This window comes from Streptomyces xanthochromogenes, assembly GCF_014650455.1.
Lineage (GTDB): Bacteria > Actinomycetota > Actinomycetes > Streptomycetales > Streptomycetaceae > Streptomyces > Streptomyces xanthochromogenes.
Window position 1 is genome coordinate 65928 of sequence record NZ_BMUZ01000015.1, and the last position, 57671, is coordinate 123598.

At 71.1% G+C, this 57671-nt stretch carries 43 protein-coding genes and 2 tRNA genes (2 of these 45 cut by a window edge); 31 read left to right on the plus strand and 14 right to left on the minus strand.

Annotated elements, in window-relative coordinates:
• A protein-coding gene (locus tag IE267_RS32850) for a S8 family serine peptidase (protein ID WP_167153136.1) crosses the window boundary here: on the minus strand, nt 1–2497 show its 5' portion. 830 nt of this gene lie to the left of the window's left edge; 2497 of the gene's 3327 nt are visible here — the first part of the coding sequence; it begins with the start codon at nt 2495–2497; the stop codon falls past the left edge of the window.
• Between the two features lie 227 nt (nt 2498–2724).
• Here IE267_RS32850 and IE267_RS32855 point away from each other — a divergent pair, with 227 nt between their 5' ends.
• Nucleotides 2725–3204 (plus strand): NUDIX hydrolase, encoded by a 480-nt coding sequence (locus IE267_RS32855; protein ID WP_167153137.1) that lies wholly within the window; start codon nt 2725–2727, stop codon nt 3202–3204.
• Between the two features lie 76 nt (nt 3205–3280).
• Here IE267_RS32855 and IE267_RS32860 read toward each other — a convergent pair whose 3' ends face one another.
• Nucleotides 3281–4315, minus strand: coding sequence for a hypothetical protein (locus IE267_RS32860; RefSeq protein WP_189765671.1), 1035 nt, complete (start codon nt 4313–4315; stop codon nt 3281–3283).
• 160 nt (nt 4316–4475) lie between these two features.
• Nucleotides 4476–7106: an aminopeptidase N gene (gene pepN, locus IE267_RS32865; protein WP_189765672.1), complete on the minus strand. Its 2631-nt coding sequence runs from the start codon at nt 7104–7106 to the stop codon at nt 4476–4478.
• Nucleotides 7107–7291: 185 nt separating this feature from the next.
• On the opposite strand from pepN, the gene IE267_RS32870 reads away from it, so the two are divergent.
• Complete coding sequence (locus IE267_RS32870) at nt 7292–7942, plus strand: mycothiol-dependent nitroreductase Rv2466c family protein (protein WP_189765673.1); 651 nt, start codon at nt 7292–7294, stop codon at nt 7940–7942.
• 51 nt (nt 7943–7993) lie between these two features.
• Here IE267_RS32870 and IE267_RS32875 read toward each other — a convergent pair whose 3' ends face one another.
• From IE267_RS32875 to IE267_RS32890, 4 genes are all read right to left on the minus strand, one after another.
• On the minus strand, nt 7994–8527 hold the full coding sequence (locus IE267_RS32875) for a DUF4240 domain-containing protein (protein WP_161249073.1): 534 nt from the start codon (nt 8525–8527) through the stop codon (nt 7994–7996).
• Between the two features lie 194 nt (nt 8528–8721).
• A complete protein-coding gene (locus tag IE267_RS32880; protein WP_161249071.1) occupies nt 8722–9363 on the minus strand; it encodes a superoxide dismutase in 642 nt (213 codons plus the stop codon).
• A gap of 171 nt (nt 9364–9534) precedes the next feature.
• On the minus strand, nt 9535–10944 hold the full coding sequence (locus IE267_RS32885) for an amino acid permease (protein ID WP_167153146.1): 1410 nt from the start codon (nt 10942–10944) through the stop codon (nt 9535–9537).
• A gap of 151 nt (nt 10945–11095) precedes the next feature.
• Complete coding sequence (locus IE267_RS32890) at nt 11096–12463, minus strand: amino acid permease (RefSeq protein ID WP_167153149.1); 1368 nt, start codon at nt 12461–12463, stop codon at nt 11096–11098.
• 259 nt (nt 12464–12722) lie between these two features.
• On the opposite strand from IE267_RS32890, the gene IE267_RS32895 reads away from it, so the two are divergent.
• Both IE267_RS32895 and IE267_RS32900 read left to right on the plus strand, forming a co-directional pair.
• A complete protein-coding gene (locus IE267_RS32895) occupies nt 12723–13307 on the plus strand; it encodes a biotin transporter BioY (RefSeq protein WP_167153150.1) in 585 nt (194 codons plus the stop codon).
• Between the two features lie 207 nt (nt 13308–13514).
• On the plus strand, nt 13515–14126 hold the full coding sequence (locus tag IE267_RS32900; RefSeq protein ID WP_167153152.1) for a Uma2 family endonuclease: 612 nt from the start codon (nt 13515–13517) through the stop codon (nt 14124–14126).
• 155 nt (nt 14127–14281) lie between these two features.
• On the opposite strand, the gene IE267_RS32905 is transcribed toward IE267_RS32900, so the two are convergent.
• Nucleotides 14282–15751 (minus strand): amino acid permease, encoded by a 1470-nt coding sequence (locus IE267_RS32905; RefSeq protein ID WP_167153154.1) that lies wholly within the window; start codon nt 15749–15751, stop codon nt 14282–14284.
• 171 nt (nt 15752–15922) lie between these two features.
• Between IE267_RS32905 and IE267_RS32910 the strand changes: the two genes are divergently transcribed.
• Both IE267_RS32910 and IE267_RS32915 read left to right on the plus strand, forming a co-directional pair.
• Entirely contained in the window at nt 15923–16411 is a 489-nt protein-coding gene (locus IE267_RS32910) for a ribose-5-phosphate isomerase (protein ID WP_167153156.1), read from the plus strand.
• Between the two features lie 9 nt (nt 16412–16420).
• Nucleotides 16421–17230 (plus strand): Fpg/Nei family DNA glycosylase, encoded by an 810-nt coding sequence (locus IE267_RS32915; protein WP_189765674.1) that lies wholly within the window; start codon nt 16421–16423, stop codon nt 17228–17230.
• Here IE267_RS32915 and IE267_RS32920 read toward each other — a convergent pair.
• Nucleotides 17218–18447 carry a GNAT family N-acetyltransferase gene (locus tag IE267_RS32920; protein ID WP_189765675.1) on the minus strand — a complete coding sequence of 410 codons (1230 nt, stop codon included), beginning with the start codon at nt 18445–18447 and terminating at the stop codon, nt 17218–17220. The two genes, IE267_RS32915 and IE267_RS32920, sit on opposite strands and share 13 nt — an antisense overlap.
• Nucleotides 18448–18565: 118 nt before the next feature.
• Between IE267_RS32920 and IE267_RS32925 the strand changes: the two genes are divergently transcribed.
• The 4 genes from IE267_RS32925 (at nt 18566) to IE267_RS32940 (ending at nt 23925) form a co-directional block, all read left to right on the plus strand.
• Nucleotides 18566–19711 (plus strand): PP2C family protein-serine/threonine phosphatase, encoded by a 1146-nt coding sequence (locus IE267_RS32925; protein WP_161251489.1) that lies wholly within the window; start codon nt 18566–18568, stop codon nt 19709–19711.
• Nucleotides 19712–19854: 143 nt separating this feature from the next.
• Nucleotides 19855–20664, plus strand: coding sequence for an ABC transporter ATP-binding protein (locus IE267_RS32930; RefSeq protein WP_167153162.1), 810 nt, complete (start codon nt 19855–19857; stop codon nt 20662–20664).
• 360 nt (nt 20665–21024) lie between these two features.
• The gene (locus IE267_RS32935; RefSeq protein WP_189765676.1) at nt 21025–23469 is read left to right on the plus strand and encodes an ABC transporter permease; all 2445 of its coding nucleotides are present in this window, start codon (nt 21025–21027) and stop codon (nt 23467–23469) included.
• A gap of 261 nt (nt 23470–23730) precedes the next feature.
• Entirely contained in the window at nt 23731–23925 is a 195-nt protein-coding gene (locus IE267_RS32940; RefSeq protein WP_100579694.1) for a hypothetical protein, read from the plus strand.
• Nucleotides 23926–23988: 63 nt separating this feature from the next.
• Here the strand turns inward: IE267_RS32940 and IE267_RS32945 are convergent, their stop codons facing one another.
• Together IE267_RS32945 and IE267_RS32950 are read right to left on the minus strand one after the other, a co-directional pair.
• Nucleotides 23989–25527 (minus strand): hypothetical protein, encoded by a 1539-nt coding sequence (locus IE267_RS32945; RefSeq protein ID WP_189765677.1) that lies wholly within the window; start codon nt 25525–25527, stop codon nt 23989–23991.
• A 123-nt stretch (nt 25528–25650) separates the two neighbouring features.
• Nucleotides 25651–25721 (minus strand) — tRNA-Gly (locus tag IE267_RS32950).
• Between the two features lie 259 nt (nt 25722–25980).
• On the opposite strand from IE267_RS32950, the gene IE267_RS32955 reads away from it, so the two are divergent.
• From IE267_RS32955 to clpX, 5 genes are all read left to right on the plus strand, one after another.
• Nucleotides 25981–26057 (plus strand) — tRNA-Pro (locus IE267_RS32955).
• Between the two features lie 201 nt (nt 26058–26258).
• Nucleotides 26259–27635 (plus strand): trigger factor, encoded by a 1377-nt coding sequence (gene tig / locus IE267_RS32960; protein WP_167153168.1) that lies wholly within the window; start codon nt 26259–26261, stop codon nt 27633–27635.
• Nucleotides 27636–27890: 255 nt separating this feature from the next.
• Nucleotides 27891–28499 carry an ATP-dependent Clp protease proteolytic subunit gene (locus tag IE267_RS32965; RefSeq protein ID WP_167156210.1) on the plus strand — a complete coding sequence of 203 codons (609 nt, stop codon included), beginning with the start codon at nt 27891–27893 and terminating at the stop codon, nt 28497–28499.
• Between the two features lie 45 nt (nt 28500–28544).
• Entirely contained in the window at nt 28545–29234 is a 690-nt protein-coding gene (locus IE267_RS32970; RefSeq protein ID WP_161254412.1) for an ATP-dependent Clp protease proteolytic subunit, read from the plus strand.
• A 176-nt stretch (nt 29235–29410) separates the two neighbouring features.
• Nucleotides 29411–30703: an ATP-dependent Clp protease ATP-binding subunit ClpX gene (gene clpX, locus IE267_RS32975; RefSeq protein WP_161254410.1), complete on the plus strand. Its 1293-nt coding sequence runs from the start codon at nt 29411–29413 to the stop codon at nt 30701–30703.
• 75 nt (nt 30704–30778) lie between these two features.
• On the opposite strand, the gene IE267_RS32980 is transcribed toward clpX, so the two are convergent.
• Nucleotides 30779–31801, minus strand: a complete 1023-nt coding sequence (locus IE267_RS32980) for a hypothetical protein (RefSeq protein WP_189765678.1) — start codon at nt 31799–31801, stop codon at nt 30779–30781.
• A gap of 137 nt (nt 31802–31938) precedes the next feature.
• Between IE267_RS32980 and IE267_RS32985 the strand changes: the two genes are divergently transcribed.
• A complete protein-coding gene (locus tag IE267_RS32985) occupies nt 31939–34563 on the plus strand; it encodes a valine--tRNA ligase (protein ID WP_167153171.1) in 2625 nt (874 codons plus the stop codon).
• Nucleotides 34564–34631: 68 nt separating this feature from the next.
• On the opposite strand, the gene IE267_RS32990 is transcribed toward IE267_RS32985, so the two are convergent.
• Nucleotides 34632–35198 carry a vitamin K epoxide reductase family protein gene (locus IE267_RS32990; protein ID WP_189765679.1) on the minus strand — a complete coding sequence of 189 codons (567 nt, stop codon included), beginning with the start codon at nt 35196–35198 and terminating at the stop codon, nt 34632–34634.
• A 131-nt stretch (nt 35199–35329) separates the two neighbouring features.
• On the opposite strand from IE267_RS32990, the gene IE267_RS32995 reads away from it, so the two are divergent.
• Nucleotides 35330–36490: a sensor histidine kinase gene (locus tag IE267_RS32995; protein WP_189765680.1), complete on the plus strand. Its 1161-nt coding sequence runs from the start codon at nt 35330–35332 to the stop codon at nt 36488–36490.
• 103 nt (nt 36491–36593) lie between these two features.
• On the opposite strand, the gene IE267_RS33000 is transcribed toward IE267_RS32995, so the two are convergent.
• On the minus strand, nt 36594–37601 hold the full coding sequence (locus tag IE267_RS33000; protein ID WP_167153176.1) for a rod shape-determining protein: 1008 nt from the start codon (nt 37599–37601) through the stop codon (nt 36594–36596).
• Nucleotides 37602–37702: 101 nt separating this feature from the next.
• Between IE267_RS33000 and folC the strand changes: the two genes are divergently transcribed.
• The 14 genes from folC to galU form a co-directional block, all read left to right on the plus strand.
• A complete protein-coding gene (folC, locus tag IE267_RS33005) occupies nt 37703–39208 on the plus strand; it encodes a bifunctional tetrahydrofolate synthase/dihydrofolate synthase (RefSeq protein ID WP_189765681.1) in 1506 nt (501 codons plus the stop codon).
• A 4-nt stretch (nt 39209–39212) separates the two neighbouring features.
• Complete coding sequence (locus IE267_RS33010; protein WP_167153181.1) at nt 39213–39569, plus strand: DUF4233 domain-containing protein; 357 nt, start codon at nt 39213–39215, stop codon at nt 39567–39569.
• 87 nt (nt 39570–39656) lie between these two features.
• Nucleotides 39657–40070, plus strand: coding sequence for a nucleoside-diphosphate kinase (ndk, locus tag IE267_RS33015; RefSeq protein ID WP_161244581.1), 414 nt, complete (start codon nt 39657–39659; stop codon nt 40068–40070).
• Nucleotides 40071–40338: 268 nt separating this feature from the next.
• Nucleotides 40339–41358 carry a rod shape-determining protein gene (locus IE267_RS33020; protein ID WP_053727412.1) on the plus strand — a complete coding sequence of 340 codons (1020 nt, stop codon included), beginning with the start codon at nt 40339–40341 and terminating at the stop codon, nt 41356–41358.
• 124 nt (nt 41359–41482) lie between these two features.
• Nucleotides 41483–42628: a rod shape-determining protein MreC gene (gene mreC, locus IE267_RS33025; RefSeq protein WP_189765682.1), complete on the plus strand. Its 1146-nt coding sequence runs from the start codon at nt 41483–41485 to the stop codon at nt 42626–42628.
• A 12-nt stretch (nt 42629–42640) separates the two neighbouring features.
• Nucleotides 42641–43315 carry a rod shape-determining protein MreD gene (gene mreD / locus IE267_RS33030; protein WP_189765683.1) on the plus strand — a complete coding sequence of 225 codons (675 nt, stop codon included), beginning with the start codon at nt 42641–42643 and terminating at the stop codon, nt 43313–43315.
• A gap of 19 nt (nt 43316–43334) precedes the next feature.
• Nucleotides 43335–45560 carry a penicillin-binding protein 2 gene (gene mrdA / locus IE267_RS33035; RefSeq protein WP_189765684.1) on the plus strand — a complete coding sequence of 742 codons (2226 nt, stop codon included), beginning with the start codon at nt 43335–43337 and terminating at the stop codon, nt 45558–45560.
• A 4-nt stretch (nt 45561–45564) separates the two neighbouring features.
• On the plus strand, nt 45565–46758 hold the full coding sequence (gene rodA, locus IE267_RS33040) for a rod shape-determining protein RodA (protein WP_161245522.1): 1194 nt from the start codon (nt 45565–45567) through the stop codon (nt 46756–46758).
• Between the two features lie 161 nt (nt 46759–46919).
• Nucleotides 46920–48482: a CYTH and CHAD domain-containing protein gene (locus tag IE267_RS33045; RefSeq protein WP_189765685.1), complete on the plus strand. Its 1563-nt coding sequence runs from the start codon at nt 46920–46922 to the stop codon at nt 48480–48482.
• A 95-nt stretch (nt 48483–48577) separates the two neighbouring features.
• Complete coding sequence (locus tag IE267_RS33050) at nt 48578–50503, plus strand: TIGR03960 family B12-binding radical SAM protein (protein WP_189765686.1); 1926 nt, start codon at nt 48578–48580, stop codon at nt 50501–50503.
• A gap of 90 nt (nt 50504–50593) precedes the next feature.
• Complete coding sequence (locus tag IE267_RS33055; RefSeq protein ID WP_189765687.1) at nt 50594–51883, plus strand: hypothetical protein; 1290 nt, start codon at nt 50594–50596, stop codon at nt 51881–51883.
• A 131-nt stretch (nt 51884–52014) separates the two neighbouring features.
• A complete protein-coding gene (locus IE267_RS33060; RefSeq protein ID WP_229861556.1) occupies nt 52015–52794 on the plus strand; it encodes a TIGR03936 family radical SAM-associated protein in 780 nt (259 codons plus the stop codon).
• Between the two features lie 237 nt (nt 52795–53031).
• Nucleotides 53032–57129, plus strand: a complete 4098-nt coding sequence (locus IE267_RS33065; protein WP_189765688.1) for an Rne/Rng family ribonuclease — start codon at nt 53032–53034, stop codon at nt 57127–57129.
• Nucleotides 57130–57387: 258 nt separating this feature from the next.
• Nucleotides 57388–57671, plus strand: the beginning of a protein-coding gene (gene galU / locus IE267_RS33070) for a UTP--glucose-1-phosphate uridylyltransferase GalU (RefSeq protein ID WP_167153203.1). It continues 589 nt past the right edge of the window; only the first 284 of its 873 coding nucleotides appear in the window; it begins with the start codon at nt 57388–57390; the stop codon falls past the right edge of the window.

Here is a 57671-nt window from a genome sequence, read left to right on the forward strand (position 1 = left end):
AGATGAAGCGGGTCTGGCTGCCCGAGCGCAGCGCGCCCATGCGGACTTCCAGGCTCTGCGCGCCCGCCGGGACGGTCACGAAGTACGACTTGGTCGAGTTGCGCTGGATCGTCGAGGACGCCGAGAAGGTGTAGCCGGGGCCCGCGATCGGGGTCGCGACGACGACCGTGGCCATGATCTGCTGGTCCACGCCGACCGTCTTGGGGTCGTCGACCTGGAGGATCGCGCTGTGCACGCCGCCGGACTTCGGCTGCGCCTGCACCTTGACGGTGACGGGCCTGCCGAGCGGCAGGCTCACCTCCTTGTCGCCGAGCACCTTGAACGTGCCGTCGTCGTTCTTCAGCGACAGCTTGTGCTTGACGTTCTTGTCCGGGCCCGTGGTGCGGGTGACCGTGACGTCGTACGTCTTCTTCTGCCCGGCCTTCAGACCGCTCTCGCGGTCGTAGATGCCGGTGCCCACGTTCGGGGTCTTCAGGGCGAAGCCGAGCGCGCTGGAGACCGGCGCGGTGACCGTGTACTCGTGTGCGGGGGCGTGCTTCTTCGCGGTCTCCTTGATCGCGTCCCAGGCGCCCACGATGTTGATGAGACCGGCGCCCTCGGCGTACGACTGGGTGCCCTTGATGTGCTTGGCCGTCGAGGTCAGCGCGGTGCGCAGATCGGCCGGCGGCAGGTCGATGCCCTGCTGCTTGGCGGCCGAGACGAGCAGCGCCGAGGCGCCGGCGGCCTGCGGGGAGGCCATCGAGGTGCCCTGGAGCATCGAGTAGCCGGCCGGCAGGCTGTAGCCCGCCTCCTTGACCGGGCTGCCGGGCAGCCAGGTCTGGGTGGAGTTGATGGCCGCGCCCGGGGCGCTCAGGGTCGGCGTGAAGCCGCCGTCCTCGCGCGGGCCGCGCGAGGAGAACGGCATCATCTGGTAGTCCGTGGAGACGCCGGAGCCGTAGTTGGCGGCCCAGGTCTCCTTGGAGATGCTCGCGCCGACGGAGATGACGTGGTCGGCGAGGCCGGGGTCACCGATGGTGTTGACGCCCGGGCCGTCGTTGCCGGCCGAGATGACCAGCTGGACGCCGTAGCTGTCGATGAGGCGCTTGTAGAGCTCGGCGCGCGCGTTGTTGCCGTCGTTGAGCGCCGGCAGACCGCCGATCGACATGTTCACGATGTCGACGTGGCGGTTGGTGACGAGGTCGATCATGCCCTCGGTCAGCGCGATGTTGGTGCAGCCGCCGTCCCAGTTGCAGGCGCGCGAGGAGACGATCTTCGCGCCGGGCGCGGCACCGCTCATCTTGCCGCCGAACAGGCCGTTCGCGGAGGTGATGCCCGCGACGTGGGTGCCGTGCTCGGACTCGATGACGCCGATGTTGACGTAGTCCGAGGTGTGGCCCGCCGCGTCGTAGACGACGTTCTTGCGGATCTCCACGGTGAACGGCACCCGCTCGACGACGTCGGTCGCCGGGTTGTCGGTACCGAAGTAGCCGACCTGGTAGCCGTCCTTGTACGGCTTCATCGGGGCGTCGTCCGAGAAGTCGTTGTTGTTGTTCAGGTCCACCCGGACCGTGCCGGCGACCGGGTCGTAGAGCACGCCCCAGCTGTCGGTGGTGTCGCCGTCGCGGTTCAGGTCGCCGGCCGCATCGCCGCCCTTGGTGACCTTCTCGGCGAAGGTGGAGAAGTCGTAGGAGCCCTCCGGGGCCTTCCACGTCCTGCCCCCGGCCGTGAACGTCGGCCCGGAGACGGCGGTGTTGGCGCGCAGCCAGGTGCCGTCGTTGTCCTGCACCGGGTCGGTCGCGGTGACCCAGTCGACGATCTTGCGCTCACCGGTGGTGGTCTTCTGGAGCGCCGGGTGACCGAGGTCGACGCCGGAGTCCAGGATGCCGATGGTGACCCCGCGGCCGTCCGCCTTGGGGTGCTGCTTCACGAAGTCGACCGCACCCGTCTCGAAGTTCGGGTTGTACGGGTTCTTCGCGGGAGTGTTCTTGTCCGGCGCGGGGTAGCTGCCCGAGGTGCGCAGCTGCTTGGCGGACTTCGTGGTGTCGCCCGACGGGGTCGGGTCGTCCAGCTGAATGTCCTGCTTGAGGTCGATGCCGTGCACCGAGGGCAGCTTCGCGGCGGCCTTCAGGGCGGCCTCGGCCTTGGCCGTCGGCAGGGTCGCGCGGACGTAGCCGAGCTTGTCGTCCTGCTTGCCCACGGTCGCCCCCGCGACCGCGTGCAGCTGCTCGGCGACGTCGGACGTGGCGCCCGGGGCGGTCGCCACCATCACGGTGACGCTCTTCTCGCCCTTGGCCTGCGCCTCGGCGAGACGCTGCTCGTCGGCCTTGCCGAGCTTGTCCTCGGCGGTCTTGGCCGGAGCGGTCTTCACCGGGGGCGCGGTCGTCGGGTCGTTGCCGCCGGTGGCGGCGAAGGCCGGTGCGGCGCCCGCCGTGACGAGCGCGGCCACCAGGCCGGCCGCCGCCGCTATTCGGGCCGTGCGTCTCGCCCCGGGTATGGGGCGCGGGGATTCAGTGGTCATTCAGCATCCCTGTGGTGTGGGTAAAGGTCCGGACTCGTGAACGGTTCGAAATTCGGTACCGGATGACCGCTGAGCATTGCGTATATGACTGTTGTTTGTGGAGAGTTGACCGTTACGTGATGTGAACATGGCGCTTTTCCGCCACCGCGCCCGATCCGCCAGGCCGATCCGGCACGGTTGCCCCCCAGAGGGCGGCGCCCGCGCACGCCGACCCGTAATCTCACCAAATGAACACGGAGTTGCGGGTGGCGGCCTACGCCGTATGCGTACGGGAAACCGGCGGCGTCCAGGAGATCCTTCTGGCCCGCTGGGTGGCCCGGGACGGCGCCAAGCGGTGGACGCTGCCGGGCGGCGGCATGGACCACGGCGAGGACCCCCTCGACACCGTGGTGCGCGAACTCGACGAGGAGACCGGATACGAGGTCGAACCGGTCCGGCTGCTCGGCATCGACTCCATCAACCGGCGCTATCCGCGCAAGCTCGGCCGGTTCGCCGACTTCCAGGGGCTGCGCATCGTCTACGAGGGCCGGGTCACCGGAGGCGAACTGCGCCACGAGACCAACGGCTCCACCGACCTGGCCGCCTGGCATCCCCTGCACGCGGTGGCCGATCTGGAACGGGTCGAACTCGTCGACGTGGGGCTTGAGTTGTGGCGCAGCCGGCCCGAGAACGGCAAGGCGTACCGGGCGCACCCGGCCGCCGACTGAGCCGCCCCCGCTTGTTCCTTCCGGTCGCGGGCGGCAGGCCGTTCCCCTCCTGAAGGCCCGCCGTCCGCGCCCGGCGTCAGCGGGGGAGGACCACCACATAGGCGGCCGGCTCCCGTTCGGTGGACGCCATCAGTGCCGTCCGCACCACGGCCGCCTGCTGCTCCAGCGACTCGCGCAACTTCTTCGGCGTGATGTGCACGACGGTGATCCCGAGCCGTTCGAGGGCATCGCGCTTGCGGGCGCACTCGGAGAACAGCGCGGCGTCGTCCTGCCGGGGCGCCCGGGTGTCCAGCTCCACCGCCACCGCCTGCTCCGGCCAGTACGCGTCGAGGCCGCCCAGGTGCGGGCCGCCCGGCAGGCGCAGGTCCACGTTCCACAGCGGGTCCGGCAGGCCGAACCCCCGCACCATCGCGTAGAGCCGCTCCTCGGCGATCGAGCGTCCCTCGGCGAGCAGCGCGTCCACCGCGTCCACCACATGGGCCCGGGTGAGCAGCCGCGCCTGGGTCAACTCCGCCACGATCGCGGCCGGTTCGGTGTGGCCGCAGCGCACGGCCTCGGTGAGCAGGCGGCGCACCGCCTCGGCGTCGTCCAGGACCGCGACCGCGTCCGCGAGCGCCCGCGGCACCGGCGCCACCGGCACCCCCGCGATCATCTCCGCGCCCGGCATCGCGACCGCGCGCACCAGCTGGACGAAGCCCGTGGAGCGCAGCCGCCGGGTGCGCGGCACCAGGACGTCGATCCGGTCGAGCGAGAGCAGCGGGGGAGCGGCGGAGAACCGGTGCAGGGCGAGCGCCGCGAGTCCGGTGACGACGGCCTGCGGCGGCTCGTCGTGGGCCTGGCCCTGTGCCGGGATGGCCTTGGCGCGCCCGGTGGCCGGCCACCCCGCGTACAGCAGCGCCGCGTGCAGCCGCTCCTCGCTGGTGGTCGGGCCCGGATGCAGCACGTACACGCCCGGAAGCAGCTGCTGCCAGGGGCCGCCGGGCCGGCACTGGGCGGCGGTGCGTGCGGCCGAAACCCCGTGCGCGCGCAGCTGGTTGGCGGAGAGCACCCGCCGCTGCACCTCGGTGAGGTGGCTCAGGGGGCGGGGGGAGAGCGGGGTGTTGTGGTTCATGCCGCAGGGTTTTCCGCAGCCGAAGGCTCCGCTAACCGCTGTTACACGCCCGTCGACAAACCCGGACAACCCCGTCCTAAAGTACGGGCGTTCGAGTGCCGATCAGGGGGCCCGTTCCCGGGCCCCCGATCGGGCCCGTTCCGGGGCCCCCGAATCGGCGTCAGCGGGTGGCGGCCGTCGCGTCGCAGGCCTGGCCGCGCAGGGTGCGGGCCAGGTCGTCGCGGGCTTCGAGCACCAGGCGGCGCAGGGCGGGAGCGGCGCCCTCGTGCGCGGCGAGCCACGCGTCCGTCGCGGCCAGCGTGGCCTCGTCGTTCTGGAGACCGGGGAAAAGACCCCTGACGACGTCCATGCCGATCTGGATCGAACGCTCGGCCCACACCCGCTCGATCGCCGCGAAGTACTTCGCGGCGTACGGGGCGGTCAGCTCGCGCTGCGACGGCTGGTTGAAGCCCGAAATCGTTGCCTCCACCAGGGCGTTGGACAGTGCGTCCGACTCCACGACCTGGGCCCAGGCCTGTGCCTTGACCGCCTCGGACGGCCGCGCCGCCAGGCAGCGCACGTGATGGCGCTTGCCGGAGGCGGTGTCGTCGCGGGTCAGCTCCGCGTCGATGACGCTCTCGTCGACGACGCCGTGCGAGGCCAGCGGTTCGAGCAGCGCCCAGCGCAGCTCCTGGTCCACGTCGAGGCCGTCGATCTTCGCGGTGCCCGCGAGCAGCCCCCGCAGGAGCTGGAAGTCCGCGTCGGTGGCGGCCGTCGCCGCGAAGAAGCGGGCCCAGGTCAGCTGGTGCTGGCTGCCCGGCTCGGCGAGCCGCAGCTCGCCCAGGGCGCCCTCGGCGAGCAGCCGGCCGCCCTCCTCGCGCCAGGCGGGAGCCGCGTAGTGCGTGACCGCCGACTGCGTCCAGGCGTGCAGCATCTGGAGCACACCGATGTCGGACTCGCGTCCGGCGTGGGCGAGGACGAGCGCGACGAAGTCGCGGGCGGGCATCAGCGCGTCCCGCGTCAGGTTCCACAGCGCCGACCAGCACAGGGCGCGCGCCAGCGGATCGCTGATGTCCCCGAGGTGGGCACGCAGGGTGGCCAGCGAGCCCTCGTCGAAGCGGATCTTGCAGTACGTCAGGTCGTCGTCGTTGACCAGGATCAGGTCGGGCCGCTCGGCCCCGGCGAGCTCGGTGACGACGGTCCGCGGACCCTCGACGTCGGCCTCGGCGCGGGCATAGCGCACCAGGGCGCCCGCCTCGCGGCGGTACAGGCCCACCGCGACCCGGTGCGGACGCAGCTCGGGGTGGGAGGCCGCCGCCTCCTGGAGCACGGCGAGCTCGGTGATGCGGTCTCCGGCGTCGTAAGTGGCAACCGGCGTGAGGGAGTTGACGCCTGCCGTCTGCAACCAGGAGCGCGACCAGGTCGCCATGTCGCGGCCGGACACCTCTTCGAGGACCGCCAGCAGGTCACCGAGGCGGGTGTTGCCGTAGGCGTGCCGCTTGAAGTAGCGCCGGGCGCCTTCGAGGAAGGCGTCCCGGCCGACGTAGGCGACGAGCTGCTTGAGCACCGAGGCGCCCTTGGCGTACGTGATCCCGTCGAAGTTGAGCTTGGCGTCCTCCAGGTCACGGATGTCGGCCGTGATCGGGTGGGTGGAGGGCAGCTGGTCGGCCCGGTAGGCCCACGACTTGCGGCTGTTGGCGAAGGTCACCCAGCTGTTGGTGAAGCGGGTCGCCTCGGCCTGCGAGAACGAGCCCATGAAGTCGGCGAAGGACTCCTTCAGCCACAGGTCGTCCCACCACACCATGGTGACCAGGTCGCCGAACCACATGTGGGCCATCTCGTGCAGGATGACGTTGGCCCGGCGCTCGTAGGAGGCCTGGGTCACCTTGCCGCGGTAGATGTACTCCTCGCGGAAGGTCACCAGGCCCGGGTTCTCCATCGCGCCCAGGTTGTACTCCGGCACGAACGCCTGGTCGTACTTCCCGAACGGGTAGGGGAAGTCGAAGTTGTCGTGGAAGAAGTCCAGGCCCTGCTTGGTGACCAGGAAGACGTCGTCCGCGTCGAAGTGCTTGGCGAGCCCCTTGCGGCACATCGCGCCGAGCGGGATCTCCAGCGTGCGGCCGTCGTCGAAGGTGCGCGTGTAGGAGTCGGTCACGTAGTGGTACGGGCCCGCGACCACGCAGGTGATGTACGTCGAGATCGGCTCGGTGGCGGCGAACCGCCACACGTCGCCCGCCCGTCGCCCGCCACCACCCTTGTTCGGAAGCGCTTCGCGCGCCCCTTCTTGTACCTGGCCGCCCGAGCCGTTGGACCACACCGTCCAGCCCTCGGGGGCCTGCGCCTCGAAGGTGAAGCGGGCCTTGAGGTCGGGCTGCTCGAAGTTGGCGAACACCCGGCGCGAGTCGGCCGGCTCGTACTGCGTGTAGAGGTAGACCTCGCCGTCCTCCGGGTCGACGAAGCGGTGCATGCCCTCGCCGGTCCTGCTGTACGCGCACTGCGCGTCGACGACGAGGACGTTGTCGGCCGCCAGGTCGTCCAGGGCGATCCGGCTGCCGTCGAAGACCCGGGCCACGTCCAGCGCGCGGCCGTTCAGGGTCACCGAGGTCACCGACGGGGCGATGAGATCGGCGAACGTCGAGGCGCCGGGGCGGGCCGAGCGGAAACGGATCGTGGTCAGGGACCGGAACGTGCGGGGCCCGGCCGGTGCCTCACCGACCGCGGACCGCAGGTCGAGAGAGACGTCGTAGCCCTCGACGGACAGCAGCTCGGCCCGCTCGCGGGCCTCGTCGCGGGACAGATTCTCACCGGGCACGGGCACTCCTTCGTGTCTCGTTCGAACGGACTCGATCCTCCCATGGCGCCGGAGCGTGGGCCGAGCGGGAAGCCGGCCGACTACTTCCGGCGTGTGCGGAATGCTTTGGGCCGCCTCCGGTGTTCGCCGGTAAAGACGCTTGTTTTCCGACGTTGTCCGCTGTCGCACGTGCCCCGAGGAGAGTCATGTCCGAGTCCGCCAAGACCCCCGTCGACTTCTGGTTCGACCCCCTGTGCCCCTGGGCCTGGATGACCTCGCGCTGGATGCTGGAGGTCGAGAAGGTCCGTGACGTCGAGGTGCGCTGGCACGTGATGAGCCTCGCGGTGCTCAACGAGGACCGCCTGGACGAGCTGCCCGCGGAGTACGCCGAGAACATGCGGCCCGGCGGCAAGGCCTGGGGCCCGGTCCGCGTGGTGGTCGCGGCCCGCGAGCTGCACGGCGACGAGGTCGTCGGCAAGCTGTACACCGCGCTCGGCACCCGCATCCACAACGAGGGCCTCGGCACGACTCCCGAGGCCGTCGCCGCGGCCCTCAAGGACGTGGGCCTGCCCGCCGACCTCATCGACTACGCGGACAAGGACACCTACGACGTCCAGCTGCGCGCCTCCCACCAGGAGGGCATCGAGAAGGTCGGCCAGGACGTCGGCACCCCCGTCATCGCGGTGCCGGGCGCCGACGGTGAGCAGATCGCCTTCTTCGGCCCCGTCGTCACCCCCGCCCCCCAGGGCGAGGCCGCGGCCAAGCTGTGGGACGGCACCCTGCTGGTCGCCGCCACCCCCGGCTTCTACGAGCTCAAGCGCAGCCGCACCAAGGGCCCCGACTTCAGCAACCTCTGACCGGCACCGGGCGCCCGCCACGTCTTGGGCGGGCGCCCTCCGCACAGGTTCTCAGGCGTGCAGGGCCGCCGTGCGCGGCAGCCTGCGGGCCACCTCGTCGGCGTCGTCGAAGTCGAAGTCCCACTCCGGGTCCAGGAGCGGGTAGTCGATGGTGAAGCAGTCCCCGGGCAGCTCCTGGCCCGTCGCCTTGAGATGGGCGTCCCAGGCGATCGCGAGGACCGGCTCGCACTCCAGCTCCTCCCAGGTGACGGCCGCCTCCCGCACCGCGGCGAGCCCGGCCAGGCTGTCGGGATCGGACACGGCGGCCTCGTACGCCTCGCGCCCCTGGGCTATGAGCCAGCCCCTGAAGTAGTCGAACCCGTCGTCCGAGCAGCCCCCGTTGATCGTGTACGCCGCCGCCCACAGCGGGGCCGTGTACGACCGTGACATCAGGTCCCACAGGACCTGCTGGGCGGCCCTGATCTCGCCGGCCGGGCGCTCCGCGAGCAGCGACGAGGCCCGCGCGGCGACCGCCTCGGCGTCCCCGCCGTGCGGCACCTGGGCGCGGGCGTCGTCGATCAACTGCCAGAGCTCTGCTGTGTCCATGTACCGAGCATGGCACCCGGCACTGACAACGCCCGCTGCCGTCGGTCCGGTTGAACGCGACCGGCCCCCGCGAGTCATGTCCTCGCGGGGGCCGGCCGGTCATTCCGCCTGCGGGTGAAGGTTGAGAAGACGATCACGAGCAGGACGACTTGAGCCCCAACTGGGCCCGCTGCTGCGGCAGTTGTGCTCCTGGGCTACGGGGCCAGGAGGAGGTTGTTCCCCGCCTGCTTGGCCGCGGCGTAACGCTTCGCCACGTCCTGCCAGTTGACGACCCGCCACATCGCCTCGATGAAGTCGACCTTCTGGTTCCGGTACTGGAGGTAGAAGGCGTGCTCCCAGGCGTCGAAGACCAGGATCGGGGTCGAGCCCTGGCCCACGTTGCCCTGGTGGTCGTAGATCTGCTCCACCACGAGGCGGCCGCTGATCGGCTCGTAGGCGAGGACGCCCCAGCCCGAACCCTGCGTCGTCGCCGAGGCCTTGGTCAGCTGGGCCTTGAACTTGGCGAACGAGCCGAAGGACTCGGCGATGGCGTCGGCCAGCTCGCCGGTGCCGTCCTTCTCCAACGGCTCACCGCCGCCGTCGCCGGTCATGTTGTGCCAGTAGATCGAGTGCAGGATGTGGCCGGAGAGGTGGAACGCGAGGTTCTTCTCCAGGCCGTTGATCGACCCCCAGGAGTCCTTGTCGCGCGCCTCCGCGAGCTGCTCCAGGGTGTCGTTCGCGCCCTTCACGTACGCCGCGTGGTGCTTGTCGTGGTGCAGCTCGATGATCTCCGGGCTGATGACGGGTTCGAGCGCCGCGTAGTCGTACGGAAGTTCAGGAAGCGTGTAAATGGCCATGTCCGAGCCCTCCGACTGCTCACTGCAAATGCTTATTGCAACTGATGTGCAAGTGCACGCTACCAGCAGCAATAGGGCTTCGCAGCTAAGGGTGACCTCAGCAAAAAGTCCTGCGTCCCTGGGCGTAGGGCCCGGGGACGCAGGACAGTTGAGTGGAGGAGGAGGGCGCCGTCAGGCGTCGACGGGGGTGCTCGTCGAGGTTCGCTGGCGGATGTAGCCGATGAGCGCGAGCAGCAGCGTGAGGCCGCCCGTGTAGTAGAGCTGGACCCGGGTGCCGTCCTCGCGGGCCATCAGGACGAAGACCGTCGCCATGCCGGCCAGGGCGATCCAGGTGAGCCACGGGTACAGCCACATCTTCACGACGAGCTTCTCCGGGGCCTCGCGCTCGATGCGGCGGCGCAGCAGCAACTGCGAGGCGGCGATGAAGAACCAGACGACCAGGATGATCGCGCCGATGGTGTTCAGGAGCCACTGGAAGATGTCGTCCGGACGCCAGTAGCTCAGCAGCACGCACACGAAGCCGAAGGCCGAGGACGTGAGCACCGCGACCCGCGGCACCCCGCCGGAGATCCGGCCGAGCATCTTGGGGCCCTGGCCGCGCGAGACCAGCGAGCCGGCCATGCGGGACGCACCGTAGATGTTCGCGTTCATCGCGGAGAGCAGCGCCACGAGAATGACCACGTTCATGATCTGGCTCGCCCCGGGGATGCCGAGGTGGTCCAGGGTCGCCACGTAGGGGCCCTTGGTGGCGATGTCCTTGGTGGTCCACGGCAGCAGCGTCACGACGACCGCCATCGAGCCCACGTAGAAGATCGCGATCCGCCACATCGCGGTGCGGACGGCCTTCGCCACGCCCTGGACGGGGTGTTCGGACTCGGCCGCCGCGATGGTGACCGTCTCCAGGCCGCCGTACGCGAAGACGGAGGCGAGCAGTCCGACGATGAGGCCCTCGCTGCCGTTGGGCATGAAGCCGCCCTGGCCGGTGAGGTTGGTCAGGCCCGGGGCGTCGGTGTCGGGCAGCACGCCGATGATCGCCAGTACGCCGATGACCAGGAAGGCCGTGATCGCGCCGATCTTCAGCGCGGCGAACCAGAACTCGAACTCGCCGAAGTTCTTCACGGCCGCCAGGTTGGTGCCGCAGAACAGCAGCATGAACACGGCGACCAGGGCCCACTCCGGGACCCCCGGCAGCCAGCCGTGCACGATGCCCGCCGCGCCGATGCCCTCCAGGCCCACGGCCACGCACAGCAGGAACCAGAAGGCCCAGCCCGCGGTGAATCCGGCCCAGGGCCCGATCGCCCGCTCGGCGTGCACCGAGAAGGAGCCGGACGCGGGGTTGGCCGCCGACATCTCGCCCAGCATGCGCATGACGAGCATGACCAGGGCGCCCGATATCGCATAGGCGAGGATGATCGAAGGGCCGGCCGCGGCGATCGCGGTGCCGGAGCCGACGAAGAGCCCGGCGCCGATGACGCCGCCGAGGGCGATCATCGACAGATGGCGCTGCTTGAGGCCGTGCGTCAGCGGCGAGTCGGTCTTCGGCCGGCTGTCGTCCGGCGCGGGCGCGGTTGTCCGAGACATGGGCATGCCCTGTTCAGTAGCTGATCCACCGGGTCGGCGGCGCGGAGCCCACAGTCTTAGGGCGGCCCCGCTCAGAGGGAACACCCGACCGCTATGCGGACACTCGACTCACACAGCGTGAAGGAACACGTGCGTTTTGTTTACGTGAATTTCACACGCGCCGCGTACGCCACTCCCGTACCCCTGCCACCAGGAGCACCACCGCCGTCGCCCCCGCCGACCACAGCACCTGCGGCCGGGCCGTGGCGTCGAACAGCATCAGGACGAGGACCGCGGCCATCGCGGCGAGCGCGACCCACGTGAGGAAGGGGAAGGCCCACATCTTCAAGGTCAGGGTCTCGGGTGCTTCGCGCTCGATGCGGCGGCGCAGCCGCAGCTGCGACAGGGCGATCAGCGCCCATACGAAGAGGAGCACCGCGCCGACCGCGTTGAGCATGTAGAGGAACACGGAGTCCGGCCACTTCAGGTTGAGCAGCACGGAGACGAACCCGAAGGCCACCGAGGCGAGCACCGCCCGGCGCGGCACCCCGCCGCCCGAGACCGTCAGGAGGCCCTTCGGCGCCTCGCCGCGTTCGGCGAGCGAGAAGATCATGCGCGAGGAGCCGTACAGGTTGGCGTTCAGGGCGGACAGCAGCGCCACGAACACCACGATGTTCATGATCTGTCCGGCCCCCGGGATGCCGATCGAGTCGAGGACCGCGACGTAGGGGCTCTGGCCCGGCTTCATCGACGTCCACGGCAGCAGCGTCACGATGACCAGCATCGAGCCCACGTAGAAGAAGAGGATGCGCCACACCGCGCTGCGCACCGCGCGCCCCACCGCGCGCACCGGGTCGTCGGACTCGGCGGCGGCGATCGTGACGACCTCCAGGCCGCCGAACGCGAAGATCACCGCGAGCACCCCGGAGACCACCCCGCTCCACCCGGCGGGCAGGAAACCGCCCTGGCCGGTCAGGTTGGCGAGGCCGACCGCCGAGGTGTCGGGCAGCACGCCGAAGACCGCGAGCAGCCCGAGCACCAGGAACGCCACGATCGCGAAGATCTTCAGGGCCGCGAACCAGAACTCGAACTCGCCGAAGTTCTTGACCGCGGCCAGGTTGGCGCCGGTGAACACCACCATGAAGATGAGCACCCAGGCCCACTGCGGCACCCCCGGCGCCCAGCCGTTCGCGATCTTCGCCGCGCCGGTCGCCTCCACGGCGAGCACCACGACGAGCAGGAACCAGTACAGCCAGCCCACGCTGAACCCGGCCCAGCGGCCGAGCGCCCGCTCCGCGTGCACGGAGAACGAGCCCGACGCGGGCATCGCCGCCGACATCTCGCCGAGCATCCGCATCACCAGCATCGCGATGGCGCCCGCGATCAGATACGAGACGACGATGCCGGGACCCGCCACTGCGATGCCTGCGCCCGACCCCACGAAGAGTCCCGCGCCGATCACCCCGCCGAGACCGAGCATGGTCAGATGGCGCTGCTTGAGGCCGTGCGAGAGGGGTTCGGCGGGCGGAGACTCGTGCATGGCGCTCGTAACTTTCGGTTTATGGGGAACCTACAGTCTCGCCGAGCCACGACCCCGGGCGCAAAAGGGATACCCGGGACGATCGACGTAGTGACGAGGGTCACCCCGGGCGAGGCATGAATCCCGTCCTTTGTCCGGACCCCACCAAGGCTTCAACACCCGCTTTGTGGGCGGCTGCTGGTGATCCAGCGAGATTCAGTGGGCTAACGTCACCGTGTCCCCAGCACGTCCCGCTGCCCCAACACCTGCCGGAGTTCCGATGAGCACTGCGTCCGCCGCCCCCCGTACCGGATCGGTCCTCGCGGACCTGCTGCCGGCCTCCCGTGCCCGGGACATCGCGCTCGTCGTCGGTGGCGCCGCGCTCACCGGGATCGCCGCGCAGATCGCCGTGCCCGTCCCCGGCTCGCCCGTCCCGGTCACCGGCCAGACCTTCGCGGCCCTGCTCGTCGGCGCGGGCCTCGGCGCCGGCCGCGGCTTCCTCTCGCTCGCGCTCTACGCCCTGATCGGCATGGCCGGGATGCCGTGGTTCGCGGACGGCACCTCGGGTGCGGGCGGCGCCTCCTTCGGCTACGTCCTCGGCATGCTGCTCGCCTCCACCGTCGTCGGCGCGCTCGCCCGCCGCGGCGCCGACCGCTCGGTGCTGCGCACGGCGGGCACGATGGTGCTCGGCTCGGCGATCATCTACGCGGTGGGCGTGCCCTACCTCGCCGCCTCGACCGGCATGTCCCTGACCGCCGCGGTCGCCGCCGGCCTCACCCCCTTCCTGATCGGCGACGCCCTGAAGGCCGCCCTGGCGATGGGCCTGCTGCCGGCCGCGTGGAAGCTGCTCGGACGCAAGGGCTGACCCCGGCGCGTACGCGACGAAGAGGGCCCGGCTTTCGCCGGGCCCTCTTCGCGTTGCGGGCCTTTCCAGCAGGAAGGATCCTTCGTTCCCCGAACGAGTGAACGTCTCCCGATGCCACGGCGGACGGGCCCGCGCTTCCACCACGCTCCTGCTCGGGGCCGCCCACCGGGCGTAGCCTGACACCAGCGACGAGGGAGGAACGCCAGCATGAGCGCCGACCCCATCACCGAGCCGGTGAACGAGGCACAGGACCCCATCGACCTGTTGATCGAGTTCGAGAAGGCTTCCAAGGAGCCGATTCGGGCCGAGTACGTCGAGGGAATGGTGATTGTGCCGCCTCAGCCCGACCACAACCACAACCGCGCGGCCACGGAGCTGTACTTTCAGCTCCGCACCGGTGGAGTCGACCACGTCGGCATCGGCAACGGCTACCGAACCGGTGTGACGGCCGAGAAGACGCTGAGCCTGCTCGTCCCCGACTTCTACGTCATGCGGCGCGAGCCGACCGATCTGGACGAGGCGTACCGCAGGACCAACCGGGGCTGGTACCCGATCGAGCTGCTGCACCTCGCGGGGGAGGTCACCTCGACCAACCACGAGACGGACACCGGCCCCAAGTACCGCAGTTACGCCGCAGCCGGGGTCCCGCTGTACGTGATCGTGCACCGCTACGAACGCAAGGTGTACGTCCACTCCGAGCCGGTGCCGGACAAGAAGCAGCCCACCAAGAGCCACTACCGGACGACGACGGTCACCGAGCTCGGCGGCAAGTTCCTGCTCCCCGCCCCGTACCCGGCCCTGGACACCTCGCTCCTGTAGCAGCCCCCGGCCGCACGAGCCCCAACTCTCGTGCCGGTACGCCCGGTCCGCGGTCGGCTCCGACCTGCTGGCGGTGGCGTCCCTCACGCGAGATCGCCACCACGTACGTGCCCGTACCTGGTGGCGATCCCCGTTCTCGGCGGGCAGGAGCACACCTACGGGGCGGCGACCTCTTCCTTCACGCCGCTCCGCTCGGGGGCGCGGCGCGCGAGCACCTGCTGCTTGACGACCGCGATCACGATCACGAGCGCCGCGACGAGCAGCGAGAGCAGCACCTGCTCGCGCCCGGACTTGTCGAACAGCATGTAGACGAGGACGAAGGAGATCATCCCGATCGTCAGCCAGGTGAGATAGGGGAAGCCCCACATCTTCACGGTCAGCTTCTCCGGCTGCTCGCGCAGGATGATCCCGCGCATCCGCAGCTGGGTGAAGCAGATCACCAGCCACACGAACAGGGCGACCGCGCCGGAGGAGTTGAGCAGGAACGCGAAGACCGTGTCCGGCCACTTGTAGTTGAAGAAGACCGCCACGAAGCCGAAGACGACCGACGACAGGATCGCGACCTGCGGCACGCCCCGCTTGTTGGTGCGGGCGAAGGACTTCGGCGCGTCGCCGCGCTCACCGAGCGAGAACGCCATCCGGGAGGCCGTGTAGAGGCCGGAGTTGAGGCAGGAGAGCACGGCCGTCAGGACGATCACGTTCATGATCTGGTCGGCGTGCGGGATGCCGATCGTCTTCAGGGCCGCGACGTAGGAGCCGTCCGCGACGATCGAGGGGTCGCTCCACTTCAGCAGGGTGAGGACCACGAAGATCGAACCGAGGTAGAAGACCGCGATCCGCCAGATCACGCTGTTGGTGGCCTTGGTCACCGCGCGCCGCGGGTCCTCGGACTCGCCGGCGGCCAGGGTGACGATCTCGGAGCCCATGAAGGAGAAGACGACCATCAGGACGCCGGTCAGGATCGCGCCGTATCCCTTGGGGAAGAATCCGCCCGCGTCCGTGAGGTGCGCGAGGCCCGCGCCCGGGTTGTCGGAGCCCGGCAGCACGCCGAACACCGCGAGAAGCCCGATGATCACGAAGCCGCCGATCGCGACGACCTTGATCCCGGCGAACCAGAACTCGAACTCTCCGTACGAGGAGACCGAGGCCAGGTTGGTGGCGGTGAGGACCAGCATCACTATGAGCGCCCAGCCCCACTGCGGGACACCCGGCACCCAGTCGTGCAGGATCTTCGCGCCGGCCGTTCCCTCGACCGCGAGCACCACGACCCAGAAGAACCAGTAGAGCCAGCCGATCGAGAATCCGGCCCAGCGGCCGAGCGCGCGGTCGGCGTAGGCCGAGAACGAGCCCGACGACGGGCGGGCGGCGGCCATCTCGCCCAGCATCCGCATCACGAAGACGACCATCACGCCGACGAGCGCGTACGAGAGCAGAATGGCGGGGCCGGCCGCGGCGATGCCGGAGCCCGAGCCGACGAAGAGGCCGGCACCGATCACCCCTCCGATGGCGATCATGGAGAGATGGCGGTTCTTCAGACCAGCCTTGAGGCCGCTGTCGGGCACCTGCGGATCACCGGGTTCACCGGGCAGGCGGTCTTCCTTCGCAAGGGACGGCTGCGAGGTCATAGACGCTTCCTTAAGTCTTCGGAGCACTCGGGTTACGAGCCCGGGTATTCAAACCTGGTCCGCTTCGGGACGGAAGGCCTGAATCCGGATCGTTAGACAGGACCAAGTGCGGGGACCAAAGTCCTCACCCCGCTAAGCCCTGCCCTGCCCCGCGCATGCCACACTCGGTACATGCGCGTGTACCTCGGCTCCGACCATGCCGGCTTCGAACTCAAGAACCACCTCGTCGAGTGGCTCACCGCCCACGGGCACGAGCCCGTGGACTGCGGTCCGCACATCTACGACGCCCAGGACGACTACCCGCCGTTCTGCCTGCGCGCCGCCGAGAAGACGGCCGGCGACCCGGACTCGCTCGGCATCGTGATCGGCGGCTCCGGCAACGGAGAGCAGATCGCCGCCAACAAGGTCAAGGGCGTCCGTGCCGCACTGGCCTGGAGCGAGCAGACCGCGGCCCTGGGCCGTGAGCACAACGACGCCAACGTGATCTCCATCGGCGGCCGGATGCACACCGAGGAGGAGGCGACCAAGTTCGTCGAGATCTTCCTCGCCACCCCGTACTCGGGTGAGGCGCGTCACACCCGCCGCATCGAGATGCTCACCGAGTACGAGACCACCGGCAAGCTCCCCGAGATCCCGGCCCACCACCCGCAGCAGGGCTGAGCCCGGCCCATGCCCGAGGGCCACACCATCCACCGCCTGGCCGCCGACCACGACCTGAGGTTCGGCGGCCGGCCGCTGCGCGCGTCCAGCCCCCAGGGCAAGTTCTCGGACGGCGCGGCCCTGGTCGACGGCCAGGTCCTGGAAGGCGCCGAAGCCCACGGGAAGCACCTCTTCCTCGGCTTCGGACCCTCGGGCTGGGTCCACGTCCACCTCGGCCTGTTCGGCAAGTACGGCTTCGGCGACGCCCCCGCCCCGCCGCCGGCCGACACCGTCCGGCTGCGCCTGCTGAACGACACCGGATACGCCGATCTGCGCGGGCCGACGACCTGCTCGCTGATCACCGACGGCGAGAAGCAGGCGATACACGACCGGCTCGGCCCGGACCCGCTGCGCGCCCGCGACACCGGCGACAGGGCCTGGCAGCGGATCTCGAAGAGCCGCACCACCGTCGCGGCGCTGCTCATGGACCAGAAGATCATCGCCGGCGTCGGCAACGTCTACCGCGCCGAGGTCCTCTTCCGGCACGGCATCGACCCCTACCGGCCGGGCAGGGACCTGAGCCGCGCCGAGTGGGACGCGATCTGGGCCGACCTGGTGGAGCTGATGCACGAGGGCGTCCGCCTCAACCGCATCGACACCGTCCGCCCCGAGCACACCCCCGAGGCCATGGGCCGCCCGCCGCGCGTGGACGACCACGGCGGCGAGGTGTACGTCTACCGGCGGGCGAACCTGCCCTGCCACCTCTGCGGGAGCGAGATCCGCACCGCCGACCTCGCCGCCCGCAATCTGTTCTGGTGCCCCGGCTGTCAGAAGCCGTGAGGCAGCCACGGGGCGAGCTCGCTGCCGAAGGCCGTCGAGGCCTCGGCGAGCGCCCCGGGCCGCAGCTCGCGCACCCGGCCCGCCCCCGCCAGTGAGGCGAGCGTGACGCCACCGAGGTAGGCCGCGCCCAACTCCCTTACGGACAGGGCGAGTTCGGCCGGGTCCTCGGTGCGTACACAGGTCGCGCCCTTGGGGTCGCCGGTCAGCCGCCAGCGGCCCGCGTTCCACGGACAGAACGCGTCCTCGACCTCAAGGACCACATCCACGGGCGCCGCGTACGTGCGCGCCTCCAGGGCCGCGCCCACCTCGACCAGGCGTACGTGCAGCGAGTCCCGCAGCCGAATCCCGCAGCGGCGCACGTCGGACACCAGGTGCTGGAAGGGGTCGTCGACCGGCCGGGTCTTCATCTTCAGCGTGCTCGTCAGGTCGATCTCGAACAGATAGCGCCACAGGGTCGCGGCCACCGCCGGATCCTCGGCCTCCAGATCCTTCAGCATCACCGTGCCCTTCGCACCCGCCGGCTCCGCCTCCATGGCGACCCGGTAGCGGGCGTACCCGACCAGCTCGCCGTCGCGCTCGGCGAGAACGGCTTGCAGCGGGGAGGCGCCGTCCCGATAGGACTCCGGGTCGATCGTGTTCAGCCGGTCCCAGCCCGGCAGCCGGGCCAGCATGCCCGGGCGGCGCGGCACCAGGCGCGCGTACAGCTCCTCGCAGCGGGCCAGCGACTCGTCGACCTTCGCGTACCGCAGGCTCACCTCTTCGGCGCCGGGCGGCAGCTCGATGCGGACCCGGGCGGTGTCGATCTCGGCGGACAGGCTCATCGAGCCGATGCCGTAGCCGAACCGCCCGTAGATCGCGGGCTCGGACGCGGTCAGGACGGCCAGCGCCTCGCCCCGCTCGCGCAGGTCGTCGAGCTGGCGCCGCATCATCGACGTGAGGATGCCGCGGCGGCGGTGGGTGCCCATGACGCCGACCGCGGTCACGCCCGCGGCGGGGACGACGGCGCCGCCCGGCACGCTCAGACGGAACGGGAAGGTGCTGGTGGCGGCCACGCACGTTGAGCCGTCCCACACGGCGATCGACCGCTCGGGGTCGATCAGCCTGCGCCACCAGCCGAGCTCTTCGGGGTCGTCCGGGATTCCGCCGAAGGCCACCACCAGCGCCCCGTACCACTCGTCCCACTCCGCCGGGTCCAGAACCCGCAACTCCATCGTCATGAGTGCATGACTAGCAGGGAGTACGCCGTGCGAGCGACCGGATTTCCACCGGGGCGCCCGGTCCGGGCGCCGGGGGCCACCTGCACGCGGCCCCACCGGCTGGATAGGGTCCTCGGCAATGGCACGTGCGATGAGAGCGGACTCGTTCACCGCCCGGTGGCGCAAGGCGCTGCACCGGGTCCGCAACGCGGTGCGCAGATCCGGCGTCGACTACTTCCGCGGCGACGGCTCCGACTGGATCGCCCTGGCCGGCCTGCTCCTCACCGTGCCCGCAATCACCTGCGCCACACTTCTCGCACCCGTCTGGTGCGCCCCCGCCGCCCTGGTCCTGCCGATCGTCGCGGGCGGGCTCCTGCTGCGGCCCGCCAACCTCCTCGGCCTGTACGCGGCCGCCGCGACCGCGCTGATCGTGGAATCGGTACGGCTCGGCCCCTACACCGCCGGGCCCTCGCGGGTCACCCCGGGCACCGTCCTCGTGGTGGCCGCGTGCGGCCTCTTCGGGCTGCTCATCGCCCAGTTCCGGGCCCGCGTCGGGGTGCCCTGGCGGCGCGGCGGCACCATGCTCTTCGACCTGCGCGAACGCATCCGCGTCCAGAGCGCGCTGCCGCAGTTGCCCAAGGGCTGGCACCGCGAGATGGCGCTGCGGCCCGCGGGCGGCCAGTCCTTCTCCGGTGACTTCGTCGTCGCCGCCCGCACCGGCGGCGGCCGCACCCTGGAGATCGTCCTGACCGACGTGTCCGGCAAGGGCATGGACGCGGGATCGCGCGCCCTGCTGCTCTCCGGCGCCTTCGGCGGACTCCTCGGCTCGCTGCCCCCGCACGCCTTCCTGCCCGCGGCCAACGGCTATCTGCTGCGCCAGGACTGGGACGAGGGGTTCGCCACCGCCATCCACCTCGTCCTCGACCTCGACTCCGGCGACTACGAACTCCTCTCGGCCGGCCACCCCCCGGCCCTCCAGCTCCACGCCGGCTCCGGCCGCTGGCAGGAACAGGCCGCCGAAGGGCCCCTGCTCGGCGTCTACGACGGCGCCGAATTCCACCCCGCCAAGGGCTCGCTCGCCCCCGGCGACGTTCTGATGCTCTTCACGGACGGGCTCGTGGAGACCTCCGAGCGCGACATCAGCGAGGGCATCGACCGGCTGACCGGCGAAGCCGACCGCTATGTTTCGACGGGCTTCGACGGGGCGGCCTGGCACCTGATCGAGGCCGTCGCCAAGGACGTCAACGACGACCGTGCGCTGCTGCTGATCAGGCGGGACGCGTAATCGCCGCGCGGTCGACGGGCCGTAGGTAGGGCCAGCCCCACCCCTGATCCACCGGCGGCCGCCATGGCCCGCGTGCCGCTTCGCTCCGTAGGTTCGAAGGGTCGGCGCGAGCGCGCCGGCCGGGACGAGCGAAGGGCAGGGCCATGGCACTGCGACGGGCCAAGCGCACACACCGGACGACCGCGGACGCGGCGCCCGGCCACGACTGGGCCGTCGAACTGCGGTCTGTGCGGCGGCAGTACGGCCGTGGCGCCACCGCCGTGCACGCGCTGCGCGGCATCGACCTCACCCTGCCCCGGGGCAGCTTCACCGCGGTGATGGGCCCGTCCGGCTCCGGCAAGTCGACGTTCCTGCAGTGCGCGGCGGGCCTCGACCGCCCCACCGACGGCTCGGTCCGGCTCGGCGGCACCGAGATCACCGGCATGAGCGAGAACAAGCTCACCGAACTGCGCCGGTCCCGCCTCGGCTTCGTCTTCCAGGCCTTCAACCTGCTGCCCTCGCTCACGGTCGAGCAGAACGTCCTGCTGCCGATGCGCCTCGCCGGGGAGCGTCCCGACCGGCGCCGCGCGGCCCAACTCCTCGCCCAGGTGGGCCTGGACGGCAAGGGCGCCCGCCGCCCCGGCGAACTCTCCGGCGGCCAGCAGCAGCGGGTGGCGATCGCCCGGGCGCTGGTCACGAACCCCGACGTCATCTTCGCGGACGAGCCGACCGGGGCCCTGGACACCACCACGGCCGCCGAGGTCCTCGCCCTGCTCCGCGGCGCGGTGGACGCGCTGGGGGCGACGGTGGTCATGGTCACCCACGACCCGGCGGCCGCCGCCCACGCCGACCAGGTCCTGTTCCTGGCCGACGGGGCGCTGGCGGATGCGCTGCCGGCCACGTCGGCGGCGCGGATCGCTGCGCGGATGACGGCCCTGACGGCCCGCCGGGGTTACGCGGCGGCGGCGGCCTGACCCGGGGTGTTTGCCCACCCGCCCGCCCGTTGCCCGGGGTTGGTTGGTTCCGGGTTCCCCTGGGGGCTCCGCCCCCAGACCCCCGTCGCGCCTTAAGGGCGCTCGTCCTCAAACGCCGGACGGGCTGTAGGTGACCCAGCACCGCTACCGCCAGGGGCGCGGGGGAACTGCGCGAGCAACCACGCAGGGCCCGCACCCAACAAAGGCGGTTGGGCGTGAGCAATCACGCACGGCCCGCACCCAACAAAGGCGGCTGGGCGCGAGCAACCACGCACGACCCGCACCCGACGGCAGTCCGCCCGCAACAGCGGGGACGAAGCCCCATCCCTCCCCACCTCCCCGCACTCCGCAGGAGCCCCCATGCATGCCCCCAACGGCCTCGCCCGCGCAGCCCTCCGCTTCAGGCCCTCCGCGTTCGCCGGGACCTTCGTCGCCCTGCTCATGGCCGCGATGATCGTCTCCGCCTGCGGCCTCCTGCTCGCCACCGGAATCACCGCCTCCGTCCCGCCCCAGCGCTACGCCGCAGCTCCCGTCGTGGCCGCGGCCGACCAGAGCCTGCACTACACGATCGGCTCCGGCGAGGACCGCGACGAGGAGTCCCTGCCCCTTCCGGACCGGGCCCGCCTCGACGACTCCCTGGTGGCGAAGGCCGCTTCGGCCCCCGGCGCGGCGACCGCGATCGCAGACCTCGCGCTCCAGGTGCGTACGGCCGAGAACGGCCCCGTCACCGCCCACAACTGGGCCTCCACCACCTTCACCGGCACGAAACCGTCGTCCGGCACCGCCCCCCACCCCGGCGAGGTCGTCACCACGACCGGACCGGTGGGGGAGCGGATCGTCCTCGACACTCCCGGCGGCCGACGGGAGTTCAGGATCTCCGGCACCGCGGGCGCCCCCGGCGGCAACGACATCTGGCTCAACGACGCCGACGCCCGAGCCCTCAGCGGCCACCCCGGCAAGGTCGATGCCATCGCGGTGCTGCCCAGGCCCGGCACCTCAACCGCCACGCTGGCCGCGCAGGTCAAGCAGGCCCTCGGGGGCCGCGCCCAGGTGCGTACCGGTGACGACCGGTCCACGGTCGAGGACAGCGGCATCGCCCAGGCGAAGGAGGTCCTCACCGGCCTCGGCGGCTCCTTCGGTGGCGTGGCCGCGATGGTCGCCATGTTCACCGCCGCCGGCACGGTCGCCCTCTCCGTGGGCCAGCGCCGCCGCGAGTACGCCCTGCTGCGCGCCATCGGCGCCACCCCGCGGCAGATCCGCCGCACCATCGCCACCGAGGCCCTCCTGGTCGCCCCGCTCGCCGGCGCGCTCGGCTGCCTGCCCGGCGTCGCGCTCGCCACCTGGTGGTTCGGCCAACTCCGCGACAAGGGTGCGATCCCTCCCACGGTGGACCTCGCCGTCACCCCGCTCCCGCTGCTCGTGGCCGTCGCGGCCACCGTCCTGACCGCCCTGTGCGCGGGCGCGGCTGCCGCACGGCGGCCCTCGAAGATCAAGCCCGGCCAGGCGCTCGCGGAATCCGCCGCCGAACGCCTGCGGCCCGGCTGGATTCGTACCGTCCTGGGTGCCGGCGCTCTCGCCGGGGGCTGCGCGTGCGCCGGCCTCGCCGCCTCCGAGTCCGGCGAGGACGCCGCCAACGCGGCCCTCGGCGTCGTCATGCTGTTCATGGTCGCCGTCGCCCTGCTCGGCCCGCTCCTCGCCCGCGCCTGCGCGGCCGTCCTCGGTCTCCCCCTGCGCGCGGCGGGCGCGGCCGGCTCACTCGCCGCCGCCAACACCCGCACCAACGCCCGGCGGTTGGCCTCCGCGATCACCCCCATCGTCCTCGCGATGGCCTTCTCGTCCGTCCTGGTCTTCCTGCACACCAGCGAGGAGCGGGCGATCGAGGACCAGCAGCGGGCGGGCATCACCGCGAACCACGTGGTCACCGACCCCGCGGGCCTGCCCTCCGACGCGGTCGCCCGCGCCGCCGCCACCCCCGGCGTCGAAACGGCGGTCGGCCTCACCCGTACCTCCGTCCTCGTCCCGAACGGCGGCTCCGGCTCCACGCCCCACGAGGCGTCCGCGCAGGGCGTCACCGGCACCGGTGCCGACCTCGCCGAGGTCCAGGACCCGGGCGTACGCGCCGGAACCCTGACCGCCCTCGGTCCGGGCGCGGCCGCGATCGACGCCTCCCTCGCGGCCGCCGCACACGTACGCCCCGGCGACCGTCTCCCGCTGCTGCTCCCCGACGGCACCAGGGCCGCCCCGAAGGTCGTGGCCACGTACGACCGGGGCCTGGGGCTGGCCCAGGTCACCCTCTCCCAGGCCGACTTGAGCGCGCACCTGACCGCCCCCGGCCCGACCGTCCTGCTCACCCGGGCGTCCCCGGCCGCCGCCGCGGGCCTCGCCGCCCTCGGGCACGTCACCGACGCCGCGGGCTACGCCACCGCCCAGAGCACGGACCGGGAGGTCAACGCCTGGGCCAACGCCGTCATGGCCGCGGTGCTCGGCGGTTTCGCGGCCGTCGCCGCGGTGAACACCCTGGTGATGACGGTCCTGGACCGCCGCCGCGAGCTCGGCACCCTGCGGCTCATCGGCACCACCCGCCGCCAGGTCCTCGGGATGATCCGCTGGGAGGCCCTCCTGGTGGTCGCCGCCGGTGTCGTCATCGGCAGCGCCATCGCCCTGGTCACGCTCGTCCCGATGGCGAACGGCCTGACCGGCCGGGCCCCCTACGTGCCGCCGCTCCTGTACGGCTCGTTCGCGGGCGGCGTCCTGATCCTGGCGCTGGCCGCGACGTCCCTGCCGGCCCGTGCGGCCCTGCGATGACCGGGCGGCCGGGCCCGGCGGCCGATGACCAGTATTCCGGTGGCCGATTACCTACTCAACTCCCATGGATCGAGCGGCAGTTGGCGTGTTTGATCACCAAACGCCACCGCGAAACCACGCCGGTTGGCCGGATTCTTGCCTTGGCGATCCGTCACCCCGGAACAACCAGAGGGGTGTTGGTGGCACGATAGACCTCGCGGGGGTGTGCGCGGCATGCTCCCGGGCCGGCAAGGCGGACCGACCAAGGGTGTGTGATCAGTTGTGGCCATTTCACTGTCAGCCGTGGTGCTGTTGGCGGTCGTCCTCGTGGTGCTCATCCGCGGCGGCTCCATCAAGGCCGGCCCAGCCATCGTCGCGATACTGTTCGGCTTCTTCCTGGCCTCGACGGGCATGGCCCCCTCGATCCAGCGCTTCCTGAACTCGATAGCGGACACGATCAACCAGATCAAGTTCTGAACACGCCGAAGGGCCTCCGCCGGAAACCGGCAGAGGCCCTTCGGCGCTCGTGGGGCGGGTGGCTCAGAACAGTCCGCCGGTCCACCCGCTCGCGACCAGCGGCACGGGTGCACCCAGCGTCCCGTCCGCTCCGGCCGGCAGCAGGTCGAGCCCGCCGGCCGCGTTGAGCGCGATCACGTCATGACGGCCGTCCCCGGTCAGGTCTCCGGCGACCACGAAGTCCGGCCGCTCGGCGAGGGACCAGCCGGAGGGGGCGACGGTGACCGGGCTGTCCAGCGACGCCGGGTTCATCGTCTCCGGGTCGGCCAGCGGCGCGTGCAGTTCCAGCGCACCGGACCGGGCATCGCGGGCCCAGAGCTCGACGGCGCCGTCAGTGGCGGTGAGGACGTCGGAGAACGCGACGGTCCGGTCGGCCCAGCCCGCGTCGGCCAGGACGACCTTCTCCCCCAGTTGGGGCCCCGGGTTCAGCGGGAAGGCCACCAGCCGGTCGCCCTCCTTCGCCAGCAGCGTGGTGCCGTACTCGGCGAGCGGACCGCCCACCGCGAGCTGCGTCACTCCGGCCGCGTCGTCCGAGAGCTCGACCGGTGTGCCGAAGCGGCCGTGTGCGTCGCCCGGGTAGACCCACAGCTGTGAACCCCTGCGCGCCACCAGGTCGTTGCGGCCGTCGTTGCCGGTCGGGGTGAGTCCCGCGACGTAGCCGGCCCGCGTGATCACCGCACCCCGCCAGTCCCCGTCGTCCGCGACCACGGGGGTGCCGAAGCCGCCGCCCTCCAGACCGGGCCGCAGATACAGCTTTCCGTCGTCGCCCACGGAGAACAGGTCGATCCGGCCGTCTCCGTCGTAGTCCCCGTACGGTTCGGGCTTCGCGGGAGTGACCCAGAATTCGGCGTTGACCGTGTCCGACGTATTGCCGGCCCGGTCGAGGGCGCGGACCCGGAGGAACTCCGTGGCGGCCCCGTCCGGGGTGCTGAAGGTGAACGGCGTGGGGCCGTCCTGGCGGGCCGGCACGGTCCGGGGGCGCTCGCCGCGCAGCTCCACCTCGTACGAGACGACCTCGGTGCCGGCGGGAACGCTCAACTCGACGTTGCGCTCGACCCCGTACGGGGCTTGCGAGAGCCCGTCGGTGAAGGTGACCTGCGGGGCCTTGGGGCGGGTCCGGTCGAGGTTGAAGCCGCAGGGCTGCGTCCAGTCGGAGGCCCCGCCGTTCCTGCCCTCCAGGCGGACCGCCCAGTGGTAGTCCTCGCCCTCGGGCAGCAGTCGGTCGGGCACGGTGAGCGTGGCGGTCCTGTTCGGCACCGCAGCGATCACGAAGTCGACCGGCGCGGCGGCGGAATCGGTGCCCCGCCATGCCTTGAAGTGGGCGTCGGGCCAGGCGTCCGCGATCCCGCCGCCCGTCACGTCCACCGCGAGGCTCACCGTGGTGTTGCCGATCCACGGCAGCGCACCGCCCGTCACACAGCCTCCGCCCGGAAACGTCTTCGGGGCCCGCGGGGTGTACGGGATCCCGTCGGCGTGGGCGGTCCCCGTCCCCAACAGGGCCGCCCCGCACGCCAGAACGGTCGCGGCCACGCCGAGACGTCTATGACGTTCGAATCTCCTCATGTGCTTCCCCTCCCAAGATCCATCTGTCGTGAAGGAGGGGAATCTACGGGAGCGGGGGAGGGGGCGCACGGGAGATACCGAAGGGCCCGGCAGCTCGGCTGCCGGGCCCTTCGGGTCTTCGAGAGCGGGCGACGGGAATCGAACCCGCGTAGCTAGTTTGGAAGACTAGGGCTCTACCATTGAGCTACGCCCGCAAGCACCGCGCCGCAGGTCATCGCAGCAGCGCGACCCCGGCACGTAGAGCATCGTAGCGGGTCGCACCCCGGCCGCGCACACCGCGGCCCTCGTGCGCCCGTCCGCACTCCGCCCGGGCGATCGATCCCGGCCACGGGTGTGGGGGAGCGAACCGGAGGAGAACCGGAGGAGGGGCACCCGGTTCGGGGCCCCGGGGCGCGCCCCGAACAAAGCGGCCGACGCGGCCCTCGCGGGCATGTACCCTACGTGTCGCACCGACGGGGTGTGGCGCAGCTTGGTAGCGCGTCCGCTTTGGGAGCGGAAGGCCGTGGGTTCAAATCCCGCCACCCCGACCAGCATCACCGGCGTTCGATCTTCGCCGTCACCGGCGTTCGATCTCCGCGCACAAGATCACATTGTGGGTGGCATCCCGCTTGCGGTTACTATGCAAGCTGCGTGCCCGTGTGTCTGATGAATGATGTACCGGGCCCCATCCGTCGGGGACCGCTCGGTCTCCGGCAGAACTCCCAAGAAGTCAGCCACAAGGAGACCGAACCGTGAAGAGCGCCGTGGAGACCCTGAACCCGACTCGGGTTCGGCTCACTGTCGAGGTGCCCTTCGAGGAGCTCAAGGACAGCCTCGACGCGGCGTACAAGAAGATCAACCAGCAGGTCACGGTCAAGGGCTTCCGTAAGGGCAAGATCCCGGCCCGAGTGATTGACCAGCGGTTCGGTCGTGGCGCCGTGCTCGAAGAGGCCGTCAATGACGCGCTCCCGAAGTTCTACACCGAGGCGATCAACGAGGCGGAGCTGAACCCGCTGGGTCAGCCCGAGGTCGACATCACCGAGCTGAAGGACGGCGAGACGCTGAACTTCACCGCCGAGGTCGACATCCGCCCGACCATCGAGATCCCGGACTACTCCGGCATCGAGGTCACCGTCGACGCCGTCGAGGTCAGCGACGAGGACGTCGAGAAGTCCGTGGAGCAGCTCCGCGAGCGCTTCGCCTCGACCTCCCCGGTCGAGCGTGCCGCCGAGGACGGCGACGTCGTGACGATCGACCTGCAGGCCAAGGTCGACGGCGAGGTCCTGGAGGACGGCGTGGCCGAGGGTGTCTCGTACACCATCGGTTCCGGCGAGCTCCTGGAGGGCATCGACGAGGCCGTCAAGGGCCTGGAGGCCGGTGGCGAGGCCACCTTCACCTCCGAGCTCAAGGGCGGCTCGGCCGAGGGCAAGGAGGCCGAGGTCACCGTCAAGGTCACCCAGGTCGCCGCCCGTGAACTGCCCGCCCTGGACGACGACTTCGCGCAGCTCGCGTCGGAGTTCGACACCCTGGACGAGCTCAAGGCCGACAGCCGCAAGCGCCTCGAGAACATGAAGCAGTACGACCAGGCCACCCAGGCCCAGGAGCGCGTCCTCGACGAGCTCCTGAAGCTGGCCGAGGTCCCGATCCCCGAGAAGCTCCTCGCGGACGAGATCCAGACCCGCAAGCACAACCTTGAGCACCACCAGCTCGGCCAGATGGGCATCGACCTCGCCAAGTACCTGGAGATCCAGGGCAAGACCGAGGAAGAGTTCACCGCCGAGACCGAGGAGCAGGCGGTCAAGGGCATCAAGACGCAGTTCATCCTGGACGAGCTCGTCAACAAGGAGAAGCTGAACGTCAACCAGGAGGAGCTCACCGAGCACCTCATGCGGCGTGCGCAGTCCTCCGGCATGTCCCCCGACCAGTTCGCCCAGGCCGTCGTCGAGGGTGGCCAGGTGCCGATGCTCGTCGGCGAGGTCGCCCGCGGCAAGGCGCTCGCCGTCGTCGTCGAGGCCGCCAAGGTCACCGACACCAACGGTGAGGTCGTCGACCTCGAGGACGACGCCGAGGACGAGGCCGCCGAGGTCGTCGCCGCCGAGGCCGAGGCCGAGGAGAAGACCGAGGCCTGAGCCTCCGTCCGATCGCTGAGGAAGGGCCCGTACGCAGCCGCGTACGGGCCCTTCCTCGTACGTAATTCCGCTTCAACCACCTTGCGCTCCGAGCGAACAGTTCGGGAACCGGGATGGCGTTGTCCCACCTGCGCGTTAGGGTCCATGAATACGAGGGTGGTGGAGTCTGGCGAGCCGGAGTCCGCGCCCCCGGAACGAAGACGATGAGACGGCCGAAGCCGTCAGAGACGAGCAGGTGGATACGTGACGAATCTGATGCCTTACGCCGCCGGTGAGCCGTCCCTCGGTGGTGGCCTCGGCGACCAGGTCTACAGCCGACTGCTCAATGACCGCATCATCTTCCTCGGCCAGCAGGTCGACGACGAGATCGCCAACAAGATCACCGCCCAGATGCTCCTCCTGGCCGCTGCCGACCAGGACAAGGACATCTACCTCTACATCAACAGCCCCGGTGGCTCGGTGACGGCCGGCATGGCGGTCTACGACACCATGCAGTACATCCAGAACGACGTCGTCACCATCGGCATGGGCATGGCCGCCTCGATGGGCCAGTTCCTGCTCACCGGCGGCGCCGCGGGCAAGCGCTTCGCGCTCCCCAACACCGACATCCTGATGCACCAGGGCTCCGCCGGCATCGGTGGCACCGCCTCCGACATCAAGATCCAGGCCGAGTACCTGATCCGTACGAAGAAGCGCATGGCGGAGATCACTGCCGCGCACTCCGGCCAGTCCGTCGAGACGATCATCCGCGACGGCGACCGCGACCGCTGGTACACGGCGGAGGAGGCCAAGGACTACGGCCTCATCGACGAGATCATCTCCGCCGCCTCGGGCGTTCCGGGTGGCGGCGGCACCGGGGTCTGAGCCCCCGACCCGCACCGCTTCCCCCGCCCACTGAACGCCACCAGGATGGTGAACACCCCCATGAGCAACTTCTCCGGCCCCTCGGCCAACGCGAGCGGCCTCTACACCGGCCCCCAGGTCGACAACCGCTACATCGTTCCGCGCTTCGTCGAGCGCACCTCGCAGGGCGTGCGTGAGTACGACCCGTACGCGAAGCTCTTCGAGGAGCGCGTGATCTTCCTCGGCGTGCAGATCGACGACGCGTCCGCCAACGACGTGATGGCGCAGCTCCTGTGCCTGGAGTCGATGGACCCGGACCGCGACATCTCCATCTACATCAACAGCCCGGGTGGTTCCTTCACCGCCCTCACGGCGATCTACGACACGATGCAGTTCGTGAAGCCCGACATCCAGACGGTCTGCATGGGCCAGGCGGCCTCCGCCGCAGCCGTCCTGCTCGCCGCCGGTACGCCGGGCAAGCGCATGGCGCTGCCGAACGCCCGCGTCCTGATCCACCAGCCCTCGGGCGGCACCGGCCGCGAGCAGCTCTCCGACCTGGAGATCGCGGCCAACGAGATCCTCCGCATGCGTACGCAGCTGGAGGACCTGCTGGCCAAGCACTCGACGACGCCGATCGAGAAGATCCGCGACGACATCGAGCGCGACAAGATCCTCACGGCCGATGACGCGCTGGCCTACGGTCTGGTCGACCAGATCGTTTCGACGCGCAAGACGACCTCCGCCGCGGCGGCCTGAGCCGCTTCGGCGACCTTGGCGCGGTCCACGGAGAAGTGAACCGCGCCAAGGGGGGCCCGAACGAGGGGCTCGGCAAGGTACCGTCGGTAGGGGGTCTGGGGGTGTCCCCCCGGAAAACGCAGTAGGCACCAGGAGACGGCGCACATGGCGTCTCCCAGGCGAAGGGGAAGCACCTCGTGGCACGCATCGGTGACGGCGGCGACCTGCTCAAGTGCTCGTTCTGCGGAAAGAGCCAGAAGCAGGTGAAGAAGCTCATCGCAGGCCCCGGGGTGTACATCTGCGACGAGTGCATCGACCTCTGCAACGAGATCATCGAGGAGGAGCTCGCCGAGTCCTCCGAGGTGCGGTGGGAAGAACTTCCCAAGCCGCGCGAGATCTACGAATTCCTTGAGGGGTACGTCGTCGGGCAGGAGCCCGCGAAGAAGGCCCTCTCGGTGGCGGTCTACAACCACTACAAGCGCGTCCAGGCCGGCGAGAACGGCGGCGGGACGGGCCGGGACGACGCGATCGAGCTCGCCAAGTCCAACATCCTGCTGCTCGGCCCCACCGGCTCGGGCAAGACGCTGCTCGCGCAGACCCTGGCGCGCATGCTCAACGTCCCGTTCGCGATCGCGGACGCCACCGCCCTCACCGAGGCCGGTTACGTCGGCGAGGACGTCGAGAACATCCTGCTCAAGCTGATCCAGGCCGCCGACTACGACGTCAAGAAGGCCGAGACCGGGATCATCTACATCGACGAGATCGACAAGGTCGCCCGCAAGAGCGAGAACCCGTCGATCACCCGCGATGTGAGCGGCGAGGGCGTCCAGCAGGCCCTGCTGAAGATCCTGGAGGGCACCACCGCCTCCGTGCCGCCGCAGGGCGGACGCAAGCACCCGCACCAGGAGTTCATCCAGATCGACACGACGAACGTCCTGTTCATCGTGGGCGGGGCCTTCGCGGGCCTGGAGAAGATCATCGAGTCCCGGGCCGGTGCCAAGGGCATCGGCTTCGGCGCGACGATCCGCTCCAAGCGGGAGATCGAGGCAAGCGACCAGTTCCAGGAGGTCATGCCGGAGGACCTGGTGAAGTTCGGGATGATCCCCGAGTTCATCGGCCGGCTCCCCGTGCTGACCTCGGTCCACAACCTCGACCGCGAGGCGCTCCTGCAGATCCTGGTCGAGCCGCGCAACGCGCTCGTCAAGCAGTACCAGCGCCTGTTCGAACTCGACGGCGTGGAGCTGGACTTCGACCGCCCGGCCCTGGAGGCCATCGCCGACCAGGCGATCCTGCGCGGCACCGGCGCACGCGGTCTGCGCGCCATCATGGAGGAGGTCCTCCAGTCGGTGATGTACGAGGTCCCCTCCCGCAAGGACGTGGCCCGTGTCGTCATCACCGCCGACGTGGTCCGCAACAACGTCAACCCGACGCTGGTCCCGCGCGAGCCCCGCATCGTGAAGAACGACGGGCGGCACGAGAAGAGCGCGTAACGCGCTCGGCGGCAGAGCGAAGGGGCGCCCGGTCAACTTCCTTGACCGGGCGCCCCTTTGGGCACGTCAGGGGCGTCAGATCTTCTGCCGGCCCGTGTTGTAGAGCGACGCGGTCAGCTTGGCGGCGTCGTCCTGGCTGGCGCCGCCACCGGTGGCGGCCTTGCCCAGGTCCATCAGGATCACCACGCCGTACGTGCTGTAGTCGGCCCACACGCACGCCGGGGCCGTGAACTCCTTGGGGCCCTTCTCGGCCGTGCCGTCGGAGGCGGTGTTGGTGAACTTCATGTCCTGGCACTTCATCAGCGCGCCCTTGAACCCGGCCGGCTTGACGAGCTTGGCCGTGCCGACGAGTTCGACCTTGAGGACCTTGCTCTGGTTGGTGTTGTCCTTGGCGCTCTGGAACGAGGCGTCGATGACCTTCGCCGGGTCGCTGATCTCACCCCAGTAGGCCTCGGCCTGGAGCGTCTTGGCGGTCAGCGGGTTCTTCTGGGCGTCGCCGGAGTCGTACTGGGCGCCGATCTGCTGCGGGTTCTTGACGCCGGCGGCCTCGGCCTTCTTCTTCTGCTCGGCCGTCATCGGAGCCGTCTGGTCGCCCTGGGCGGACTTCTTGTAGTCGTCGACCGCGGCGGGCAGGACGACCTTGTAGCCCTTGGTGTCGGCCGACACGTCGCCGTTGCTGGCGCCGCCCTTGGTGAGGAACCACACGCCGCCGCCGATGACCGCGAGAGCCACGACGACCGAGGCGACGATGAGGCCGGTCTTCTTCTTCGGCGCCGGGGGCACGGGCTGCATCGGGCCGCCGTAAGGAGGCTGCTGGCCGTACGGGGGCTGTTGGGGCGGCTGCCCGTACGGGCCGGGCTGCTGCGCCTGCTGCTGCGGGTAGCCGTAGGGCTGCTGCGGCGGCTGCTGGCCGTACGGGCCCGGCTGCTGCGGGGGCACGCCCTGCGGCGCCTGCTGCGGGTAGCCGTACCCGGGCTGCGGCTGACCGGACTGCGGCTGGCCGGGCTGCCCGTAGGGCTGCTGCGGGGGCTGCTGGCCGTACGGACCGGGCTGCTGGGGCTGCTGGCCGCCGTACGGGCCCGGCTGGTTGTAGCTCATTGGTGGGTTCCCCCTAGGAATGCTTATCCGATCCGGACATCCTGGCCGAAGGGGCGCCGACGCGGTGCATCGGGGGGCCCACCGTTACGAAAACTTCCCGTTTCAGTACGGGCCGGTGACACCCCTAAACTGGCCCGGTGACCGAGAACACTCAGCAGCAGAATCCAGCGCCCATCACCGAACTGCCGACCCAGTACGCGCCGGCCGAGGTAGAGGGGAAGCTGTACGAGCGCTGGGTAGAGCGCGGTTACTTCACCGCCGACGCGGAGTCCGACAAGGACCCGTACACCATCGTCATCCCGCCGCCGAACGTCACGGGCGCGCTGCACCTGGGGCACGCCTTCCAGGTCACGCTCATGGACGCGCTGACCCGCCGCAAGCGGATGCAGGGCTACGAGACGCTGTGGCTGCCCGGCATGGACCACGCGGGCATCGCCACGCAGAACAAGGTCGAGCAGCAGCTCGCCGAGGAGGGCAAGTCCCGCCAGGACCTCGGCCGGGAGGCGTTCACCGAGCGCGTCTGGCAGTGGAAGGGCGAGTACGGCGGCCGCATCCTCGGCCAGCTCAGGCGGCTCGGCGCGGGCCTCGACTGGTCCCGCGAGCGGTTCACCATGGACGAGGGCCTGTCCAAGGCGGTCCAGACCATCTTCAAGAACCTGTACGACGACGAGCTGATCTACCGGGCCGAGCGCATCATCAACTGGTGCCCGCGCTGTCTGACCGCCATCTCGGACATCGAGGTGGAGTACCAGGAGGACCCGGGCGAGCTCGTCTCGCTGAAGTACGGCGAGGGGGACGACACCCTGGTCGTCGCCACCACGCGCGCCGAGACGATGCTGGGCGACACCGCGATCGCCGTCCACCCGGACGACGAGCGCTACCGGCACCTGGTCGGCAAGCTCATCAAGCTGCCGCTGACCGACCGTTCCATCCCGGTCGTCGCGGACGCGCATGTCGACCCCGAGTTCGGCACCGGCTGCGTCAAGGTGACCCCGGCGCACGACCCGAACGACTTCGCCATCGGGCAGCGGCACAACCTCGAATCGATCACGGTCATGGACGAGCGCGGGGTCATCACGGTCCCCGGCCCCTTCCAGGGCCTGGACCGCTACGAGGCCCGTTCGGCGATCGTCGGCGCGCTCAAGGAGCAGGGCCGCATCGTCGCCGAGAAGCGCCCCTACATGCACTCGGTCGGCCACTGCTCGCGCTGCAAGACCACCGTCGAGCCGCGCCTCTCGATGCAGTGGTGGGTCAAGGTCGGCCCGCTCGCACAGGCCGCCGGTGACGCGGTCCGCGACGGCCGGGTCAAGATCCACCCCGAGGACATGTCGAAGCGGTACTTCGACTGGGTCGACAACATGCACGACTGGTGCATCTCGCGCCAGCTGTGGTGGGGCCACCGCATCCCGATCTGGTACGGCCCCGAGGGCCAGGTCGTCTGCGTCGGTCCCGACGACGAGGTGCCCACGGGCGAGGGCTGGCACCAGGACCCCGACGTCCTGGACACCTGGTTCTCCTCCGGCCTGTGGCCGTTCTCCACGCTCGGCTGGCCGGAGCGGACCGCCGACCTGGAGAAGTTCTACTCGACCGACGTCCTGCTCACCGGCCACGACATCATCTTCTTCTGGGTCGCCCGGATGATGATGTTCGGCCTGTACGCGATGGACGGCGAAGTCCCGTTCAAGACGGTCGCGTTGACCGGTCTGGTCCGGGACGAGTTCGGCAAGAAGATGTCGAAGTCCAACCCGAACGCGGTCGACCCGCTGGACTGGATGGACAACTACGGCTCGGACGCGGTCCGTTTCACCCTCGCCAAGGGCGCCAACCCTGGCGCGGACGTGCCGATCGGCGAGGACTGGGTCCAGGCGTCCCGCAACTTCGCCAACAAGATCTGGAACGCGACGCGCTTCGCGCTCATGAACGGCGCGACCGTCGAGGGCGAACTCCCGCCCGTGGAGCAGCTGTCGGCGACCGACCGCTGGATTCTGTCGCGGCTCAACAAGACCGTGGCCGAGGTCGACGCGTACTACGAGGACTACCAGTTCGCCAAGCTCAGCGAGGCGCTCTACCACTTCGCGTGGGACGAGGTCTTCGACTGGTACGTCGAGCTGTCGAAGACCACGTTCTTCGCGGGCGGCGAGCAGGCCAAGGTCTCCGGCCGGGTCCTGGGCGAGGTCCTCGACGTCATGCTGCGGGTCCTGCACCCGGTCGTCCCGTTCGTCACCGACACCCTGTGGACGACGCTGACGGGCGGCGAGTCCCTCGTGATCGCCGACTGGCCGCGCGACAGCGGCTTCCGCGACGAGGCCGCCGAGCGCGAGATCGAGCTGGTCCAGCAGGTCGTCACCGAGGTCCGCCGCTTCCGTTCCGACCAGGGCCTCCAGCCCGGCCAGAAGGTCCCGGCCGAGCTCACCCTGACCGGCACCGCGCTGGCGCCGCACGAGGCGGCCATCCGTCAGCTGCTGCGCCTCCAGCCGGCCGGCGAGGGCTTCCACGCCACCGCCTCGCTGCCGGTCGCGGGCGCCACGGTCGCGCTCGACCTGTCGGGCACGATCGACGTCGAGGCCGAGCGCAAGCGCCTGACCAAGGACCTCGGCGCGGCCGAGAAGGAGAAGGCGGACGCCAACAAGAAGCTCGGCAACGAGGCCTTCCTCGCGAAGGCACCGGACAACGTGGTCGACAAGATCCGGACCCGGCTCGCCAAGGCCGAGGCCGACATCGAGCGCATCAGCAACCAGATCGCGGGCCTGCCCCAGGCCTGATCCGGACGCCGTACGGAGACGAGGAAGGCCCCCGGGACCCGGTCCCGGGGGCCTTCCCCTGTGCGCGTTCAGAACAGCCGGTCGCCGAACTCCGCCCACACCAGCGCCGCCACGACCGCGTACATCGCCAGCGGCACCAGCCAGTGCGGCACCACCCGGCGCACCCAGGAGCGGGGCCGGGCGACCTGCCGGGTGACGTACCAGAACAGCGGGATCATCACCGCCCAGACCAGCAGGCACCACGGGCACAGCGCGCCGATGACGTACAGGCACTGGCCGATCAGCCAGACCGTGAAGGCGAAGCCCGCCGTGACGCCGGCCCACACACCGAGCCACAGCCACCGCGGGAACGCGGCGCCGGCGACCAGGGCGAGCCCGAGTGCCGCGAGGGCCGCGAACGCGCCCACGCCGAGCAGCATGTTGGGGAAGCCGAGCAGATTGCCCTGCCACGTGTCCATCACGTCGCCGCAGCTGAGCACCGCGTTGATGTTGCAGCCGGGGGAGAAGGCCGGGTTCTCCAGGGTGTGGATGCGGTCCGCGGTCAGGACCGCGGAGGCGAGGGTGCCGAGCAGTCCGCCGACCAGCAGGAGCAGACCGGTGCCGCGCGCGGAACGGCTGGGGGAGGGGGCAGGCATGGACACCACGCTAGGGAAACGGACGGCCGGGAGGGCAGGGTCCAACGGACAGGACCCACGTGCGACATATCACTAAATTTGGGCCGTTCGGCTCGGGCGTTCGGGCCCAAAGACCTTGGATGATGGAGGGCATGCAGACCCCGCCCTCCCCCTCCGCGCCGCGGCGCGCGCTGGCGGCGGCGCGTGCCGCGAGCACGCGCTGGGTGGGCGAGGAGCGCGCTCTGGACGTGCTGATCGCGCTGAGCTGCTTCGGTCTGATGGTCCTGGACGTGCCGGGCCTGGCCAAGGCCGACAACTCCCTCAACAGTTACACCGCCCCGCCCGTGCTGGCGCTCGGCGCGGCGACCCTGTTCTTCCGGCGCCGCTGGCCGTGGCTGCCGTATCTGGTCTCGCTGCTCTTCCTCGGCTGGCTGCACCAGCTGAACCTGGTCCAGTTCGCGCTGTACTCCGTCGGCCGCTTCCGGGGCCGGCGCGCGGGCGTCCTCGCCACCATCGGGTACATCGCGGTGGCGTACGTCCTGTTCAACCTGCCGGGCTGGCCCGACACCCGGGGCGAGACGCTCAGTTCGTTCCTGGCGATCGTGGTGCCGGTGGGGGTGCTCGCCTCCGGCGTCGGCATCTCCGCCTACCGGCACGACCTCGTCCACGAGCTGGAGGCCCAACGGGCCGAGACCGCGGCCCTGCAGGCGGTGCAGGCCGAGCGCGTGTCGGTGGCCCGGGACGTGCACGACATGGTGGGCCGGGAGCTGACGATGCTCGCGGTGCGCTCCGAGGTGCTCGCGATGCGGGCCAGGAACGAGCCGCACCACAAGGACTTCGAGGAGCTCGCCGATACCGCGCGCCGGGCCCACCTCATGCTGAACGAGATCATCGTGCGGCGCGCGGACGAACGCACCGCGACCCCCGGCATCGAGGGGCTGCCCGCGCTGGCCGAGGAGAGCCGGAGCGCGGGCACCCCGGTCGGCCTCGACATAGAAGAGGCCGCGCACCGGCTGTCGCCGCTGCGGCAGGCGGCCGTCTACCGGGTCGTCCAGGAGTGCCTGACCAACTCGGTCAAGCACGCACAGGGGGAGCCGGTCGCGGTGACGATCCGGCTCCTGGGCGGCCACCTCGTGGTGACCGTGCAGAACCCGCTGCCGCGCTCGGCCCCGATGAAGGACCCGGTCTCCACGGGGACCGGCACCTTCTCGATGCGGGAGCGGGTGGAGAGCATGGGCGGCTCGCTCGCCACGACCCGTACCGACACCACCTACGAGGTACGGGCCACGCTTCCGGCGGGCACGGTCGGCTGACGCCGCCGCCCGGCGGCACCGGGCCCGGCGGCCCGTGCGCCTCCGCTCGGCGGGACCCAGCGGCGGCCCGTGCGGCCTCCGCCCGGCGGGGCGCCGTCCGGGCCTAGGTGCCGACGAGCAGCTTCTGCAACTGGTCGAAGTCCTCCACGCACTTGCCCGAGCCGAGCGCCACGCAGTCCAGCGGGTTGTCGGCCACGAACACCGGGATGCCGGTCGCCGACGCCATCCGCAGATCGAGGCCCGGCAGCAGGGCGCCGCCGCCGGTCAGCACGATGCCGTGCTCCATCACATCGCCGGACAGCTCCGGCGGGCACTCCTCCAGGGTGACCTTCACCGCCGCGATGATCGACTCGACGGGCTCGTCGAGCGCGGCCCGCACCTCCCGGGCGGTCAGCGACAGCGTCTTGGGCAGCCCGCCCACCTTCTCGCGGCCCCGGATCGTGAAGGCCCGCTCCTCCAGCTCCTCGTCGCCCGGCACCGGCCACGCCGACCCGATGGCGCACTTGACGTCCTCGGCGGTGCGCTCGCCGATCAGCAGCGAGTGCTCCTTGCGCACGTAATCGGTGATCGCGGTGTCCAGGCGGTCGCCGCCCACCCGCAGGGACTGCGCGGTCACGATGCCGCCGAGCGAGATCACCGCGACCTCGGTGGTGCCGCCGCCGATGTCCACCACCATCGAGCCGCGCGGCTCCGCGACCGGAAGCCCGGCCCCGATCGCCGCCGCCATGGGCTCCTCGATGAGGTGCACGGCCTTCGCGCCGGAGCGCTGGGCGGCGTGCACGATCGCGCGCCGCTCCACCGGGGTCACCCCGCTCGGCACGCACACCACCATGCGGGTGCGCGGACGGCGGCCCGGCACCGCCTTCTTCACGAAGTGCCGGATCATTTCCTCCGCGGCCTCGTAGTCGCTGATCACGCCGTCCCGCAGCGGCCGGATCGCGGTGATCGAACCGGGGGTGCGGCCGATGGTCTCCTTGGCCTCCGTGCCGACGGCGAGGGCCGTGCGGCCGCCCTCCTTCATCGCCACCACGGACGGCTCGTTGAGCACGATGCCCTGCCCCCTGGCGTACAGAAGCGTGTTGGCGGTGCCGAGGTCGATCCCTATGTCCATGATCGCCAAGTTTGCCCGGACGGCCCGGGGGACCCGGGGGCCGAACGTCCCGAAAGGGGCGGGTCCAAGGTCCTGTCGGTACCCCTCCGTAGACTGGTCCCGTGACCGAGCAGCCCGACCGCAGTGAAGCCGATGACTTCGACGGAATCGTCGAAGCCGAGACCAACAGAGACCCCGACCTGGCGGTGATCGAGGCCGGCAGCCGCACCCTGCGCACCCACGGCGTCCAGCCCCAGGGCGAAGCCGTGCCGGGCCGCCCGGCCGACCCCGAGGTGGACGCGGCGCTGCGCGCGGTCGAGACCGAGCTGGCGGGCCGCTGGGGCGAGACCAAGCTGGAGCCGTCCGTCACCCGGATCGCCGCCCTGATGGACGTCCTCGGGGAGCCGCAGCGCGCCTACCCGACGATCCACATCACCGGCACCAACGGCAAGACCTCCACCGCCCGCATGATCGAGGCCCTGCTCGGCGCCTTCGAGCTGCGCACCGGGCGCTACACCTCCCCGCACATCCAGTCGATCACCGAGCGGATCAGCCTGGACGGCCTGCCGATCCCGGCCGAGCGCTTCATCGAGACGTACGAGGACATCAAGCCGTACGTCGAGATGGTCGACGCCCAGGAGGAGTTCCGGCTCTCCTTCTTCGAGGTCCTCACCGGCATGGCGTACGCGGCCTTCGCGGACGCCCCGGTGGACGTCGCCGTCGTCGAGGTCGGCATGGGCGGCACCTGGGACGCGACGAACGTCATCGACGCGGGCGTCGCCGTCGTGACCCCCATCGACCTGGACCACACCGACCGCCTGGGCAACACGACCGCCGAGATCGCCACGGAGAAGTCCGGGATCATCAAGCAGGACGCGACCGTGATCCTCGCCCAGCAGCCGGTGGACGCGGCGCAGGTCATGCTGAAGAAGGCCGTCGAGAGGGACGCGACCGTGGCCCGCGAGGGCATGGAGTTCGGCATCGTGGCCCGCGAGGTCGCCGTCGGCGGCCAGCTCCTGACGCTGCGGGGCCTGGGCGGCGAGTACGAGGACGTCTTCCTGCCTTTGTACGGCGCCCACCAGGCGCACAACGCGGCCGTCGCGCTCGCCGCCGTCGAGGCGTTCTTCGGCGTCGGCTCGCAGCAGCCGGGGCCGCTCGACATCGACACGGTCCGCAAGGCGTTCGCCTCCGTCGTCTCGCCCGGCCGCCTGGAGGTCGTGCGCCGCTCGCCGACCGTGGTCCTGGACGCCGCACACAACCCGGCGGGGGCCCGGGCGACGGCGGACGGCCTGACCGAGGCGTTCGGCTTCTCGCGTCTGATCGGTGTCGTCGCCGCCAGCGCCGACAAGGACGTCAAGGGGCTGCTCGAAGCGTTCGAGCCGGTCCTCGCCGAGGTCGTGGTCACGGCCAACGCCTCCATGCGCTCCATGGACGTGGACGAGCTGGCCGCGCTCGCCGTCGAGGTCTTCGGCGACGAGCGGGTCGTGGTCGAGCCCCGACTGGACGACGCCATCGAGGCCGCCATCACCCTGGCCGAGGAGGAGGACGAGTACGCGGGCGCGGGCGTCCTCGTCACCGGCTCCGTGTTCACGGTCGGCGACGCCCGGCTGCTGCTGAAGAGGGGCTGACCCGATGCGTACGCTCTGCGCGTCCACCCTGATCGGTGAATTCTTCGTGATCGCCTTCGCGGGCCTGGTCGCCATGAAGGACCCCGACCTCGCCACCACCACCGTGTGGACGGTGTGCGGCATCGGCATGCTGCTCTCGGTGCTGCTCTGCGGGATGCTCGGCCGGCGCGGCGGCGTCGAGCTCGGCTGGGCGCTCCAGATCGCCCTGATCGCGAGTGGGTTCGCCGTGCCGCTGATGTTCTTCATGGGCGTGCTGTTCGCGGCCCTGTGGTGGGCCTCGGTCCACTACGGCCGCAAGATCGACGAGGCGAAGGCGAGATTCGCGGCCCAGGCCGAAGCCCAGGCACAGCCACAGGCCTAGGAAGCGGTGGCGGGACCGGGTGTCGGGCCTTCGGCTACACCCGGTAATCTCGGCGGACCGCACACGTTTGCCAAGGAGCCGCACACCATGACGCAGCGCACCCTCGTCCTCCTCAAGCCGGACGCCGTCCGCCGCTCGCTGGTCGGGGAGATCATCGGCCGCATCGAGCGCAAGGCCGGCTGGCAGATCACCGCCCTTGAGCTGCGCACCCTGGATCAGGACACCCTGGAGCAGCACTACGGCGAGCACAAGGGCAAGCCTTTCTACGAGCCGCTCGTGGAGTTCATGTCCTCGGGTCCGGTCGTCGCCCTGGTCGTCGAGGGTGAGCGCGTCATCGAGGGCGTACGCCAGTTGGCGGGTCCCACCGACCCGATCGCCGCGGCCCCCGGCTCCATCCGTGGCGACTTCGGCACCATCGTCCGGGAAAATCTCATCCACGCCTCGGACTCCGAGGAGTCCGCGGAGCGAGAACTGAAGATTTTCTTCCCGGGCCGCGACTGACCCATTTACTGACGCAATGTCAGCCATATAGCGCTCACTACCTGGGGCGACCGAAGGAATTTCGGTCGTCCCCGGGCATATGCGGGGCGACTTCGGGAACGCATCGCCCCGACACGACGTCACCAATACTGAGGTGGACCACCGCGCCGTGTCCGTGCAGGCCGGACTACGATGGGCCCTCACGCTCAACGCACCCACCTCGCCGACCTGAGAAGCCGTCAACGCTCGATTAGGGAAGGCCGGACGCATCCTCATGGGGAGCAACAAAATGTCGTTCATCGGCCGTGACATGGCTGTCGACCTCGGGACCGCCAACACGCTGGTGTACGTCAGGGGCCGCGGAATCGTCCTGAACGAGCCGTCCGTCGTCGCCATCAACACCAACACCGGCGGCATCCTTGCGGTCGGCGCGGAAGCCAAGAAGATGATCGGCCGTACGCCGGGCAACATCGTTGCCGTACGGCCGCTGAAGGACGGCGTGATCGCCGACTTCGAAATCACCGAGCGGATGCTCCGCTACTTCATCCTGAAGATCCACAAGCGCCGGTACCTGGCCCGCCCGCGCGTCGTGGTCTGTGTGCCCTCGGGCATCACAGGAGTCGAGCGCCGCGCCGTCATCGAGGCCTCGACCCAGGCGGGCGCCCGTCAGGTGCACATCATCGAGGAGCCCATGGCCGCGGCCATCGGCTCGGGTCTGCCGGTCCACGAGGCCACCGGCAACATGGTCGTCGACATCGGCGGCGGCACCACCGAGGTCGCCGTGATCTCGCTCGGCGGAATCGTCACGGCCCAGTCGATCCGGGTCGCCGGCGACGAGCTCGACAACGCGATCATCCAGCACATCAAGAAGGAGTACTCGCTCCTCCTCGGTGAGCGGACCGCGGAACAGATCAAGATCACGATCGGTTCCGCGTACGACCTCGACAAGGACGAGCACACCGAGATCCGCGGCCGCGACCTCGTCTCCGGGCTGCCGAAGACCGTCGTGATCTCCGCCGCCGAGGTGCGCAAGGCGATCGAGGAACCCGTCAACGCGATCGTGGACGCCGTCAAGACGACCCTCGACAAGTGCCCGCCGGAGCTCTCCGGCGACATCATGGACCGCGGCATCGTGCTGACCGGCGGCGGCGCCCTGCTGCGCGGCCTGGACGAGCGGCTGCGCCGCGAGACCGGCATGCCGATCCACATCGCCGAGGACCCGCTGGACTCGGTCGCCCTCGGGTCCGGCAAGTGCGTGGAGGAGTTCGAAGCACTCCAGCAGGTGCTCGACGCACAGCCCCGCCGATAGCCCCACGGGGCCTGCTGTCCGCCGTATGGGTCACTGCCAACCCGTACGGCGGATCGTTGATATACAGATCGAAGAGATCTTGTAGATCACCCACATTCCTACGAGGAAGGCACGGCCGCCGCACGTGAGGGACACACGAGAGAGCCGGCTGCTCCTGGTACTTCTGATCGCCGTGGCGTTCGCGCTGATCACGGTGGACATCAGAGGCGGGGCGAATTCACCGGTGGACGGCGCCCGGCAGGCCGCCGCCGCCGTCTTCGGGCCGGTGGAGAACGGGGTCGCGGCCGCGGTCGACCCGGTCGGCAACGCGATCGGCGCGGTGCGCGACTCCGGCAAGCGCCACGACAGGATCTCCACCCTGCAGGCCGAGAACGAGGCCCTCAAGCAGCGGCTCGGCAGCGACGCCCGCAACCGCAGCCGCCTGAACCAGCTCGACGCGATGCTGAAGACCGCCGGCGAGGGCCAGTACGGCATCAAGGCCGCCCAGGTCGTCGCCATAGGAGCGGCCCAGGGCTTCTCCTGGACGGTCACCATCGACGCCGGGTCCAACGACGGCATCAAGCGCGACATGACGGTCCTCAACGGCGACGGCCTGGTCGGCCGGGTCACCACCGTCGGCCCCTCCACCTCGACCGTGCTGCTCGCCAACGACCCCGACTTCACCGTCGGCACCCGCATGGAGAGCAGCGACGAGCTGGGCTTCGCCACCGGGCACGGCGACCGGCCGCTGTCGGTCCAGCTCCTCAACGGCAAGGCCAAGGTCAACCCCGGCGACCGCCTGGTGACCTTCGGCTCGCAGGCCGACAAGCCGTTCGTCCCGGGCGTCCCCGTCGGCGAGGTCGTCAAGGTCGACCCGTCGGGCGGCGACCTCACGCGCACCATCTACGTACGCCCCTACGTCGGGTTCACCAAGCTCGACATCGTCGGCGTCGTCGTCCAGGCTCCGCGCACCGACCCGCGCGACCAGGTGCTGCCCGCCAAGCCCAAGCCGACGCCGGTCCCGACGGTCACCGTCACGGCCACCCCGTCCGGGAACCCGACCCCGAACGGCCTGGCCAACAACGAGATCGCCGACCCGAACGCGAACGCCAACGGCAACCCCGACCCGAACGCGAAGCCGAACCCGCCCGCCGGCCAGGCCAACCCCCCGGCCGGCCAGGCCAACCCTCCGAACGGGAACGCCAACCCTCCGAACGGGAACGCCAATCCGAATCCCAACAACGGTGATCCGAACGGCCAAGGCAACGCCAACGCCGACGGCGAGCAGTAGGAGCTGATCCAGATGCGTGTCAACAGGGTCATCCTCTCCGCCGCCCTGGTCGTCATCGCCCTCGTCATCCAGGTGAGCGTCCTCGCCCGCCTCCAACTGCCCGGCGCCGTACCGGACCTGGTGCTCCTGACCGTGCTGGGCCTGGCCCTGGTCTACGGCCACCTCGGCGGCGCCTTCGTCGGATTCGGCGCGGGCCTGCTCACCGACCTCGCCCCGCCCGCCGACCACGCCGCCGGGCGCTACGCCCTCGTGCTGTGCGTGATCGGCTACCTCGCGGGGCTCGCCAAGCCCGACCACGGACGGCTGCGCACCGCGGCCGGGCCGATGCTGGTCGTCGTCGGCGCGGCCATCGGCTCGACGCTGCTCTACGCCACGGTCGGCGCCCTGGTGGGAGACACCGCGGCCCGCCATGTCGGCCTGCCCAGCCTGCTGTTCACGGCCGCCGTCTACGACCTGCTGCTCGCGCCGTTCACGGTGCCGCTGATCATGGCGATCGCCCGACGGGCCGAGAACGATCCCCTCGGCGAGACCGCGGGCGGCGCGGGCTCCAAGAGCAACATCACCGCCGGCTGGTTCGCCGGGGGCACCGGCCTGCGCGTCGGCGGCCAGCGCGGTGGCCTGCGGGTCAAGGCCGCCCGGAACAGAGCGGCCCGCGCCGGCCGCATCAAGGGCGTCAAGCGTCTGTGAACCAGGGGGTCGTCAAGGCATGAGCAACATTCCCGAGACCGGCCGCACCCCCCGGGTGCAGATCCGGCTCGTCATCATCCAGGTCCTGGTCTTCTCGCTGCTGCTCACGCTGGGCGGACGTCTGTGGTACCTGCAGATCCGCAACGGCCAGGAGTACGAGGACGAGGCCAAGAACAACCACGTCCAGCAGGTCGTGCAGCCCGCGGTGCGCGGCTCGATCCTGGACGCCCGGGGCGTGCCGCTGGCCGACAACGAGACCCGCCTGGTGGTGTCCGCCTCGCGCACCGACCTGTCGAAGATGCCCGACCGGGGCAAGGCCGTCCTGACCCGGCTCGCCGGCGTGCTCGGCATGAAGCCGCAGGACGTCATGGACAAGGTCAGGCTCTGTGACGCCAAGACCCCCAAGCCCTGCTGGAACGGCTCGCCGTACCAGCCGATCCCGGTGACGGACAAGGCGACCACCCAGCAGGCCCTGCAGATCCGCGAGCGCTCCGAGGACTTCCCCGGCGTCACCGCCGACCCCACGGCCGTGCGCCGCTACCCGGCGCCCGGCAAGTCCAACACCGCCCAGGTGCTCGGCTACCTCTCGCCCGTCACCGACGACGAGATCACCAAGGCGAAGGACACCGACTCGCCCTACCTGCGCTCCGACCAGGTGGGCCGCTCGGGCGTGGAGCGCACGTACGACAAGCAGCTGCGCGGCAAGGCCGGTGTGACCCGGTACGAGGTCGACAACCTCGGGCGGGTCATCGGACAGGCCCAGAGCGACAAGGCGCAGCCCGGCGCGAACGTCGTCACGTCGATAGACGCACGCGTGCAGGCGGTCGCCGAGTACGAGCTCGACTACGCGATGAAGGAGGCCCGCCAGCAGTTCGACAAGATCACCAACGAGAACTACAAGGCGGACTCCGGCGCGGTCGTGGTCATGGAGGCCAAGACCGGCCGCATCGTCGCGATGGCCTCGGCGCCCACCTACGACCCCAACGTGTGGGTCGGCGGCATCTCCGGCAAGGACTACCAGGCACTCACCGGCAAGGACAGCGACTACCCGTTGCTGAACCGGGCCATACAGGGTCAGGCCGCACCCGGTTCGACGTTCAAGGTGGTCTCCACGGCCGCCGCGGTCGAGGCCGGCTACAAGTGGGACGGTGGCTACCCCTGCACCAGCTCGTACTCCGTGGGCGGGCAGGTCTTCAAGAACTTCGAGGGTGAGAGCTTCGGCCCGATCTCGCTCGGCCGGGCCCTGGAGGTCTCCTGCGACACCGTCTTCTACGGGCTCGCCGACAACGAGTGGAAGAAGGACGGCGGGATCAACCCGAAGAAGGGCCAGCCCAAGGACTACTTCTACAAGGCCGCCCACCAGTTCGGCCTCGGCAAGGTCACCGGCGTGGACCTGCCCAACGAGGTCACCGGCCGCGTCCCGGACCGGCAGTGGAAGGAAGCCCTCTTCGCGTCCATGAAGGACAGCTGGTGCAAGACCGGCAAGAAGGACGGCACCTACGTCGAGAAGATCGCGTACGAGAACTGCCTCGAAGGCAACAAGATGCGCGAGGGCGACTCGATCAACTACTCCATCGGCCAGGGCGACACCCTCGTCACGCCGATCCAGGAGGCCATGATCTACGGGGCGATCGCCAACGGCGGCACCATGCACGCCCCGACCATCGGCAAGGCGATCATCAGCGCCGATGGCAAGTCCGTGCAGGAGATCAAGCCGAAGGTCAACGGCAGGCTGCCGGTCACCCAGGCCACCCTCGACGGCTTCAACAAGGCCCTCGCGGGCGTCGTCACCAGCGGTACCGCCGCCTGGAAGTTCCAGGGCTGGCCGCAGGACAAGATCGAGCTGCACGCCAAGACCGGCACCGCCGAGGTCTACGGCAAGCAGACCACCTCCTGGCTCGCCACGTACTCCAAGGACTACACGGTCGTCATGACGATCGCCCAGGCCGGTACGGGTTCCGGTGCCTCCGGTGAGGCCGTGCGCAAGATCTACGAGGCGATGTACGGCATCGACGACGCCGGCCACCAGGACCTCAAGCGCGCCATGCTCCCCGAGCCCGAGCAGTCCCTGCCCAAGATCCAGCCCGACGGCTCCATCGACGCGCCGAGCGTCGCCGCCTACGACCCGAACGCGGGCAAGACCAAGGACAAGCAGCAGCCCGACGGGCAGCAGCCCAACGGCCAGCCGCAGCCCGCCAACAGCCCGGCGACCAACGTCGACAACCGCAACCCGCGGAGGGACTAGCGCCATGGCAGGTTTCTCCGTCCCGCGCTACGCCCCCAAGGAGCGCGGCGCCTTCGCCAAGCTGACGGCACGTGACTCGGTGGTGCGCCGGCTCGACTGGCCGCTGCTGCTCGCGGCCCTCGCGCTCTGCTTCATCGGCTCGCTCCTGGTGTGGTCCGCCACCCGCAACCGCACCAACATCAACCAGGGCGACCCGTACTACTTCCTGATCCGGCACGCCATGAACGCCGGCATCGGGCTCTGCCTGATGGTCGGCACCATCTGGCTCGGCCACCGCACCCTGCGCGGCGCGGTGCCCATCCTGTACGGGCTCTCCATCCTGCTGCTGCTCGCGGTGCTCTCGCCGCTCGGCGCCACCGTCAACGGCGCACACTCCTGGATCGTGCTCGGCGGCGGATTCTCCCTCCAGCCCTCCGAGTTCGCGAAGATCGCGATCATCCTGTGCATGGCGATGCTGCTCGCCGCCCGCGTCGACGCAGGTGACCAGCCGCACCCCGACCACCGCACCGTGATGAAGGCCCTGGGCCTCGCGACGATCCCGATCGGCTGCATCATGCTGATGCCCGACCTCGGCTCCACGATGGTCATCGTGGTGATCATCCTCGGCGTGCTGCTCTCCTCCGGCGCCTCCAACCGCTGGATCTTCGGGCTGCTCGGCGCGGGCGTGGTCGGCGCGGTCCTCGTCGCCGCCCTCGGAATACTGGACAAGTACCAGATCAACCGCTTCGCGGCCTTCGCCAACCCGAACCTCGACCCGGCCGGCGTCGGCTACAACACCGGCCAGGCCAGGATCGCGATCGGCTCCGGCGGCCTGACCGGCACCGGGCTCTTCAAGGGCTCCCAGACCACCGGCCAGTTCGTGCCCGAGCAGCAGACGGACTTCGTCTTCACGGTCGCCGGAGAGGAACTCGGCTTCGTCGGCGCGGGCCTGATCATCGTGCTGATCGGCGTCATCCTGTGGCGGGCCTGCCGCATCGCCCGCGAGACGACCGAGCTGTACGGCACCATCGTCGCCGCCGGCATCATCGCCTGGTTCGCCTTCCAGTCCTTCGAGAACATCGGCATGACGCTCGGCATCATGCCGGTCGCCGGCATCCCGCTGCCCTTCGTCTCGTACGGCGGGTCCTCGATGTTCGCGGTGTGGGTCGCCATAGGGCTGCTCCAGTCGATCCGGGTCCAGCGGCCCATAACGGCATAACGGCACAGCGCTGTGGCGGCACAACGCCACAGCGTGTGACGGTGCCGCGGGGCAGGGCCCCGTTCCGGTCGCGAGACGGCCGGAGCGGGGCCCGTTTCCGTCCGGGGAAGGCCGGACCGGGCCCTGTTCCGTCCGGCCTCGATCGCGTCTAGATTCGGGGCATGGCGGACACGAAGCGCGAGATCGAGCGGAAATTCGAGTTCCCCGCGGCGGACACGGACGCGACCCCGGCCCGGCTCCCCGACCTGACCAGAGTCGCCGGCATCGCCGGCGTCGTCGACCGGGGCGTCGTCGATCTCGACGCCGTCTACTACGACACCCGGGACCTGCGCCTGGACGCCGGCTCGCTCACCCTGCGCCGCAGGACGGGCGGCGCCGACGCGGGATGGCACCTGAAGTTCCCCGTGGCCAAGAACATCCGCGACGAGGTGCGGGCCCCGCTCTCCGACGAACTGCCGCCGGAGCTGTCCGCCCTGCTCCGCTCCCGCGTCCGGGACGGTCAACTCGTCCCCGTGGTACGGCTGTTGTCGTCCCGGGCCGTCTCCCATCTGCTGGCCGACGACGACACGCTGCTCGCCGAGCTCAGCGTCGACACCGTCCGCGCCCAGGGGCTCGTCGAGGACGCCTCCAGCACCGCCTGGACCGAGATCGAGGTCGAGCTCGCCGACGGAGTCCACGACGAGAGCATCCTGGACGGTGTGGAGAAGCACCTGCGCAAGGCCGGCATCCGGCCCTCGGCGAGCGCCTCCAAGCTCGCCCGGGCGCTGCGTGAGACGGCCCCGCCGAAGCCCCGCGAGGACGGCGCCCTCCCGGAGACCGGGCCCGCCGACGGCACAGCGGGCGCCGAAGTGCTCGCCTATCTGCGCCACCAGCGCGACGCCCTCGTCGCCCACGACCCGGCCGTACGCCGCGAACTGCCCGACGCCGTCCACCAGATGCGGGTCGCCACCCGCCGGCTGCGCAGCGCGTTCAAGTCGTACGCCAAGGTGATCGACCGGGCCGCCACCGACCCCGTCGGCGAGGAACTCAAGTGGCTCGCGGGCGAACTCGGCGTCGACCGCGACCGGGAAGTGCTCGCCGGCCGCCTGCGCTCCCACCTGGAGGCCCTGCCCGTCACCCTGCGGCTCGGCCCGGTCCGCGCCCGGCTCCGCATCTGGAGCGCCGACCGCGCCACCGGCGCCCGGCGCCGGACGCTCGCCGTCCTCGACGGCAAGCGCTACCTCGCCCTGCTCGCCGCCCTCGACGCCCTCCTCACCGACCCGCCCCTGCGCCCGGCCGCCGCCCGGCCCGCCGCCGACGTCCTGCCCAGGGCCGTGCTCAAGGACCACCGGCGCCTCGCGGGCCGCATCCGTACCGCGCTCGACCTCGCCCCGGGCCACGAGCGCGACCTCGCTCTGCACGAGGCCCGCAAGGCCGCCAAGCGCACCCGGTACGCCGCCGAGGCCGCGACCCCGGCGCTCGGCAGGCCCGCCAAGAAGTTCGCCCGGCGCGTCAAGGCCCTGCAGAGCCTGCTCGGCGACCACCAGGACAGCGTGGTCGCCCGGGACACCCTGCGGCTCCTGGCCGCCCAGGCGCACGCGGCGGGGGAGTCCGCGTTCACCTGGGGACTGCTGTACGGGCGGGAGGAGGCGGCGGCCGCGCTCGGCGAGCGCCGGCTGCCCGAAGTGTGGGCCCGCGCGTCCCGGGCCGAGCACCTCAGGCGCCTGCGGGCCGCCGGCTCCTGAGCCCCGGGCCGGGGGCGGCCCGATCGTCGTGCGAGGGGGCGACCCGGCTCGCGTTACGCTAGAGAGTCGCCCCCTGCCAGCCCACGAAGGTCGAGATGTCTGCCGAGTCCGTCTTCCCACAGCTCGAAGCGCTGCTCCCGCATGTGCAGAAGCCGATCCAGTACGTCGGCGGTGAGCTCAACTCCACCGTCAAGGCCTGGGACGAGTGTGACGTCCGCTGGGCGCTCATGTACCCGGACGCGTACGAGGTCGGGCTGCCCAACCAGGGCGTCATGATCCTCTACGAGGTACTCAACGAGCGCGAGGGCGTCCTCGCCGAGCGCACGTACAGCGTGTGGCCGGACATGGAAGAGCTCATGCGCGAGCACAAGGTGCCGCAGTTCACGGTGGACTCCCACCGCCCGCTGCGCGCCTTCGACGTGTTCGGCCTCAGCTTCTCCACCGAGCTCGGCTACACCAACATGCTCACGGCCCTGGACCTCGCGGGCATCCCGCTGGAGTCCAAGGACCGCACGATCGACGACCCGATCGTCCTCGCGGGCGGCCACGCGGCCTTCAACCCCGAGCCGATCGCGGACTTCATCGACTGCGCGGTCATCGGCGACGGCGAGCAGGCCGTCCTCGACATGACCGAGATCATCCGCGGCTGGAAGGCCGAGGGGTGCCCGGGCGGTCGCGAAGAGGTCCTGTTCCGGCTGTCGCGGACGGGCAGCGTCTACGTTCCCGCCTTCTACGACGTCGAGTACCTGGCGGACGGCCGCATCGCCCGTGTCGTACCGAACAGGTCGGGCGTGCCGTGGCGGGTCTCCAAGCACACCGTCATGGACCTCGACGAGTGGCCCTACCCCAAGCAGCCCCTCGTCCCGCTCGCCGAGACCGTCCACGAGCGCATGTCCGTGGAGATCTTCCGCGGCTGCACCCGCGGCTGCCGTTTCTGCCAGGCCGGCATGATCACGCGCCCCGTGCGGGAGCGAAGCATCACCGGCATCGGCGAGATGGTGGAGAAGGGCCTCAAGGCGACCGGCTTCGAAGAGGTGGGCCTGCTCTCCCTGTCCTCCGCCGACCACACCGAGATCGGTGACATCGCCAAGGGCCTCGCGGACCGCTACACCGACGACAAGATCGGTCTCTCGCTGCCCTCGACCCGGGTGGACGCGTTCAACGTCGACCTCGCCAACGAGCTGACCCGCAACGGCCGCCGCTCGGGCCTCACCTTCGCCCCCGAGGGCGGCTCCGAGCGCATGCGCAAGGTCATCAACAAGATGGTCTCCGAAGAGGACCTCATCCGTACCGTCGCGACCGCGTACGGCAACGGCTGGCGCCAGGTGAAGCTGTACTTCATGTGCGGCCTGCCCACCGAGACCGACGAGGACGTCCTGCAGATCGGCGACATGGCGGTCAACGTGATCGCCAAGGGCCGCGAGGTCTCGGGCCAGAACGACATCCGCTGCACGGTGTCGATCGGCGGGTTCGTACCCAAGCCCCACACCCCGTTCCAGTGGGCGCCGCAGCTGTCGGCCGAGGAGACGGACGCGCGCCTCACCAAGCTCCGCGACAAGATCCGCGGCGACAAGAAGTACGGCCGCTCCATCGGCTTCCGCTACCACGACGGCAAGCCCGGCATCGTCGAGGGCCTGCTCTCGCGCGGCGACCGCCGCATCGGCGCCGTCATCCGCGCCGTCTACGAGGACGGCGGCCGCTTCGACGGCTGGCGCGAGCACTTCTCCTACGACCGCTGGATGGCCTGCGCCGACAAGACGCTCCCCGCCTTCGGCGTGGACGTCGACTGGTACACCACCCGCGAGCGCACCTACGAGGAGGTCCTGCCCTGGGACCACCTCGACTCGGGCCTCGACAAGGACTGGCTCTGGGAGGACTGGCAGGACTCGCTCGACGAGACCGAGGTCGAGGACTGCCGCTGGACGCCGTGCTTCGACTGCGGGGTGTGCCCCCAGATGGACACCAGCATCCAGATCGGACCCACGGGCAAGAAGCTGCTGCCGCTTACGGTCAAGAAGTAGCCGCACCACCCGGCACGCACCGCATAACCGCCTGATCACGAAGGGCACCCCGTCGCAACGGCGGGGTGCCCTTCGTGCGTCCCTGACGGTATGGAGAACCGGTCGGCCCCGCAGGGCCCCGAAGGCTGCCTCACCGTCGCGGTCCGCATCCCCGTGCGGATCGTGGTCTTCGTCCTCGTCGTCCCCGTCCGCATGGTGTGGGACCTGCTCGCCGTCGGCGCGAAGGCGCTGCGCCGGGTGGTGCTCGTGCCGCTGTGGCGGGTGCTCGTCGTGATCCCGTTCGAGTGGTCGTACCGGTACGTGCTGACACCCATCGGCCACGCGACCGCCGCGCTGGCAGGGCTGGTCGGCGCCGGGACCGTCGCGCTGGCGCGGGGGGTGGCGTGGCTCGCCGTGACCCTGATCGCGATCCCGGCCGGGTGGCTGTTCCGTACCGTCCTTGCGCCGCTCGGGCGAGCCGTGGTGTGGGTGGTCAAGGGGATCGGCACGGGGGTCGTCCAGGTCACCCGGGGAGTCGGGTTCGTGCTCGGCCGAGTGCTGTGGGCCGTCTTCGTCCGGACACCGACCGCGCTGTGGCGCCGACTTCTCCAACCCCTCCTGCGCTACGGCCTCCTGGCCCCCGGCGGCTGGCTCTACCGGTACGCCCTCACACCGCTCGGCCACGCAACCGCCTTGCTGGGCAGGCTGGTTGGGGCCGGCCTGGTCGCCGTCGCGCGAGGGCTCGGCGTGCTGGCCGTGGTGCTCTTCGTGGTGCCGGTCGTGTGGATGTACCGGCATGTGCTCACGCCGCTCGGGCACGGAACCGCGTGGCTCTGCAAGGCGGCCGGCGCCGGCCTGGTCGCCGTCGCGCGAGGGCTCGGCGTGCTGGCCGTGGTGCTCTTCGTGGTGCCGGTCGTGTGGGCGTACCGGCATGTGCTCACGCCGCTCGGGCGGGCCCTCGTCGTGGTCGTGCGGGAGATCGCGCACGCCCTCGGGCACGCCTGGCGCGCCGCGGGATTCGTGTCGCGGGCGGTCGGCCGAGGGCTCAAATGGCTCGGCTGGAACCTCGTCGGACGGCCCGTGCGCTGGGTGTACGTCGCGCTGCTCACGCCGCTCGGGCACCGGGTGCGGGACGCGGTCCTGCGGCCGGCCGGGCGGGCCGCGCTCGCGGTGGGACGGGCCGCGGCCGAGGCGGCCCGTGGCGCGGGGCGCGCCGCGCGCGAGGCGCTCGCCTCGGCCCGCGCGACCGTACGCACGGCCCGGCAGGAGGCCTGGCGGGCGCTGGTCGGCGGCCCGCCCCGGGAACGTATGGAGCACCGGGCGCGTACTCTGGGTAGTACAACTACTGCCTCCGGCGCGGTGCCCGCCCCCGAGATCTCCCTCAGCAAAACGGAGGGATGAGCCGGGGGCGCCCCGCCGTGACCGGAGGGACCCCCACAGGACGGTGGGCGGCGCACACCGCGCCCGCCCCGCACCGAGGAGAAGAACCACTGGGCAAGCGACAGCCCGAAGGCCCGCCGCCCGCACCCGCGGTGCAGCGCATCCGCCTGCGCTACACCAAGCGCGGCCGCCTCCGGTTCACCAGCCACCGCGACTTCCAGCGCGCCTTCGAGCGCGCCCTCCGGCGCGCCGAGGTCCCCATGGCCTACTCGGCGGGCTTCACCCCGCACCCCAAGGTGTCGTACGCCAACGCCGCACCCACCGGCGTCGGCTCCGAGGCCGAATACCTGGAGATCGCGCTCACCGCACAGCGCGACCCCGAAAAACTGCGCACCCTGCTCGACGAGTCGCTGCCCACCGGGCTCGACATCATCGACGCCGTCGAGGTCCGCACCTCGGGCCTCGCCGACCGGCTCACCGCCTCCGTGTGGGAGCTGCGTCTGGACGGCGTCACCGTCGAGGCCGCCGAGAAGGCCGTCGAGACATTCCTCGCCGCCGAGACCGTCGAGGTCCAGCGCAAGACCAAGAACGGCATGCGCACCTTCGACACCCGGGGCGCCGTCGCCGGGCTCCAGGCGCTTCCTGCGCAGGCCGATAGGCCGCTCGACGACGCCTGTGCGATACTGCGGCTGGTAGTGCGGCACCTGACACCTGCCGTACGACCCGACGACGTCCTGTCCGGTCTCCGAGCTGTGGCCGACCTGGCGCCGCCGGTCCCCGCAGCGGTGACCAGGCTGGCGCAGGGGCTCTTCGACGAGGAGTCCGGCACGGTGACCGACCCGCTCGCGCCCGACCGCGAGGCAGCCCCGGCCGCTCCACAAACAGCCGCCGGGACCGTCTCTGCGACGGCGCCGGAAGGTCCCGCCGCGTAAGGGCGGTCGTCGTAGCGCAGCCCTGGCACTCGGGAGCCACCTGGGTCGGGCCGCGCACAGACCTAACAGACTTTCGCCAGGCCGTACGCACACCGCGTACGGAACCGGCGAGCCAGACACATCAGCTCCCGTGCGGCGCCCGCGCCCCGGACGGCGGCACCCGCGCACACCACGCGGGCCGTGCCGCCGGACCGGAACAGGCGCGGCGCCCGGGAGCGTGACGGGAGCTACGCCCGCATGCTTGAGCAGAACGAATCCGGTACCACCGGAGACAACGAACAGAACAGCCCCAGCGACACGCTGCCGCCGCGCCGCAGGCGCCGCGCGGCATCGCGCCCCGCCGGTCCGCCGGTGGGCGCACCCGGCGCGGAGGCCGCCGACACGGCGGGAACCGCCGGGACCACGGCACCGGCCGCCGAGCCGGCCGCACCGGCCGCCTCCGACGAGGCCGACGCCGCCCCGGCGCCGCGCACCCGCCGCCGCGCCACCCGCAAGGCGACCGCTCCGGCCGGCGCGCCGCAGGCCGCCGAGGCGAGCACCGAGGCACCCGTCGCGGCCGGGACCCCCGCGGCCGAAGAGGCTGCGGAGCCCGTCGAGGCCCCGGCCCCGCGTACGCGTCGTCGTGCCACCCGTAAGGCGACCGCTCCGGCCGGTGCGCCGCAGGCCGCCGAGGAGATCGTCGAGGCCGCCCCCGTGGCCGCCGGGACCCCCGCGGCCGAAGAGGCTGCGGAGCCCGTCGAGGCCCCGGCCCCGCGTACGCGTCGTCGTGCGACCCGCAAGGCGACGGCCCCGGCCGGCGCGCCGCAGGCCGCCGAGGAGATCGTCGAGGCCGCTCCGGCCGCCGTCGCCGAGGTGCCCGAGGCCGCCGAGGAAGCCGCCGAGGCGCCCGCGCCGCGCACCCGCCGCCGTGCCACCCGCAAGGCGACCGCCCCGCAGACCACCGTCGCGGACCCGGTCGTCGCCGAGGTCGTCGAGGACGAAGAGGCCGACGAGGCCGAGGGAACCGCCGCGGCCGAGGCGACCGAAGAGGTCACCGTCGAGGCCCCGGCCGCCGAGGCCCCCGCGCCGCGCACCCGCCGCCGTGCCACCCGCCAGGCCACCGCCCCCGCCGGTGCGCCGCAGGCCGCCGCCGAGAAGCCCGCGGAGCCCGCCGAGAAGCCCGCGGAGCCCGCCGAGAAGGCGAACGAGCCCGCCGCGGCCGAGGCCCCCGCCGCCGAGGACGAAGCCCCCCGCGGACGCACGCGCCGCCGCGCCGCCCGCCCCGCCTCCAGCCCGCAGTTCACGCCGGTCGAGCCGCAGCCCGCCGCGCAGACGGAGGAGCCCGCCACCGGCCGGTCCCGCCGCCGCGCCACGCGCCCCGCCGTCGCCGTGTTCCAGGCGCCCGTCTTCACCGAGCCGATGTTCCAGACGCCGGAGACGGCAGCGGCCGCCGCTGCCGCCGCCCGCGTCGAGGAGCCCGACGCCGTCGAGGCCGACGAGACCGTCGTCGAGGCCGCCGAGCCCCCCGCCGAGCCGCAGGGCCGCTCGCGCCGTCGCCGCCGCCGTGGCGAGAGCGCCGAGCCCGTCCAGGACAAGGCCGTCGAGGAGCCTGCCGACGAGCACGTCGAGGAGCCCGCCGAGGCCGACGCCGACGCGGAGTCCGACGACTCCGACGACGACCGCCCCTCGCGCCGTCGCCGCCGCGGTGGCCGCCGCCGTCGCCGTGGCGAGTCCCCCGAGGCCGAGGACGCCGCCGAGGAGACGTACGAGCAGGCCGACCAGGCCGACGGCAACGACGCCCCCGCCGAGTCGGAGTCCGAGCACGAGGACGACGAGGACGAGGACGGCACCCCCTCCGCCGCCGGAACCAGCAGCAGCCGCCGTCGGCGCCGCCGCCGTCGCCGCTCCGGCGACGCGGGCCCCGAGGCCGAGCAGGGCTCCGACGACCCGGAGCGCACCGTCGTCAAGGTCCGCGAGCCCCGCACGACCCGCGAGCGCCTTGACTCCGCCTCCGGCTCCACCTCCTCCGACGAGGTCCAGTCCATCAAGGGCTCGACGCGTCTGGAGGCGAAGAAGCAGCGCCGCCGCGAAGGCCGCGAGCAGGGCCGCCGCCGCGTCCCGATCATCACCGAGGCCGAGTTCCTGGCCCGCCGCGAGGCCGTCGAGCGCGTCATGGTGGTCCGCCAGAGCGGCGAGCGCACCCAGATCGGCGTCCTGGAAGACAACGTGCTCGTCGAGCACTACGTCAACAAGGAGCAGGCCACCTCGTACGTCGGCAACGTCTACCTGGGCAAGGTCCAGAACGTGCTGCCGTCCATGGAGGCCGCGTTCGTCGACATCGGCAAGGGCCGCAACGCCGTCCTGTACGCCGGTGAGGTCAACTTCGAGTCGCTCGGCATGGGCAACGGCCCGCGCCGCATCGAGGCCGCCCTCAAGTCCGGCCAGTCGGTGCTCGTCCAGGTCACCAAGGACCCCATCGGCCACAAGGGTGCCCGCCTGACCAGCCAGGTCTCGCTGCCCGGCCGCTACCTGGTCTACGTGCCCGAGGGCTCGATGACCGGCATCAGCCGCAAGCTGCCCGACACCGAGCGCGCGCGTCTGAAGACCATCCTCAAGAAGATCGTCCCCGAGGACGCGGGCGTCATCGTGCGCACCGCCGCCGAAGGCGCGAGCGAGGACGAGCTGCGCCGCGACGTCGAGCGCCTGCAGGCGCAGTGGGCCGACATCCAGAAGAAGGCCAACCAGATCTCGACGTCCTCGCCGTCGCTGCTCTACGGCGAGCCGGACATGACCGTCCGGGTCGTCCGCGACATCTTCAACGAGGACTTCTCGAAGGTCATCGTCAGCGGTGACGAGGCGTGGGAGACCATCCACGGCTACGTCGCGCACGTCGCCCCGGACCTCACCGAGCGCCTCTCGCGCTGGACCAGCGAGGTCGACGTCTTCGCGACCTACCGGATCGACGAGCAGCTCGCCAAGGCCCTGGACCGCAAGGTCTGGCTGCCGTCCGGCGGCTCGCTGGTGATCGACAAGACCGAGGCGATGATCGTCGTCGACGTCAACACCGGCAAGTTCACCGGCCAGGGCGGCAACCTCGAAGAGACCGTGACGAGGAACAACCTCGAAGCGGCCGAGGAGATCGTGCGCCAGCTGCGGCTGCGCGACCTGGGCGGCATCGTCGTCATCGACTTCATCGACATGGTCCTGGAGTCCAACCGCGACCTGGTCCTGCGCCGCCTGCTCGAATGCCTGGGCCGCGACCGCACCAAGCACCAGGTGGCCGAGGTCACCTCGCTCGGCCTGGTCCAGATGACCCGCAAGCGGGTCGGCCAGGGCCTGTTGGAGTCGTTCTCGGAGACCTGCGTCCACTGCAACGGGCGCGGCGTGATCGTGCACATGGAGCAGCCGGCCGCGGTCGGCGGCGGTGCGGGCAAGCGCTCGAAGAAGCGCGGCCGCGGCGGCGCCGAGGGCGACCAGCACGACCAGCACACCCACGAGCACGAGCATGAGCACGACGGTGTGGACGCCGAGCCCGTCGAGTCCGAGGCCGAGGTCGCCGCGGAGATCGCGACGCCGGTGGCGCTCGCCGAGCCCGAGTTCGTGCCCGACGAGGAGCTGTACAGCAGCATCGCCGAGGCGGAGGCCGCGGCCCGCGGCGGCAGGTCCCGCCGCCGCGCCACCCGCAAGGCCTCGGCCCCGGCCGGTGCGCCGCGCACGGCAGCCGTCGAGACCCCGGCCCCCGTGGCCGAGGAGCCCGAGGCCGCGCAGGCCCCGGCCGCGGTGACCGTCGCCTCGTTCATCGAGGACGACGCGCCGCGCGGCGGCCGCACCCGTCGCCGTGCCACCCGCAAGGCGACCGCTCCGGCGGGCGCCCCGGCCTCGGCCACCGCCGAGCCCGTGGTGGTCGTCGCCGAGCCCGAGCCGAAGGCCGATGAGCCCCAGGCGCAGGAGCCGGTGGCCGAGCCCGCCGTCGCCGAGCCCGTCGTCGAGGAGGCGCCCGTCGCCGCCCCGCCGCGGGCCCGCCGCCGGGCGACCCGCAAGGCCACGGCCCCGGCCGGTTCGCCCTCGGGTGCCGAGGACGCGGCGGTCGTCGTGGTCGTGTCCGCCCCGGCGGCCGAGTCCGCCGAAGCCACCCAGCCCGCCGAATCCGCGCAGTCCGCGGAGGAGGCGGCCCCGGCCAAGAAGGCGGCTCGCAAGACGGCGAAGAAGGCCACCGCGAAGAAGGCCGCCACCCCGAAGAAGACGGCGGCCAAGAAGACCGCTGCGAAGAAGACGACGGCCAAGAAGGCCACGGCCAAGAAGACGGCGGCCGCCGAGCAGCAGCAGTCCTCGGTCTCGGCGTCGACCGACAGCTGACGGACGGCAGTTGACGGCTGACGGTCATCGGCTGACAGATGTCGGACGATGACCGTTGACCGCCGGGCCGCGGGCCGCCGATCCGGCGGTCGGCGGGTCGGGTGGCCGGCGGGTCGGGTGGCCCGCGACCGACAGGTGGCGGACAGCCCCCGCTCAGCCGGCGTACACCCGGCGGTAGTTGACTGACGCACGGCCCAGGAGCCCGTCCCCGGAACACCGGGGGCGGGCTTCGTCGTACGAAGGAGAGTCCGCCCCCGCATGAGTGCGATCAGCAAAGCCGTCATCCCCGCCGCCGGGCTCGGCACGCGTTTCCTGCCGGCCACCAAGGCCACCCCCAAGGAGATGCTGCCGGTGGTCGACAAACCGGCGATCCAGTACGTGGTGGAGGAGGCGGTCGCGGCGGGACTCTCGGACGTCCTCATGATCACCGGCCGCAACAAGCGCGCCCTGGAGGACCACTTCGACCGCAACCACGAGCTGGAGTCCGCGCTGACCCGCAAGGGCGATGCCGACCGGCTCGCCAGGGTGCGCGAGTCCAGCGA

Coding starts and splice junctions, on each gene's coding strand:
- IE267_RS32855 (WP_167153137.1), top strand. CDS start 2,725: ATGAACACGGAGTTGCGGGTGGCGGCCTACGCCGTATGCGTACGGGAA.
- IE267_RS32860 (WP_189765671.1), bottom strand. CDS start 4,315: ATGAACCACAACACCCCGCTCTCCCCCCGCCCCCTGAGCCACCTCACC.
- IE267_RS32870 (WP_189765673.1), top strand. CDS start 7,292: ATGTCCGAGTCCGCCAAGACCCCCGTCGACTTCTGGTTCGACCCCCTG.
- IE267_RS32875 (WP_161249073.1), bottom strand. CDS start 8,527: ATGGACACAGCAGAGCTCTGGCAGTTGATCGACGACGCCCGCGCCCAG.
- IE267_RS32880 (WP_161249071.1), bottom strand. CDS start 9,363: ATGGCCATTTACACGCTTCCTGAACTTCCGTACGACTACGCGGCGCTC.
- IE267_RS32885 (WP_167153146.1), bottom strand. CDS start 10,944: ATGTCTCGGACAACCGCGCCCGCGCCGGACGACAGCCGGCCGAAGACC.
- IE267_RS32890 (WP_167153149.1), bottom strand. CDS start 12,463: ATGCACGAGTCTCCGCCCGCCGAACCCCTCTCGCACGGCCTCAAGCAG.
- IE267_RS32895 (WP_167153150.1), top strand. CDS start 12,723: ATGAGCACTGCGTCCGCCGCCCCCCGTACCGGATCGGTCCTCGCGGAC.
- IE267_RS32900 (WP_167153152.1), top strand. CDS start 13,515: ATGAGCGCCGACCCCATCACCGAGCCGGTGAACGAGGCACAGGACCCC.
- IE267_RS32905 (WP_167153154.1), bottom strand. CDS start 15,751: ATGACCTCGCAGCCGTCCCTTGCGAAGGAAGACCGCCTGCCCGGTGAA.
- IE267_RS32910 (WP_167153156.1), top strand. CDS start 15,923: ATGCGCGTGTACCTCGGCTCCGACCATGCCGGCTTCGAACTCAAGAAC.
- IE267_RS32915 (WP_189765674.1), top strand. CDS start 16,421: ATGCCCGAGGGCCACACCATCCACCGCCTGGCCGCCGACCACGACCTG.
- IE267_RS32920 (WP_189765675.1), bottom strand. CDS start 18,447: ATGACGATGGAGTTGCGGGTTCTGGACCCGGCGGAGTGGGACGAGTGG.
- IE267_RS32925 (WP_161251489.1), top strand. CDS start 18,566: ATGGCACGTGCGATGAGAGCGGACTCGTTCACCGCCCGGTGGCGCAAG.
- IE267_RS32930 (WP_167153162.1), top strand. CDS start 19,855: ATGGCACTGCGACGGGCCAAGCGCACACACCGGACGACCGCGGACGCG.
- IE267_RS32935 (WP_189765676.1), top strand. CDS start 21,025: ATGCATGCCCCCAACGGCCTCGCCCGCGCAGCCCTCCGCTTCAGGCCC.
- IE267_RS32945 (WP_189765677.1), bottom strand. CDS start 25,527: ATGAGGAGATTCGAACGTCATAGACGTCTCGGCGTGGCCGCGACCGTT.
- IE267_RS32965 (WP_167156210.1), top strand. CDS start 27,891: ATGCCTTACGCCGCCGGTGAGCCGTCCCTCGGTGGTGGCCTCGGCGAC.
- IE267_RS32970 (WP_161254412.1), top strand. CDS start 28,545: ATGGTGAACACCCCCATGAGCAACTTCTCCGGCCCCTCGGCCAACGCG.
- IE267_RS32980 (WP_189765678.1), bottom strand. CDS start 31,801: ATGAGCTACAACCAGCCGGGCCCGTACGGCGGCCAGCAGCCCCAGCAG.
- IE267_RS32990 (WP_189765679.1), bottom strand. CDS start 35,198: ATGCCTGCCCCCTCCCCCAGCCGTTCCGCGCGCGGCACCGGTCTGCTC.
- IE267_RS32995 (WP_189765680.1), top strand. CDS start 35,330: ATGCAGACCCCGCCCTCCCCCTCCGCGCCGCGGCGCGCGCTGGCGGCG.
- IE267_RS33000 (WP_167153176.1), bottom strand. CDS start 37,601: ATGGACATAGGGATCGACCTCGGCACCGCCAACACGCTTCTGTACGCC.
- IE267_RS33010 (WP_167153181.1), top strand. CDS start 39,213: ATGCGTACGCTCTGCGCGTCCACCCTGATCGGTGAATTCTTCGTGATC.
- ndk (WP_161244581.1), top strand. CDS start 39,657: ATGACGCAGCGCACCCTCGTCCTCCTCAAGCCGGACGCCGTCCGCCGC.
- IE267_RS33020 (WP_053727412.1), top strand. CDS start 40,339: ATGTCGTTCATCGGCCGTGACATGGCTGTCGACCTCGGGACCGCCAAC.
- mreD (WP_189765683.1), top strand. CDS start 42,641: ATGCGTGTCAACAGGGTCATCCTCTCCGCCGCCCTGGTCGTCATCGCC.
- mrdA (WP_189765684.1), top strand. CDS start 43,335: ATGAGCAACATTCCCGAGACCGGCCGCACCCCCCGGGTGCAGATCCGG.
- rodA (WP_161245522.1), top strand. CDS start 45,565: ATGGCAGGTTTCTCCGTCCCGCGCTACGCCCCCAAGGAGCGCGGCGCC.
- IE267_RS33045 (WP_189765685.1), top strand. CDS start 46,920: ATGGCGGACACGAAGCGCGAGATCGAGCGGAAATTCGAGTTCCCCGCG.
- IE267_RS33050 (WP_189765686.1), top strand. CDS start 48,578: ATGTCTGCCGAGTCCGTCTTCCCACAGCTCGAAGCGCTGCTCCCGCAT.
- IE267_RS33055 (WP_189765687.1), top strand. CDS start 50,594: ATGGAGAACCGGTCGGCCCCGCAGGGCCCCGAAGGCTGCCTCACCGTC.
- IE267_RS33065 (WP_189765688.1), top strand. CDS start 53,032: ATGCTTGAGCAGAACGAATCCGGTACCACCGGAGACAACGAACAGAAC.